At 45.9% G+C, this 57,671-nt stretch carries 55 protein-coding genes and 1 tRNA gene (1 of these 56 running past the window's edge); 28 read left to right on the top strand and 28 right to left on the bottom strand.

What is annotated here, in order from left to right:
* The 3 genes in view from HQK80_01265 to HQK80_01255 are tightly spaced (at most 20 nt apart) and all read left to right on the top strand, a layout consistent with a single transcriptional unit that may run on beyond the window.
* Positions 1-2,472, top strand: partial view of a Gldg family protein gene (locus HQK80_01265; GenBank protein ID MBF0220853.1) — the 3' portion only. The gene continues 426 nt to the left of window position 1, outside the view; the window shows 2,472 of its 2,898 coding nt (coding positions 427-2,898); its start codon lies off the left edge, out of view; its stop codon occupies positions 2,470-2,472.
* A 2-nt stretch (positions 2,473-2,474) separates the two neighbouring features.
* The gene (locus tag HQK80_01260; GenBank protein MBF0220852.1) at positions 2,475-3,434 is read left to right on the top strand and encodes a DUF4340 domain-containing protein; all 960 of its coding nucleotides are present in this window, start codon (positions 2,475-2,477) and stop codon (positions 3,432-3,434) included.
* 20 nt (positions 3,435-3,454) lie between these two features.
* The gene (locus HQK80_01255; protein ID MBF0220851.1) at positions 3,455-4,285 is read left to right on the top strand and encodes an SAM-dependent methyltransferase; all 831 of its coding nucleotides are present in this window, start codon (positions 3,455-3,457) and stop codon (positions 4,283-4,285) included.
* Here HQK80_01255 and HQK80_01250 read toward each other — a convergent pair whose 3' ends face one another.
* Complete coding sequence (locus HQK80_01250; protein MBF0220850.1) at positions 4,286-4,837, bottom strand: glycine zipper 2TM domain-containing protein; 552 nt, start codon at positions 4,835-4,837, stop codon at positions 4,286-4,288.
* Positions 4,838-5,128: 291 nt separating this feature from the next.
* Here HQK80_01250 and uvrA point away from each other — a divergent pair, with 291 nt between their 5' ends.
* From uvrA to secB, 6 genes are all read left to right on the top strand, one after another.
* The gene (gene uvrA, locus HQK80_01245; protein ID MBF0220849.1) at positions 5,129-7,966 is read left to right on the top strand and encodes an excinuclease ABC subunit UvrA; all 2,838 of its coding nucleotides are present in this window, start codon (positions 5,129-5,131) and stop codon (positions 7,964-7,966) included.
* A gap of 73 nt (positions 7,967-8,039) precedes the next feature.
* On the top strand, positions 8,040-9,476 hold the full coding sequence (locus HQK80_01240) for a HAMP domain-containing histidine kinase (protein MBF0220848.1): 1,437 nt from the start codon (positions 8,040-8,042) through the stop codon (positions 9,474-9,476).
* Positions 9,477-9,478: 2 nt separating this feature from the next.
* Positions 9,479-10,084, top strand: a complete 606-nt coding sequence (locus HQK80_01235; GenBank protein MBF0220847.1) for a hypothetical protein — start codon at positions 9,479-9,481, stop codon at positions 10,082-10,084.
* Positions 10,085-10,087: 3 nt separating this feature from the next.
* Entirely contained in the window at positions 10,088-11,437 is a 1,350-nt protein-coding gene (locus HQK80_01230) for a sigma 54-interacting transcriptional regulator (GenBank protein ID MBF0220846.1), read from the top strand.
* A gap of 346 nt (positions 11,438-11,783) precedes the next feature.
* On the top strand, positions 11,784-12,728 hold the full coding sequence (locus HQK80_01225) for a nitrous oxide reductase accessory protein NosL (protein ID MBF0220845.1): 945 nt from the start codon (positions 11,784-11,786) through the stop codon (positions 12,726-12,728).
* A 264-nt stretch (positions 12,729-12,992) separates the two neighbouring features.
* A complete protein-coding gene (secB, locus tag HQK80_01220) occupies positions 12,993-13,490 on the top strand; it encodes a protein-export chaperone SecB (GenBank protein MBF0220844.1) in 498 nt (165 codons plus the stop codon).
* Between the two features lie 116 nt (positions 13,491-13,606).
* Here secB and fsa read toward each other — a convergent pair whose 3' ends face one another.
* From fsa to pilM, 19 genes are all read right to left on the bottom strand, one after another.
* Positions 13,607-14,251 (bottom strand): fructose-6-phosphate aldolase, encoded by a 645-nt coding sequence (gene fsa / locus HQK80_01215; GenBank protein MBF0220843.1) that lies wholly within the window; start codon positions 14,249-14,251, stop codon positions 13,607-13,609.
* A gap of 12 nt (positions 14,252-14,263) precedes the next feature.
* Entirely contained in the window at positions 14,264-14,518 is a 255-nt protein-coding gene (locus HQK80_01210) for a YHS domain-containing protein (protein MBF0220842.1), read from the bottom strand.
* A 5-nt stretch (positions 14,519-14,523) separates the two neighbouring features.
* Complete coding sequence (folK, locus tag HQK80_01205) at positions 14,524-15,009, bottom strand: 2-amino-4-hydroxy-6-hydroxymethyldihydropteridine diphosphokinase (GenBank protein MBF0220841.1); 486 nt, start codon at positions 15,007-15,009, stop codon at positions 14,524-14,526.
* Positions 15,010-15,017: 8 nt separating this feature from the next.
* The gene (locus HQK80_01200; GenBank protein ID MBF0220840.1) at positions 15,018-15,827 is read right to left on the bottom strand and encodes a 4-hydroxy-tetrahydrodipicolinate reductase; all 810 of its coding nucleotides are present in this window, start codon (positions 15,825-15,827) and stop codon (positions 15,018-15,020) included.
* 66 nt (positions 15,828-15,893) lie between these two features.
* A complete protein-coding gene (locus HQK80_01195; GenBank protein ID MBF0220839.1) occupies positions 15,894-16,775 on the bottom strand; it encodes a 4-hydroxy-tetrahydrodipicolinate synthase in 882 nt (293 codons plus the stop codon).
* A gap of 78 nt (positions 16,776-16,853) precedes the next feature.
* On the bottom strand, positions 16,854-17,702 hold the full coding sequence (locus tag HQK80_01190; protein ID MBF0220838.1) for a diaminopimelate epimerase: 849 nt from the start codon (positions 17,700-17,702) through the stop codon (positions 16,854-16,856).
* Positions 17,699-18,958 (bottom strand): diaminopimelate decarboxylase, encoded by a 1,260-nt coding sequence (lysA, locus tag HQK80_01185; GenBank protein ID MBF0220837.1) that lies wholly within the window; start codon positions 18,956-18,958, stop codon positions 17,699-17,701. The genes HQK80_01190 and lysA overlap by 4 nt, the downstream gene beginning before the upstream one ends.
* Positions 18,945-19,997 (bottom strand): fibronectin type III domain-containing protein, encoded by a 1,053-nt coding sequence (locus HQK80_01180; GenBank protein MBF0220836.1) that lies wholly within the window; start codon positions 19,995-19,997, stop codon positions 18,945-18,947. Before HQK80_01180 ends, lysA begins: the two co-directional genes overlap by 14 nt.
* Positions 19,994-21,397 (bottom strand): argininosuccinate lyase, encoded by a 1,404-nt coding sequence (argH, locus tag HQK80_01175; protein MBF0220835.1) that lies wholly within the window; start codon positions 21,395-21,397, stop codon positions 19,994-19,996. The genes HQK80_01180 and argH overlap by 4 nt, the downstream gene beginning before the upstream one ends.
* 74 nt (positions 21,398-21,471) lie before the next feature.
* Positions 21,472-22,671: an argininosuccinate synthase gene (locus HQK80_01170; GenBank protein MBF0220834.1), complete on the bottom strand. Its 1,200-nt coding sequence runs from the start codon at positions 22,669-22,671 to the stop codon at positions 21,472-21,474.
* Between the two features lie 106 nt (positions 22,672-22,777).
* On the bottom strand, positions 22,778-23,686 hold the full coding sequence (gene argF / locus HQK80_01165; protein ID MBF0220833.1) for an ornithine carbamoyltransferase: 909 nt from the start codon (positions 23,684-23,686) through the stop codon (positions 22,778-22,780).
* Positions 23,687-23,895: 209 nt separating this feature from the next.
* Positions 23,896-25,095, bottom strand: a complete 1,200-nt coding sequence (locus HQK80_01160; GenBank protein MBF0220832.1) for an aspartate aminotransferase family protein — start codon at positions 25,093-25,095, stop codon at positions 23,896-23,898.
* Complete coding sequence (gene argB, locus HQK80_01155) at positions 25,085-25,972, bottom strand: acetylglutamate kinase (GenBank protein MBF0220831.1); 888 nt, start codon at positions 25,970-25,972, stop codon at positions 25,085-25,087. Before argB ends, HQK80_01160 begins: the two co-directional genes overlap by 11 nt.
* Positions 25,973-26,102: 130 nt before the next feature.
* Positions 26,103-27,710 carry a type II and III secretion system protein gene (locus HQK80_01150; GenBank protein ID MBF0220830.1) on the bottom strand — a complete coding sequence of 536 codons (1,608 nt, stop codon included), beginning with the start codon at positions 27,708-27,710 and terminating at the stop codon, positions 26,103-26,105.
* A 104-nt stretch (positions 27,711-27,814) separates the two neighbouring features.
* Positions 27,815-29,737, bottom strand: coding sequence for a hypothetical protein (locus HQK80_01145; GenBank protein ID MBF0220829.1), 1,923 nt, complete (start codon positions 29,735-29,737; stop codon positions 27,815-27,817).
* On the bottom strand, positions 29,737-30,285 hold the full coding sequence (locus HQK80_01140; protein ID MBF0220828.1) for a pilus assembly protein PilP: 549 nt from the start codon (positions 30,283-30,285) through the stop codon (positions 29,737-29,739). Before HQK80_01140 ends, HQK80_01145 begins: the two co-directional genes overlap by 1 nt.
* A gap of 12 nt (positions 30,286-30,297) precedes the next feature.
* Positions 30,298-30,909, bottom strand: coding sequence for a type 4a pilus biogenesis protein PilO (locus HQK80_01135; protein MBF0220827.1), 612 nt, complete (start codon positions 30,907-30,909; stop codon positions 30,298-30,300).
* Between the two features lie 9 nt (positions 30,910-30,918).
* Positions 30,919-31,488, bottom strand: a complete 570-nt coding sequence (locus HQK80_01130; GenBank protein MBF0220826.1) for a PilN domain-containing protein — start codon at positions 31,486-31,488, stop codon at positions 30,919-30,921.
* Positions 31,489-31,491: 3 nt separating this feature from the next.
* Positions 31,492-32,589, bottom strand: coding sequence for a type IV pilus assembly protein PilM (gene pilM, locus HQK80_01125; GenBank protein MBF0220825.1), 1,098 nt, complete (start codon positions 32,587-32,589; stop codon positions 31,492-31,494).
* A gap of 448 nt (positions 32,590-33,037) precedes the next feature.
* Between pilM and lepB the strand changes: the two genes are divergently transcribed.
* From lepB to HQK80_01110, 3 genes are read left to right on the top strand one after another with little or no spacing between them, the layout of a single operon-like run.
* On the top strand, positions 33,038-33,667 hold the full coding sequence (gene lepB, locus HQK80_01120) for a signal peptidase I (protein MBF0220824.1): 630 nt from the start codon (positions 33,038-33,040) through the stop codon (positions 33,665-33,667).
* A gap of 56 nt (positions 33,668-33,723) precedes the next feature.
* Complete coding sequence (locus HQK80_01115; GenBank protein MBF0220823.1) at positions 33,724-34,656, top strand: aspartate carbamoyltransferase catalytic subunit; 933 nt, start codon at positions 33,724-33,726, stop codon at positions 34,654-34,656.
* Positions 34,657-34,663: 7 nt separating this feature from the next.
* Positions 34,664-35,938: a dihydroorotase gene (locus HQK80_01110; protein MBF0220822.1), complete on the top strand. Its 1,275-nt coding sequence runs from the start codon at positions 34,664-34,666 to the stop codon at positions 35,936-35,938.
* 95 nt (positions 35,939-36,033) lie between these two features.
* Here the strand turns inward: HQK80_01110 and HQK80_01105 are convergent, their stop codons facing one another.
* From HQK80_01105 to HQK80_01085, 5 genes are all read right to left on the bottom strand, one after another.
* Complete coding sequence (locus tag HQK80_01105) at positions 36,034-36,387, bottom strand: flagellar biosynthesis protein FlgC (GenBank protein ID MBF0220821.1); 354 nt, start codon at positions 36,385-36,387, stop codon at positions 36,034-36,036.
* Between the two features lie 122 nt (positions 36,388-36,509).
* Positions 36,510-38,801: a type I DNA topoisomerase gene (gene topA, locus HQK80_01100; protein MBF0220820.1), complete on the bottom strand. Its 2,292-nt coding sequence runs from the start codon at positions 38,799-38,801 to the stop codon at positions 36,510-36,512.
* Between the two features lie 138 nt (positions 38,802-38,939).
* Complete coding sequence (gene dprA, locus HQK80_01095) at positions 38,940-40,049, bottom strand: DNA-protecting protein DprA (GenBank protein MBF0220819.1); 1,110 nt, start codon at positions 40,047-40,049, stop codon at positions 38,940-38,942.
* Between the two features lie 188 nt (positions 40,050-40,237).
* A complete protein-coding gene (rpoD, locus tag HQK80_01090; GenBank protein MBF0220818.1) occupies positions 40,238-41,824 on the bottom strand; it encodes an RNA polymerase sigma factor RpoD in 1,587 nt (528 codons plus the stop codon).
* Positions 41,825-41,919: 95 nt separating this feature from the next.
* A complete protein-coding gene (locus HQK80_01085; protein MBF0220817.1) occupies positions 41,920-43,683 on the bottom strand; it encodes a DNA primase in 1,764 nt (587 codons plus the stop codon).
* Positions 43,684-43,876: 193 nt separating this feature from the next.
* Between HQK80_01085 and HQK80_01080 the strand changes: the two genes are divergently transcribed.
* On the top strand, positions 43,877-44,809 hold the full coding sequence (locus tag HQK80_01080; protein MBF0220816.1) for a calcium/sodium antiporter: 933 nt from the start codon (positions 43,877-43,879) through the stop codon (positions 44,807-44,809).
* A gap of 73 nt (positions 44,810-44,882) precedes the next feature.
* Here HQK80_01080 and lsrF read toward each other — a convergent pair whose 3' ends face one another.
* Both lsrF and HQK80_01070 read right to left on the bottom strand, forming a co-directional pair.
* Entirely contained in the window at positions 44,883-45,809 is a 927-nt protein-coding gene (lsrF, locus tag HQK80_01075) for a 3-hydroxy-5-phosphonooxypentane-2,4-dione thiolase (protein ID MBF0220815.1), read from the bottom strand.
* A 105-nt stretch (positions 45,810-45,914) separates the two neighbouring features.
* Positions 45,915-46,946 carry an alcohol dehydrogenase catalytic domain-containing protein gene (locus HQK80_01070; protein ID MBF0220814.1) on the bottom strand — a complete coding sequence of 344 codons (1,032 nt, stop codon included), beginning with the start codon at positions 46,944-46,946 and terminating at the stop codon, positions 45,915-45,917.
* A 217-nt stretch (positions 46,947-47,163) separates the two neighbouring features.
* On the opposite strand from HQK80_01070, the gene HQK80_01065 reads away from it, so the two are divergent.
* From HQK80_01065 to HQK80_01040, 6 genes are all read left to right on the top strand, one after another.
* Positions 47,164-47,766, top strand: coding sequence for a hypothetical protein (locus HQK80_01065; protein MBF0220813.1), 603 nt, complete (start codon positions 47,164-47,166; stop codon positions 47,764-47,766).
* A 51-nt stretch (positions 47,767-47,817) separates the two neighbouring features.
* Complete coding sequence (locus HQK80_01060; protein ID MBF0220812.1) at positions 47,818-48,078, top strand: hypothetical protein; 261 nt, start codon at positions 47,818-47,820, stop codon at positions 48,076-48,078.
* Between the two features lie 81 nt (positions 48,079-48,159).
* Positions 48,160-49,251 carry an aminopeptidase P family protein gene (locus HQK80_01055; protein ID MBF0220811.1) on the top strand — a complete coding sequence of 364 codons (1,092 nt, stop codon included), beginning with the start codon at positions 48,160-48,162 and terminating at the stop codon, positions 49,249-49,251.
* 225 nt (positions 49,252-49,476) lie between these two features.
* A complete protein-coding gene (locus HQK80_01050; GenBank protein ID MBF0220810.1) occupies positions 49,477-50,013 on the top strand; it encodes a lytic transglycosylase domain-containing protein in 537 nt (178 codons plus the stop codon).
* A gap of 53 nt (positions 50,014-50,066) precedes the next feature.
* Positions 50,067-50,243 carry a type II toxin-antitoxin system Phd/YefM family antitoxin gene (locus tag HQK80_01045; GenBank protein MBF0220809.1) on the top strand — a complete coding sequence of 59 codons (177 nt, stop codon included), beginning with the start codon at positions 50,067-50,069 and terminating at the stop codon, positions 50,241-50,243.
* A gap of 203 nt (positions 50,244-50,446) precedes the next feature.
* A tRNA-Leu gene (locus HQK80_01040) sits at positions 50,447-50,533 on the top strand.
* Positions 50,534-50,728: 195 nt separating this feature from the next.
* Here HQK80_01040 and HQK80_01035 read toward each other — a convergent pair.
* Entirely contained in the window at positions 50,729-50,902 is a 174-nt protein-coding gene (locus tag HQK80_01035; GenBank protein ID MBF0220808.1) for a hypothetical protein, read from the bottom strand.
* A 138-nt stretch (positions 50,903-51,040) separates the two neighbouring features.
* Here HQK80_01035 and HQK80_01030 point away from each other — a divergent pair, with 138 nt between their 5' ends.
* The 9 genes from HQK80_01030 to HQK80_00990 form a co-directional block, all read left to right on the top strand.
* A complete protein-coding gene (locus tag HQK80_01030; protein ID MBF0220807.1) occupies positions 51,041-51,829 on the top strand; it encodes a ParA family protein in 789 nt (262 codons plus the stop codon).
* A 14-nt stretch (positions 51,830-51,843) separates the two neighbouring features.
* Positions 51,844-52,740 carry a ParB/RepB/Spo0J family partition protein gene (locus tag HQK80_01025; protein MBF0220806.1) on the top strand — a complete coding sequence of 299 codons (897 nt, stop codon included), beginning with the start codon at positions 51,844-51,846 and terminating at the stop codon, positions 52,738-52,740.
* Positions 52,740-53,540: a dihydroorotate dehydrogenase electron transfer subunit gene (locus HQK80_01020; protein MBF0220805.1), complete on the top strand. Its 801-nt coding sequence runs from the start codon at positions 52,740-52,742 to the stop codon at positions 53,538-53,540. The genes HQK80_01025 and HQK80_01020 overlap by 1 nt, the downstream gene beginning before the upstream one ends.
* A 53-nt stretch (positions 53,541-53,593) precedes the next feature.
* Positions 53,594-54,460 (top strand): dihydroorotate dehydrogenase, encoded by an 867-nt coding sequence (locus HQK80_01015; protein ID MBF0220804.1) that lies wholly within the window; start codon positions 53,594-53,596, stop codon positions 54,458-54,460.
* A 119-nt stretch (positions 54,461-54,579) separates the two neighbouring features.
* Positions 54,580-55,263, top strand: coding sequence for an HAD hydrolase-like protein (locus HQK80_01010; GenBank protein ID MBF0220803.1), 684 nt, complete (start codon positions 54,580-54,582; stop codon positions 55,261-55,263).
* A 507-nt stretch (positions 55,264-55,770) separates the two neighbouring features.
* Complete coding sequence (locus HQK80_01005) at positions 55,771-56,253, top strand: hypothetical protein (GenBank protein ID MBF0220802.1); 483 nt, start codon at positions 55,771-55,773, stop codon at positions 56,251-56,253.
* 168 nt (positions 56,254-56,421) lie between these two features.
* Positions 56,422-56,718: a BrnT family toxin gene (locus tag HQK80_01000; protein MBF0220801.1), complete on the top strand. Its 297-nt coding sequence runs from the start codon at positions 56,422-56,424 to the stop codon at positions 56,716-56,718.
* Entirely contained in the window at positions 56,702-56,959 is a 258-nt protein-coding gene (locus tag HQK80_00995) for a BrnA antitoxin family protein (protein MBF0220800.1), read from the top strand. Before HQK80_01000 ends, HQK80_00995 begins: the two co-directional genes overlap by 17 nt.
* Positions 56,960-57,400: 441 nt before the next feature.
* On the top strand, positions 57,401-57,671 hold a 271-nt coding region (locus HQK80_00990; protein MBF0220799.1), incomplete at its 3' end, for an IS21 family transposase.

Raw genomic sequence — 57,671 nt, 5'->3', positions numbered from 1 at the left:
GCGGCGGCCTACATATCCATTGGTCTGTTTATCTCTTCAAAAACAGATAACCAGATTGTTGCCTTAATCCTGACGGTTCTGGTTGGTGGTTTCTTTTACCTTCTGGGTTCGACTGGCATCACCAACTTTATGGGAAATGAGGCCGGTGAATTTTTCAGGGGTTTAGGGACCGGCAGCCGCTTTGCCAGTATAGAACGTGGTGTATTAGATATTCGTGATTTGGTATATTACTGTTCGTTGTCTGCCTTTTTTCTTTTGCTTAATGGTATCGCACTCGATCGGAAGCGGTGGAGTCGCGGCAAAAACACCATTGTCTATCGTCGAACAATTATTATCGCTTCAGTGCTTTTTGCGGCCAATCTGCTGGCGGTAAACCTATGGCTTCATAAGGTTGGCAGTTTGCGTCTGGATTTGACCGAGAATAGTGAATATTCATTGTCGCAAGTCAGTAAAGATCTGATTGCCAATATGAATGAACCTTTACTGTTGCGTGGTTATTTCAGTGAAAAAACACACCCCCTGCTCTCCCCGCTTATTCCACGGGTCAAGGACCTTATGCAGGAATATGCCATTGCCTCCAATGGACAGGTCGAGGTTGATTTTATTGATCCCAAATATGATGAGGCACTTGAAGCCGAAGCCAATCAGCAGTTTGGCATCAAACCCGTTCCCTTTCAGGTCGCCGGACGTTATGAGTCATCCGTTGTTAACTCCTATTTTAACATTTTAATCAAATATGGCGATCAGCACATTACCTTGGGCTTTAATGATATTATTGAAATCCAGCCCAGGCCTGATGGTCAGATTGACGTTCGACTCCGCAACCTGGAATATGACCTGACGAAATCGATTAAAAAAGTTGTCTACGGCTTTCAAAGCCTGAGCGCTGTTTTTGAAAAAATTCAGGGCCCTGTGACACTTACCGCAATAATCAGTAAGGATGCCTTGCCAGAGCAGCTCGCTGAACTTCCTGGAAATATCAGCAAGGTTGCGGAAGCCTTGGTGAAGGACTCAGATAAAAAATTGCGCTTTGAGTTTGTTGATCCCGGTCAGGATTTGCAACAGCGAAATGCTGTGAATCAACAATTTGGCATTGAGCCTATGCCAGTGTCTTTTTTCTCCCAGGACACCATTTATCTGTTCTTGTTTCTAAGTGTTGGTGATACCAATGAACGAATCTATCTAACCGGTGACATGGGGGAAGCTGAAATTCGAAAAGAAGTGGAGGCGGTATTAAAGCGCACCTCCTCTGGATTTATCAAAACCATAGGTCTCTGGGTGCCAACTCCTGAGGTGCCGCCGGAAATGGCCATGTACCAGCAGGCCCCACCAGACTCATATCGTGCCATTCAACAGGTGTTGCCGGAAAATTATAATCTTGAAAAAATAGCGCTCAGCTCTGGGCGAGTGCCTACCAACATTGACGTTCTTGTTGTTGTTGCGCCTCAGAACATGAGCGATCTGGAGCGATTTGCCATTGACCAGTATTTAATGCGGGGCGGTGCGGTTGTTGCCCTGGCTGGGTCTTATGTTCTTGATTTAAATCCAAACGCCCAGTCAATTAATGTGAAACGTGTTGAAAATGGCGTGGCGGATCTTTTGAATCATTATGGTTTTAAAGTTGAAGAAACACTGGTCATGGATAAGCAGAATGAACCGTTTCCTGTTCCTGTTACAAGAAATCTCGGGGGTTTCCAGGTTCAGGAGATTAAAAGAATTGACTATCCGTTTTTTGTTGATGTACGGCAAGACGGTATGGCCAAAGACAGTCCGGCAGTCGCCAGTCTGCCGGCAGTAACTATGAACTGGGCCTCTCCTGTTGTGATAGATGAAGAGAAGAATAGTTCGCGTAAGGTTTCAGAGTTGCTCTCCTCCTCCCCTGAATCGTGGTTGTATAACGGTGCCAATATTCAGCCGGATTTTGGCCGATATCCAGGCAATGGTTTTGTCGAAGGCGACGAATTTTCCAGCCAGGTACTTGCCGTCTCTTCGCAGGGCGTGTTCAAAAGTTATTTTTCTGATCGCCTCGATCCTCGGGACGAAAAACGCCAACAGGAAAAGGCCAATGAAGAGGATCTTGAAGATGCTGAAGCAGACGCTGCTACTGAACTTCCAGAGGCACCGGTAATCAAGAGATCATCAGAGTCGGCCAGACTCGTTGTGGTCGGAAGTTCTGAGTTTATAAACGATACAGTTATCAGTATCTCCCAAAGCACGAGTCAGGATCGCTTTTTAAATAGCCTGGGCTTTCTGCAGAATCTAATAGACTGGTCTGTTGAAGATGAAGAACTTCTGATGATTCGTTCCAGGGGAACTCATGCCCGTATGCTGCTTCCACTCACTCATCAAGAGCAAACGTTCTGGGAATGGCTTAATTATGGTGTGGCAATTTTAGCACTATTGATCGTCAGTCTTTATGGTGGCTTACGCAGAAAAAAAGAGCGGCCAATGGTTTTGTTGGGGGGTAACTAAAAGTGAATAAAAAAAATAGTATAACAATTTTAGTCGTACTACTGCTAATACAAGCGGCATTGATTGTCTATCTCTATAGGCCTGGGCAGAAACAGTCGGCGCCTTCTGTGAGCTTACTGAGCACTGTAGAGTCTCAAGCTGTTTCCTCGTTGGCGATTACCGACGAGAATGACAGCACGATCATTATGAAAAAAAAGGGTGAGGCCTGGTTCGTCGGTGAGGAACAGTTTCCCGCTGATTCGGCCTCTGTTGAGAGTATTATCCAGAAAATCAGTGGGTTGGAGTCAGCTCGTTTGGTAAGTCGCACTAAATCCAGCCATAACCGCTTAAAGGTTGGTGATGCGGTTTTTAATCGAAAAGTTGTGCTTGGTTCCGACAAAGGGGACAGCATCTTTTTTATGGGAACCGCCCCAAGTTCAAAATCAGTGCATCTTCGCGTTTCTGGTCACAATGAGGTCTATCAGGTGGCAGGTATTTCAGCCTGGGAGCTGCAAGCGGAGCGAGATTCTTGGTGGCAAACCAAATATGTTACCTTGGAGCCGGAGGCAATCAATGCTCTGACGATTACTAATACTCACGGCACAATCAGCTTGAAGCGGTCAGATGATGAAAAATGGCAGTTTGGTGGAGAGCTTTCAGGGGAGCTTGACCAGCAGAAAGCAGCAGCGTTAATTGGTTCAATTTCAAATATATCTATTTCTGAGTATTTGAAAAAAGATTTTTCCATCGACACAAAGCCTGCCTGTAGAATCGAATACAGAACAGATAAGGGAACGATCTCTTTGCAGATATGGCCTAAGAGTGAAGACAATGACGACCATGTTGCCAAACTCTCAACGGCAGAGTTCTACTCGAAATTACGGTCCTATATAATTCAGGAGGCACTTGACGCAACAAGCCAGGAGCTTTTGGTTGAAGAGCCTGAACAAGGCGTTTTGCCGGCACCCGCATTAGAGCAATAGTATACCCCACTATAGGTTTTATGCAGGAAAAACACGAGATTCGGCCAGGCCAATCAATAGAGCTGTTAAAGGAGCTGCACATCCTTACCCGCGACGGTAAGATGAACCAGGACAGCAGGCGTAAGCTTAAGCAGGTCTATCACCTCTATCAATTTATTGAGCCGCTCTTAAAGGCAGTTCAGGAGGATCATTCCGATATTTTGTTGGTCGATCATGGCGCCGGTAAATCGTATCTCGGCTTCATCTTGTACGACCTGTTTTTTAAGGATCAGGATAACGGATCACACATTTTCGGCATAGAAACACGGCAGGAGCTGGTTCATAAATCACAAGCCTTGGCTGCGCGACTGAATTTCCCCGGCATGACGTTTCTGGAATTATCAGTTGCTGCAGCCATTGAATCAGCGGCTCTACCCGTAAAGGTGGATATTGTGACGGCCTTACATGCCTGTGATACTGCCACTGATGATGCTATTCATTTTGCCTTGAAGAAACAGGCACAGTTTATTGTCGTGGTGCCTTGCTGTCAGGCTGAAGTTGCTGCTTATTTAAGAAAAAATAAGGGTGATGCTCTGGCGCACAGCAGCTTGACCGAAATATGGCGGCACTCTCTCCATACACGTGAATTCGGCAGTCTGGTCAGCAATGTACTTCGTTGTCTGCAACTTGAGGCCCACGGGTATCAGGTAACGGTCACCGAGCTTGTTGGCTGGCAACACTCCATGAAAAACGAATTGATTATTGCCACCTATAAAGATATGCCTCGGCGTCGCCCAGCTGAACGGCTGCACGAAATCCTTCAGACATTGGGTCTTGAGGAATTGAGCAGCCGTTTTTTTATTTCTAGTTAATTACCATTCGTGGCGATAGTCAGCAGGTCTGTTAAAGTGGCGGCTTGCTCTGTGGTTTGCTCTTTTGTAGTGGCTGTTTCGTTTGAAGTTACGGTGTTTTTTACTACCAATAATAACCGTTTGAGTAACCAGCTCAGATCTGTCGAGTATCCACTCCCCATTCTGTAGACAGGCGGTGCCATAAACCTTTTCCGGGCGGCCGTCAATTTCGGCAAGCATTTCTGTCTCACGGCAGATGGGTTCCGGTTCGGTCTGTGGTGCTGGTACGACTGTGACGTAGCGTGTCTGAGGGTACTGTCGGACAGGTGTCCGATATGAAACCTGATTAGCAACACCATTTTTGTCCCTCTCATTGCCGATCATATAACCAAGCATGCTTCCCACTGCCGTGCCTATAAGAGTGGCTTCGGTATTTCGGCCAATCGCCTGACCGATCAGCGCCCCACCCCCGGCACCTAGGATAAAGCCGTCAACACCATTTTGTTGGGCCTGGGCAACAGTTGTTGTTACCACTAGAGAAAGTGCGACAATTAATGTAGTTAAAGTTTTCATGATTTGTCCTCCTGTTTGGTTTGTGATTGGTAAACGTTAAAAATGTTTCCCTTTGTTTCTAAAATACGGCACAATCCCCTCAAGCAATAGATGACATTGGGTTACTTTGGTCTAGACATAGCCCCAAATCGACCCGGCATTGCCTGTTTTACGGTTAAATTTGACGTGCAGCGTTGACGTGTATCAGTTTGAGGCTTACATGTCTCAACCCATATAACCAACGCTACTTACCTTTCATATTAGCCAGAAACTATTTCTTACAGGCCAACACAGATTGTAAAGAGCTCATAAATGTCACAGACCTATATTCGTATACGGGGCGCCCGTATGCACAACTTGAAAAATATTGATCTTGATCTGCCAAGGGACCAGCTGATTGTTTTTACCGGCTTAAGCGGTTCTGGCAAGTCTACCCTTGCCTTTGATACCTTGTATGCTGAGGGTCAACGGCGATATGTTGAGTCCCTGTCCACTTACGCCAGACAGTTTTTAGGTCAGATGGACAAGCCGGAAGTTGATACACTTGAGGGTTTGTCCCCCGCTGTGTCTATTGAGCAGCGCACCACAAACCGCAACCCCCGTTCTACCGTGGGCACGATCACTGAAATTTATGATTACCTGCGGCTTTTGTATGCCCGGGTTGGCAGGCCGCATTGCCCTGATTGTGGTAAGCCGATTGAGGCCCAGAGTATTCAGGATATGGTGGCAGCCTTGTTGGCTAAGCCGGAAGGAACCAAGGTTATTTTCATGGCCCCTCTGGTTGATGGGAAAAAAGGTACCCACGCCACCTTGTTTAATCGTCTACGGACTGAGGGATTTATTCGTTTACGGATAAATGGTGAGTTTAGAACTCTTGATGAAGAGATTGAGCTTGAGAAGAACAAACGCCATTCGGTTGAGGTGGTTGTTGACCGATTGGTTATTAAGTCAGGCATTGAGAGGCGACTTTCGGAATCAGTAACCACAGCGGTTCGCCTCTCTGAGGGGCTTCTTCTGGTGCATTATCCTGAAGATGCCACCGAACACCTTTTGAGTGAACGAGCGTCTTGTAATAGCTGCGGAATTAGTCTGCCGGACTTGTCTCCCCAACTATTCTCCTTTAACAACCCCAAAGGAGCTTGCCCGGAGTGCAGCGGGCTTGGAGTTAAACAGTTCTTTGATCCGAATCTTCTGGTGCCGGAGCCATCGTTAAGTATCAACAAAGGGGCGATTGCACCGTGGCGCAATCGTTCAGCGATGTCGTATTCTACTCAGCTTCTGACAGCTTTGGCGAAGCACTACTCCTTCAGCTTGACTACTCCATTCAACAAATTGGCCAAAAAAGCAAAAGAGGTCATCTTGTATGGTACCGGCCGCCAGGAAATTCAATTCACCTACGAGCGGCGCCAGCGCCGACTGGAGTTTGCTAAACCCTATGAAGGAATTATTCCTCAGCTAGCCAGGCGCTATAAAGAAACAGCTTCCGGGTTGATCCGGGAAGATCTCGATCAATATATAAATGTGCAGCCTTGTCCGGTGTGCCATGGTGCGCGTTTGAGCCCTGCCCCGCTATCTGTTCGTATCGGCAAATACAATATTTATGAGATGACCTGCCTTGGCATTGAGCAGCTGGCCAGGGAGTTATTGACAATATCGTTTTCAAGTCAGGAAAGGTTTATTGCCACTCCCATATTAAAAGAGATAGGAGAAAGGCTTGCGTTTCTTAATGGCGTAGGACTTGGCTATCTTTCGTTGTCCCGCAATGCCTCTACCTTGTCAGGGGGTGAGTCTCAAAGAATTCGACTGGCCTCGCAGATAGGGACTTCGCTGATGGGTGTTCTTTATATTTTGGATGAACCGAGCATTGGCCTCCACCAGCGGGATAACCAGCGCTTAATCAAGACCTTAACTCGGCTCAGGGATTTAGGAAATACCGTGATTGTTGTAGAACATGATTCGGACACAATTATCGCAGCTGATCATGTTCTCGATATGGGGCCAGGTGCCGGGGTGCATGGTGGGAATATTGTCTATAATGGTCCTGTTGCCGGCTTATTTGACCATGAAGAATCATTGACGGGAGGCTATCTCTCTGGTCGGCTGGTTATTGCATTGCCCAAAAAACGTAGGAAGGCGAGAAAAACCCATCAACTTACAGTGCATAAAGCCATAGTCAACAACCTGCAAGCAGTTACCTGTTCGTTCCCTTTGGGGCTTATGACCTGTGTTACCGGGGTTTCCGGCTCGGGCAAGAGCTCTCTGGTCATGCAGACCTTGTATAAAGGTGTTTTGAGTCAGTTGCAAAGCGCCATTGGGCCGGCGGGGGAGTGCCAAAAAATCACCGGTCTTCAACATATAGATAAGGTAATCGATATTGATCAAAGTCCAATTGGGCGGACTCCGCGCTCGAATCCAGCTACCTATACCGGCGTTTTAACACCGATTCGTGAACTATTGGCCAGGCTGCCCGAATCTCGAGCTCGGGGTTATCAACCCGGACGATTTAGTTTTAATATTAAAGGAGGCCGTTGCGAGGCCTGTGAGGGTGATGGTGTCATCAAAATTGCCATGCACTTTCTGCCCGATGTCTATGTGACATGTGAGGCCTGTCGTGGTAAACGTTACAATACCGATACCCTGGATATCCTGTATAAGGGCAAGAGTATTGCTGATATTCTTGCTATGAATGTTGAAGAAGCCCTTGATTTTTTTAAGAAAATTCCAGCCCTGCAATCACGATTGCAAACTTTATTTGATGTCGGCCTTTCCTATATCTCCCTTGGCCAGTCGTCTGTTACATTGTCTGGGGGAGAGGCTCAGCGCATAAAATTGGCCCGGGAGTTGAGTAAGAGAAGTACCGGCAGAACGTTGTATATCCTTGATGAACCCACGACAGGCTTACATCCTGCAGATATTCAACATCTTTTGATTGTGCTAAACCGTTTAGTTGACAGTGGTAATACCATTGTTGTTATCGAGCATAATCTTGATGTTATAAAAACCGCTGACTATGTCGTTGACCTCGGACCAGAGGGAGGTGAAGGTGGCGGCAGGCTAGTTGCCTGTGGAACACCTGAAGATATTGCCGCAAACAAGGAGTCATATACCGGCAGATTTTTGCAGCAGGTTTTAGACGTGGACCGCGCTTGAATCTATCATCAATAGATACCTGTTTAACGTCTCTCTTGTTGGCAATAAATCTGTATTTCGAGCTGATTTAATTATGTTTCGTTCAAAATCATTCTTTCTGTTTGTTCTTTCCGGGCTGGCACTGGTTGCCTTGCCCCTTGTCCTGGTGCTTATCAGCTCTGATTTTCTTATGGGGAAGTTGGTTAAACAGAGCTCCACCTCGGTCTACCGTTCTGTTTCTTCTGCCCAACTTGGCCTGAAGCTTGTTGAGAATATTACCAACCAGGAGAGGAAGATCCGGCAATATCTGGTTCTTGGTGATGCCCGATTATACGAGGACGTTCTTGGTCTGCACAAAGAGATTATTAACATATTAAATGGTCTTGAAACCCTTACACAGCAAGAGGCGCAAGCAAGGCGAGTCCGTGTCCTGAAAGAGCAGGAAGGTGCAATCTTCTCGGCACTTAAACTTGCTGCCGAGAACTCGGAGCAGACCACCCTTCTGTCGAACAGTTTTGTAGAGCTGGACCGTTTGGGCAAAGAGATGTATATGCTTAGCAATGAAGAGACCTATAAAGAGGTCGAGAAGTTACAAAATTCTGCAACTCATGCTCGGGCGACTCTGCTCACTTTGGCCTTTACATTGCTGCCGATTACGATTGCCTTGATCGCTTTTTTAGCCCGCCTTATCACCAAACCCATCAAAGAGATTGATCGGGGCATTAAGCAGCTTGGCCAGGGAAACTTCGTATCACCAATTGCGATAACCGGCCCCGAAGATCTGATTTTTCTGGGAAGGCGGCTTAACTGGTTACGAAAAAAACTGGCTAAATACGAAAAAGAAAAAAATAAATTCGCCGCTCATATCTCCCATGAACTAAAAACACCGCTCGCTTCAATTTATGAGGGCACCGAACTGCTAAATGATGAAATTGTTGGTCCCGTAAATGTAAAGCAGCGAGAAGTTGTCGAAATACTCCGCAAAAACTGTTTTCAGCTCCAGCAGCATATTGAGAATCTTGTGAGTTACACAATGGCCCAGGCTCAGAAAACGGCACTCATCGTAAGCCAGTTTTCTGTCAATGATCTCATCCTCCAGTGCCTTGAGGATTATAAGTCGGTTATCATGAAAAATAGTCTTACGTTGACAACAGAAATTGACCATTTTGATATTGTCGCTGACCGGGAGCGGATTAAGACGGTGATCGATAATTTGCTGTCAAATGCCTTTAAATATAGTCCATTTAAAGGGGCTTTACTGGTGTCGGCCTCCGTCGAAAATGATTTTTGTCAACTGCTGGTTGCAGATTCGGGTCAAGGAATTTCTGTTGAGGATAAAGAGTTTATTTTTTCACCATTCTATCAGGGCAGCTCGACAGGTCACACGCACATTAAGGGAACAGGGCTGGGCCTGGCTATCGCCCATGAATATGTTACTGCTCATGGCGGAACCATAGAGCTTGCTTCGTCGCCTCTTTGCGGAGCCTGTTTTAAAGTTCTTTTACCCTTAGACGATTCCCGACAGGTTTAAATATGAAAATATATCGTTATATCATTGTTTTTGCATTAATACTGTTCATTGGTGCAGGTTCAGGCTGCACATTGGTAGAGGTTCAACGAACAGCAGGAATGTTCCATGTCAATGGGCCGTATTGGGACGGTCCGGCTCAAAACTTTACCGTGAGCCATGTTCTCAATTACCGGCAACAACTGCGCACGCTTTCCGAGCAGCTCATTAATGATGAAGCTGAGCGCGTCAGGGAGGTTCACGTCCTTTCTAAGGGCCCAGTAGATCAGATTCAATATCTCCTTATTTTGGACGCCTTACCAGCGTCCCCCGATAACAAACAACTCATGGAGGGACTTTTTTCTGAACTAAATCAAGATACTTCGTTTATGCGCTCGGATGTGCAGGAGTTAGTGTTTTTGATTAAGGAGATTGTTTCATTGAAACTGGCAGGCCAATTGCACCGTCCTTTTATCAAAACTACTTGTCCTGAGGTCAAAGACAACACATCTGAACTCAAGATGCGGATTGAATCGTGCGAAGAAGAGTCGAAGGCCCTGGCAGATCAAATTCAAAAATTAAAGGATATTGAGCGAATATTAAACGATAGGGAACTCAGTATAGAGAAATAAAAGATGACTTCAGAAACCATAATGATTGTTGACGATGATGCCGATCTGTTAAGCCTTTTATCTATGAGGCTTTCCGGGGCTGGCTATGAAATCTGTCAGGCAAGCTGCGCGGAAGAGGCTTTGGCAAAACTTCCTGTTGCCAGGCCAGGATTGATAGTAACCGATTTACGCATGGGGGAAATGGACGGTTTAAGCCTCTTTGAGAATATCCGCAACATGGATTCTCTTCTGCCGGTGATTATCATGACGGCACATGGGTCTATTCCGGATGCGGTTGAGGCAACTCAAAAAGGGGTCTTCTCGTTTTTGACAAAACCGGTTGACGGAAAAAACCTTATTAAGGAAGTCAAGCGGGCGTTGAGCCTCAGCGGCTCATCCGGCGATAGCGGCCATGATGATTCTCGAGAGTGGCGGCGTTGCCTTATCAGCCAGAGCCAGATTATGGAGGATCTGCTGGCCCAGGCCAAACTGGTGGCCGGTGGACGATCCAACATAATGATCCATGGTGAAAGCGGTACAGGCAAAGAGTTGCTGGCCAAGGCAATTCATGCGGCAAGTCCGCGTCGTGATAAACCTTTTATTGCGGTTAACTGCGGTGCTATTCCCGAGACCTTGCTCGAATCTGAACTTTTTGGTCATGTTAAAGGTTCTTTTACAGGTGCTGTCAGAAACCATCTGGGTTTAGTCCGGGCTGCTGATGGTGGGACCCTGTTTTTAGACGAGATTGGTGACACTCCATTGTCTTTTCAGGTTAAGCTTTTAAGGGTGATTCAAGAACGAAATCTCAGGCCGGTTGGTTCAACTGAAACCATTGAGGTAGATGTGCGTATTATATCTGCAACGCATCAGTCCTTGCGTGAACTGATGGATAATGGTCAGTTCAGGGAAGACCTTTTCTATCGCCTTAATGTTGTGACGCTTGAGTTGCCTCCGCTTAAGGACAGGCCCGAAGATATCCCTTTGCTCGCCAACTATTTTTTACAGACCTTGGCTAAGGAGGCCAATAAAAAGGTTAACTCCTTCGCCCCGGAGGCAATGGAGTTGCTTATGGCAGAAGGCTGGCCAGGGAATGTCCGGCAGCTGTATAATGTCGTTGAACACTCGGTGGCGATTGCTACCAGTTCCATCATTTCCCAGGACCTTCTAAAGGTCACTATTCAGAAAGGCTTTAGTACCTTCCCAACCTATGCCGAGGCCAAACAGCGTTTTGAACAGGACTACCTCATAACATTGCTTAAAATGACCGAGGGTAATGTCACGCAGGCAGCCCGAATTTCTAAAAGGAATCGCACTGATTTTTATAAGTTACTCCAGAGAAACCACATTGTGTCTGCTCTTTTTAAGAAATCGTAAACTACAGGCAACGTATGTACGGGGTTCTGTTTTTGTCTCTTCTAAGCGACATGTGGTTTGTCAACAAACAAAAGTTCTACAGACAAACTCCCATGCTCAGGCGTCGCATAATCGCGACAAAAATCCCCTTTATGTTTCGCCACCTATACAGTAGTGCGTGTCTTGATTGCTGAAGTTGAAAATTATATAGTTTGTAACGTTTGAATTGGTTACCAACCCCCTGATTATTTCTCATAATAGTGGTGCGACAATTTGCCACATCGCAAAAAGCCAAATTATTTTCTAGATTCGTCTACTTAGCCCTGCTTTGCAATGAGGGTATAAATTTACTAAATGGGAGAATGATATGCTGAATACGCTTTGTCCGAGACCATCGGCTAAAAGAGATCCTCTGAAACGGGTCGGAGTTTTAATTGTTACACTGCTGTTAAGTGCTAGCAGCCTATATGCGCTCGATGTCAAGGTTCCAGACATCATGCATCCAATGAAAAACCCTAAGATGTACACTAAAACAATGGAGTGCCCCAATTGCGGGATGATGATTAACATGTGGGCTCGAACCAGGCATAGTTTCAGTAACCACGAAGGGGAGTTTGAAACATGTTCAATTCGATGCCTTGCCGATCTTTCTGCTAAGGCTGGTGAAAAACCTGAAAATGTAAAAGTTGCCGTGTATACCGAGCCGGAAAAAATGGTCTCCGCTCATGAGGCTGTTTACGTTGTCGGTTCTTCGGCAAAGGGTACAATGACGATGAAGTCAAAGATTGCCTTTGCTGATAAAGAGAGCGCCGAAAAATTTGTGGGTCAATATGGCGGTGAAATACAGGGGTTTGAGGCAACACTTAAAAATGCCACAATGGAAGTTGATAAAATGCGGGCCCAAATTCAGTCAAATCGCATGGGTAAGGGAAAAATCAGTGAGCCAGTTGCGGCAACATCCTGCTCACTTTGCGGTATGCCTCCTGCCAGCTTTCCAGCACACCGCTCTCAGTTAACGACAACAGATGGTGAAAACCTGCATTTTTGTTCGTCCAAGTGTCTGGTTAACTATGTGGATGAGCATAAGGACAGCGTGAAGCCGCAAGCCTCCTGGGTAACAGTCTATCCTGACGGTGATTATGAGTTTGTCAAAGGCCTCTATTATGTTGTTGGCTCTTCGGTGATGGGGCCAATGGGGCCTGAAGCCCTACCGTTTCGAAAAAAAGCTGATGCCGAAGCGTTGATTGCCAAACAGGGCGGGCGTATAGTTCGCTGGTCAGCACTTACTCCGGAAGCAATAGTTGTGAAGTAGTTTCGATCTCCAAAGCACTGCCACAGATCGAGGTGGTTCTGTGGCAGTGTCCTTTCTTCTGCCTTTTCAAGTCTTACACCCGTAGCGCTTTAATTTATTCTTTCTTCTTTTGTCTGTTTCCATTATAAATGCTAGCAAAAGAGTGTGGAGTCGATAAATATTCGACTTACTGCAATTAACTGATAATTGTGGTATAGGTTGTATCATGTTGAAGATAAAACCATTTTAAACTAAGAACCCAGAACTTAAAAAAGGAACCTTCCTATGAGTGATCAAAATACCGACAAAGCGGCACAAAAACCTCAAGAACACCCAATTTTTCGGCTTCAAAAGATGTATATCAAGGATTTATCCTTTGAAAATCCTAATGCCCCAGATGTTTTTACTGCCAAACAAGGGGAGCCTAAAGTTGAGGTAAATCTTGGCTTAAAAAATAAAGAGTTGCCTGGTGACGATCTCTATGAAGTCTCCATTAAAATTACCGCCAATATTACTCAGGGAACTGAAGGTAAAACACTGTTTATTACAGAGATTGAGCACTGTGGTGTTTTCTTGATCAAAAATATTCCAGCTGAGCATATGAATGCAGTTATGGCCGTTGACGCCCCAACGATGCTCTTCCCGTACACCCGTCAAATTATCAGCCAGATTTCTGTTGATGGCGGTTTCATTCCATTCCTGATGGAGCCTGTGAACTTTTTAGGTCTTTACCAGAACCAGCAAAAACAAGCTCAGGAGCAGGCAAAGAAAGAGAAAGCGTAGTGTGCGGCTCACACTACTCCTGATGATTTCGCCAATAAAAAAGGCTGAGCAACCTCACAGGTTGCCCAGCCTTTCTTATTTCATTAAGCCCATAATGACGAGCTGTGTGTGGGTGTTTATTTTTTTCTCTTTTCCCAGTCTGATAAAAAGCTTTCAATTCCTTTATCGGTGAGAGGATGTTTAGCAAGTTGCGCGATTACCTTAAAAGGAATTGTGGCAATATGGGCTCCGATCAGGGCGGAGTCAAGAACGTGAGTGGCACTTCGCACACTGGCAACGATGACTTCGGTCATATAGCCGTAATTATCGTAGATTGTCATGATATCACTGATGAGATCCATGCCGGGCAGCGAGATGTCATCCAAACGGCCTACAAAGGGGCTGGCGTAGGTCGCTCCAGCTTTGGCGGCCAATAAGGCCTGGGTAGCAGAAAAGATCAGAGTTACATTGGTCTTTATTCCTTCGGCGGTAAATATTTTAGTGGCCTTTAAGCCTTCTACGGTCATCGGAACTTTGATGACAATGTTGTCGCTGATGGTTGCAAGTTTTCTGCCCTCTTCCACCATACCCTTGGCCTCAAGGCTGATTACTTCGGCGCTGATCGGGCCGTCAACAATTTCGCTGATCTCCTTGATAACCTCTTCAAACTGCCGGCCCTCTTTAGCAATGAGAGATGGGTTGGTTGTAACGCCGTCCACCATGCCAAAAGACACAGCTTCGCGGATTTCATCGGTGTTGGCGGTATCAATAAAAAATTTCATTGTCTAGCTCCTTTATTTATTTTCTTGAAATGATTTCAGACATTTTTTGCTGCAAAAATAATATGGTTTACCTTTTAAAATTAGCTTTTCCGCCTCTTTTTGCGGGATGTAGGTGTGGCAGAAAGGGTCTTCGACTAAAATGTCATCCGGTGGCGTTTTGGCATCCCGATCGTGGTGATTAACGGAAGGCTTGTTCTTGCCTGCTGTTACTAATTTGAACAGAAAGTAAAAAAGAACGGCAAGGAGTATAATTTTGATGGGGGACACTTATTTTACCAGGTGGTTTTTATTACTTTATAATCAGCCTTTAGCGTTTGCCTCATTGAACGGGAGGACAGAAGTGAGGCCGGGTGTATGTGGTCTGGTGATAACTCTTCTAAAGGCGCAAGAACAAACAATCTTTTATGGAGCTCCGGATGAGGGATTTCAAGAGTAGAACTGCATAACAGTAGATCGTCATAATATAAAATATCGAGATCAATGGCTCTATCTTGCCCCGAAAGCCGGTTCCGGCCCATCTCTTTTTCGATTTTCAGCAGTTCCACGAGTAACTCTTCTGGGTTCAGCCTGGTTTCAAGAGCGCCAACAGCATTTGTGAACCAGTGTGTGGTCACGATACCAACTGGCTCCGAAAGGTATGGACTCGACAGTGTTAGTGGCGTTATTTTCGGGTGTCGGCCAAGATATTTCCAGGCTTCAGTCAGGTTAATCCGTCCATTACCAAGATTAGAACCGAGGCCGATAAAAACTAATGCCATGAAAGGCTCTAAAAATCCTGTAGGCCCAAAACGTCAAACATGGTGTAGAGGCCATTGGCTTTATTGGCGACCCAGGCTGCAGCTACGGCTGCTCCCTTGGCAAAATTATCCCGACTATGGGCTCTGTGGGTGATTTCAATTCGCTCGCCGGCGCCGGCAAAATAAACAGTATGTTCGCCGACAATATCACCAGCACGAACTGTTTGAATGCCGATCTCTTTTTCACCACGTTCGCCGATAATGCCGTGCCTTTCGTAGACACCAACTTCTTTTAAATCACGGTTCACAGCCTGGGCAATGACCTCGCCAAGTTTTAACGCTGTGCCACTGGGGGCGTCTTTTTTCATCTTATGGTGCGATTCAATAATTTCAATGTCATAGGAGTCACCCAGGACGGAGGCAATTTTGGCTGCCGCTTTAAAAAGTACATTGACTCCAACTGCCATGTTTGGTGATTGCACGCAGGGAAAACTCTTACAGAGCCGGGCCAGTTCATCAATATTTCCCTGGCTTAGTCCAGTTGTGCCGATGATCATCGCCTTTTTACGCTCAGCAGCTTTTCTAGCCAGTTTCATTGTTGCTTCATGGAAAGTGAAATCGATAATTACATCGCCTGAGTCAGCAATAGCTTCAAAGCTGTCTGAGATGCTGACTCCAATAGAACCAAATCCGCCGACCTCACCAATGTCCTTTCCTATATCAGGGGTGCCGGGCAACTCAAAGCCGCCGGCAATCTGGAGGTCTGGGTGTTCATTGACCATATAGGCTATGCGTTTTCCCATTCGGCCGGCGACACCGGCTATCAGCACTTTAATCATTTCATAACTCCTTGGTTTGTTCCTTTTGAACAAAAGCTAACTCACAAAAGCGAGACACTAAAAGTATTAGATAAGACCGTAATCAGCCATAACCTTTTTAAGTCGATCAAGCCCCGATGGTGTCATCGATGCCAGTGGCAGACGCGGGGTGCCTGATTTAATTTTACCCATCAGTTCCAGAGCCTGTTTGGCTGGAGCGGGGTTTGATTCAAAAAACATGGCCTGCATAAGAGGGAAAAGCTTATAGTGCAATCTCCTTGCCTCTGCAAATTTCCCTTCAAGTGCAAAATCAATACAGGCCGCCATCTCTTGTGGTGCAACATTAGAGGTAACAGAGATTAAGCCAGTGCCCCCGATTGCCACAGTTGCCATAGAGGTAAAGTCGTCACCTGACATAACCGAAAAATCATCTGGGCACAGTCTGATAACTTCACTGATCTGGTTGAGATCAGCAGTTGCCTCTTTTATGCCGACAATATTACGTATTTCTGCACAGCGGGCTACTGTGGCAGGCAGCATATTAATCCCTGTCCGGGAGGGGACATTGTACATGATGATTGGGATATCTACGGCCTCGGCGGCGCTTTTGAAATGCTGGTAGAGGCCTTCCGGAGAGGGTCGATTGTAATAGGGTGTTATCATCAGTGAGCCGTCTGCACCGGCCGTTTTAGCATGTTTGGTGAGCTCGATGGTTTCTGCCGTGCTGTTAGAACCGGTACCGGCAAGCACTGGCACTCGGCCATTAACAGTCTTGATAGTCAGTTCAACAACCCTGTGATGCTCATCATGGGTTAGAGTTGCTGACTCGCCCGTTGTGCCGCACGGGACAATGCCACGAGTACCATTTTCTATTTGGAACTCGATCAGGTCTTTAAGCCCTTGCTCATCGATTCTTCCGTCAATAAAAGGGGTAACAATTGCTACAAATGCTCCTTTAAAAATAGTCATTTTCATCTCCTACCTATATAAGTTCTGTTGTCGTGGTTTTTTCACATATTGTTAAACTGCAACTATTGGCTTAAAAAATCAGCCAAGCAGCGCTTCTTTGTACATCTGGCCTTCATAAATAAAATGTGCTGGACCTTCAAGAAATACCTCAGTAACTGTATCTTCTCCATCTTTTGAAAAGTGGATAATCAAAATTTCTCCCCCGGATGTGACGACTGAAGTTGGTGAGGTCACCTGAGCTGACAGGGAAGCAATTATTGCGGAGGCAACAGCTCCCGTACCACAGGCCATGGTCTCATCTTCAACGCCACGTTCGTAGGTCCGCACGTTTAAGCGGTTGGGGCCGGTTACTTGAACAAAATTAACATTTGTTCCTGCTGGCGCAAATAGTTGGTGATTTCGAATCGCCCTACCCCACTCTACAACAGGTGCACCTCTAATATCGTCAGTAAAGACAACAGCGTGTGGCACCCCGGTGTTAACACTATGTACGGCGAGTTTGTTATCTCGTACCATGACGGTCTGGTTGATTTGAAGGTTCTCTGGTCGAGTAAGTTGTATCTTTACCCCTTCACCCACCATCTCAGCCTCTATAATACCGGCAGTCGTAGAAAAGCGCATCTTGGCAGGGGCGATGCTTTTTGTATAGGCATAGCGGGCCGCGCATCGGGCACCATTGCCGCACATCTCTGCCTGGCTGCCGTCTGCATTAAAAAACTGCCATTTGAAATTTACTGCCTCCGAGTTTTCAATTAAGATTAAGCCATCAGCACCAGCCGAGAATCTTCTCCTGCAAGCAAGCCTGGCAAGAGCAGAGGCGTCTTCTGTCGATAAAAATGGTTGCCTATGATCGACAATAATAAAGTCATTGCCTGTGCCGGTCATTTTGGTAAATGGGATGGGAAAGTTAAGAGAGTTACGTGTCATGTTGTTTTAAACTTTGGAATAGTTTCACCCTGGATAAGGGTATCCAGGGTTTCCCGTTGTCGAATTGTATGAAACTCAGTACCATGGGCCAATACTTCGGCCACACGGGGCCGGGAATTGTAGTTCGATGACATGGTGAAACCATAGGCACCTGAACTCATTACGGCCAGGAGATCACCTTGAGTGCAAATAGGCAGAGATCTGTTTTTTGCTAAAAAGTCACCCGTCTCGCAGATGGGCCCGACAATATCAGCAACAGCCTCATGCGCGTCAGTTTTTTTAACAGGCTGAATAGCATGGTAAGCATCATAGAGGCTTGGCCTGGTCAAATCGTTCATTGCGGCATCAACTATGATGAAATTTTTATTACCTTGCTTTGTATAGAGAACTTTTGTGACGAGCACCCCGGCATTGCCAACTATAACGCGTCCGGGTTCGATTATCAAGGTACAGTCGTTAAGCTGGGTCAGAACGTCTTTAATGGCACCGGCATAATCTGCCGGGCTGGGAGGCAGTTCGTCGTTGTACTGTATTCCTAAGCCGCCGCCCATATCTAAATAGTTAATTGACACATTCTTGTCCTGGAGCCGCTTTACAAAATTCACCACTTTCTGAAGAGACTCAATGAATGGAGCAACGGTGGTAAGCTGTGAGCCTATATGGCAGCTTACGCCAACAACAGCAATATTGCTCATCTTGTCAGCCTGTAGGTAGATAGCCTCTGCATCGTCAATTGGTATGCCAAACTTGTTCTTTGCCAGCCCTGTCGAGATATAGGCATGTGTTTTAGGATCAACATCAGGGTTAATTCGCAGGGCAATTGGTGCCTTGGTATTTTCAGAGGCAGCGATCGCTTGCAGTGTTTCAAGCTCCTGGACGGACTCAACATTGAACATCAGGATGTTTGACTTTAGGGCATAACGAAGTTCATCTTTTGTTTTGCCGACTCCGGAGTAGACAATTTTTTGTGGATCTATCCCGGCCTTGAGGGCCCGAAACAACTCTCCTCCAGAGACAATGTCAGCGCCGCCGCCAAGTGTTCCAAAAAGGTTTAAAATGGCAATGTTGGAACATGCTTTTGTGGCAAAACAGGTCACATGGGGAATATCGGCAAAGGCGTTGTCGACAGCCTTGAAATGTTTGCAGAGGGTGGCGTAGCTATACAGGTAAAAAGGGGTTCCGACCTGCTCGGCAATGGTCGATATTGGCACCTCTTCACAGTGCAGTTCACTGTTTTGGTAACTAAAATGGTTCATAGAAAATTTCCTTTGATTTGGGGCTTTCATTTGCTGGGGTGGCTCGGTCATAGGCCGTAACCGCATAGTACAGGCCAGCTTTTGCAGTTGCAGGCTGGTCAGTAAAGGAAAACTGGGCTTGATCGACTTGACCAATTCTCTGCATGGTTGTTTCGGTGGCAGCTCGCCTGTAGACCCTGTATCCGGCTATATCTTTCTCTGCGGCCTTATCCCATAAAATTTTGACTCCGTCGGCCAACTGGACAACCGTGATATTTCGGGGCGGTGCAGGTGCTGTCATGTCCTTAGGAGTGGATGAAACCACATGGCTTGCCAGGCCGGTAATTTTGTTTTTTTCGTGTAGTTGGATCGCGCTGATTTTGTAAAAATATTGCTGGCCGTTGACTAGACCTGAATCAACGAAGGCCGGCACAGCGACAGGCTGGCCTATCGGTTCAAAATTCTGTTTTAATCTGCTTCGGAAGACTTGGTAGAGCGGGTTATCAATCTGTTGACCGTCAATAAGTGTTGTTACCGGCAGCCATGACAGCATGACCTCCATGTCGCCGGATATGGCGGTAGGGCTTTCTGGAGCTTTGGCTGGGGAGTTCCATGAAAAAGAGACGATATTGGAATCCTCGCTTATTAGTCGCCAGCCTGCCTTGCTGCGCACTTTGTAGAAAAAGCGGTGCCCAGGCCTTAAAATCATTTCAGTGTACTGCGCAGCCCGACTTTTAGGGTCTGTAATAGCGATTTCAGCGCTTATTTCAAATGATGATGTAAATGAAACGGGGCAACCGGCGCAGAAATCTTTTTCAGGAATTCCGGCCCTGAGGATTTCAAAGGAGTCAATATTCGGGAGTTTGGAGCCTGCTGTTGTGTATTCCGGCGCCGTCCAATTAAGGATAATTTTGTTTTCATCCTGTTGGAAACTAAGATCGGTTATCGCCTGGGGCAGGGCATCTTCGGGCGGGATGGGCAGCGTTTTTCGTCCACAGCTGGTAGTGCTCAGTCCAAAAATAAAAATAAGTACAAAAATGGTGCGCAGGCCGCAAATCATATGCCCAACTCCTCTCTGGCCTGCTCTATTGCCTCTGCCACCCGTACAGATGATGTTCCGCCTTGCGAAAGCCGGCTATCAACAGAGCCTTTGACCGAAAGTACATCAAAAACGTCATTTTCTATGCAGTTATCAAATTGTTTAAGCTCGGCCAAGCTCATCTCTATAAGTTCTTTTCCCATTTTAATGCCATAAGCCACAGTCTGACCGACAATTGAATGAGCCCTCCGGAAAGGAATATTTTTTTTGACCAGATAATCGGCCAGATCAGTGGCCGTCATATACCCACCAACTGTTGCGGATTTGAGCCGTTCTTCGTTGAATTGCATATTTTCAAGAAGTTCTGCCATTATGGCCAGGCTTTGCGAAACGGTATCAACTGTGTCAAAAACCGGCTCCTTATCCTCTTGAAGGTCACGGTTGTAGGTCATGGGCAGACCTTTCACTATTGTGATTAAGGCCATAAGGTTACCGGTCACTCGGCCGGATTTGCCGCGAATCAGTTCCGGAATGTCAGGGTTCTTTTTCTGAGGCATAATGCTGCTGCCCGTACAGAAACTATCGGCTAGTTTGATGAAAGAAAACTCCTCCGTCGCCCAGAGAACCAGTTCCTCAGAAAGTCTACTCAAGTGGAGTTGGATTATGGTGCAGGTAGAGACAAACTCTAGGGCAAAATCACGATCTGCTACGCTGTCCATGCTATTTTTCGAGACAGAATCAAAACCGAGCTCCTTGGCAACAAATTCGCGGTTAATAGGCAGCCCTGTTCCTGCAAGAGCTGCAGAGCCAAGGGGCATGATGTTTATCCGTTTCAGGCCATCGTTAAGACGATCTTTGTCGCGCCCGAACATCGTACTATAGGCCAGCATGTGGTGTGCGACAAGCACAGGCTGAGCCCTTTGCAGATGCGTGTAACCGGGCATGATAGTTGACTGATATTTTTGCGCTAATTTTACAAAGGCCTTTTGAACGTCGGTCAGCAGTTCGATAATTTGTTTTGACACGTCACGGAGATATAAGCGGATATCAAGTGCCACCTGGTCATTTCGGCTTCTGGCGGTGTGCAGTCGTTCTCCCGCTGCGCCAATCTTATCGACAAGGGCTTTTTCGATATTCATGTGAACATCTTCAAGCTCCGGCTTAAAGATAAACTCACCACTTTCAATTTCAGCTAAAATTTCAGAGAGGCCCTGTTGGATCTCGGCGCACTCCCCATCTGTAATAAGTTTTTGTTTGGCCAGCATGCGAGCATGGGCCTGGCTTCCAAGAATATCTTGCTTGTAGAGGCGGCAATCGAAATGTATCGAGGCCGTAAAGGCCTCAACTGAGGCCGCTGTTTTCTCAGAAAACCGACCGCCCCAGAGTTTTGTTGATACGGGTTTTTTTTGTGGAGTATCCATGAAATACCTTTGCAAGGTCGACTATCGGCTTTTTTGCTAATGGCAAATGACAGTAGTCGGGTCAATAGAGCAGTTTACTTTTTGTTTAACGCCTGGATTTTAAGTCGCAAGGCATTCAGCCTGATAAAACCGCCCGCATCTGACTGTTTATATACCTGGTCCTCTTCAAAGGTGGCAAAACTTTCTTGATAGAGGGAGTTTTCTGATTTTCTGCCAACGGGAGTACAGTTGCCCTTGTACAGTTTCAGTCGAACAAATCCGTTGACGGTTTTCTGCGTTTCGTCAATGGTCTTTTGCATAAGCGACATCTCAGGTGAAAACCAGAAGCCGTTGTAGACCAGTTCGCTGTATTTGGGGATCAAGCTGTCGCGTATTTTCATGACTTCGCGGTCAAGGGTTATGGTTTCGAGATCGCGGTGGGCTGCGCGCAGCAGTGTTCCTCCTGGAGTTTCATAAACACCGCGAGACTTCATGCCGACGAACCTGTTTTCTACCATATCGAGTCTGCCGATGCCGTTGTCCCCGCCCAACTTGTTGAGGCGCGCTAACAGCCCTGCCGGAGAGAGAACCTCCCCATCGATTGCGACCAGGTTGCCCTGCCTGAACTCCATTTCGATATAAGTAGGTTTGTCCGGGGCATTTTCCGGTGACACAGAAAGCTTGAACATCGCCTCTTCCGGTTCCTGCCAGGGATCCTCGAGAATTCCGCCTTCAAAGCTGATATGAAGCAGGTTCTCATCGGAACTGTATGGATTTTTTTTGGTAACTGGGACTGGAATACCGTGTTGTTCTGCGTAGGCCATGAGTTTAGTGCGGGAGTTTAAGTCCCAGATGCGCCATGGTGCGATGATCTGTAGTCTCGGGTTGAGACCGATGTAGGCCAGCTCAAATCGCACCTGATCATTGCCTTTGCCCGTGGCGCCATGGCTTACGGCATCCGCACCCTCTTCTTCGGCAATACGGACCTGCTCTTTGGCAATAATCGGCCTAGCCAGTGATGTGCCGAGCAGATACGAACCTTCATAAATGGCGTTGGCTCGAAAGGCGGGAAATACATAGTCGCGCACAAACTCCTCTCTGAGGTCTGAAATAATCACCTTTTCGGCGCCTGTGGATAAACCTTTTTTCTTTACAGCGTCCCAGTCTTCCTCCTGACCCACATCAGCAGCATAAGCAATAATCGGGCATTTATACTCTTGCTCCAGCCATTTGAGAATAACCGAGGTGTCTAAACCACCGGAATATGCCAAGACAATTTTATTAATAGAACTCATTCAGCGCAGTCTCCCTTGTATGTCCTTGATGATAGTCTGTATTTTTTTATTTTTGCGCGATACGATTAGCGCTGTGCAGCAAGTGAATCAGGAGGGTACATACTCACTAATTCCTTAAATGGTGCTCCAATATGGCTTTATGTATGTGCAGCTTATTTTCGGCCTGCTCAAAGGCGACACATTGCCGACCTTCCAATACCTCATCGGTAATCTCCTCATCCCTGTGGGCCGGTAGGCAGTGCAATACAATTGTATCGTTTTTGGCTTTGCTGAGAAGGGTTGTGTTGACCTGATATGGCTGGAAAACCTGCAAACGCTCTTCTTCCTGGCCTTCATGACCCATGCTGGCCCAGACATCAACGTTGATGACATCAGCGGTGGCCACAGCCCGATTCGGGTCACGTACTACAGTAATCGGCTTGACAGCCTTATCCTGAGCGCGTTTGAGAATCTCGGGGTCAGGGTCGTACCCTTCCGGGCAGGCCAGGGTTAAGGCAAACTCCATTATCGAAGCGGCCTCAATCCAAGAGTTAGCCATGTTATTCCCGTCACCAACCCAGGAGACATGGACATCTTCAATGGGCCCCTTTTTCTCAATCACTGTCATTATGTCGCTAAGTATCTGGCAGGGGTGATGCAGGTCTGTAAGTGCATTAATGACTGGTACCGTAGCGTATTGAGAGAGTTCGTCGACAATTTCCTGACCATAGGTTCTGATTACCATACCATCAACATAGCCGGACATGACTCTCGCCATGTCTTTAAGCGGTTCATTTCGGGCCAGCTGTGTATCTCGCCCAGGCAGATAGATAACCTGCCCTCCCATACCGTACATTGCCGCTTCAAACGAAACTCGTGTTCTTGTTGAGGGTTTTTCAAAGACCAGGGCTATGGTTTTTCCTTGCAGGGTCGTATGTCGAAGACCGCCTTTCGATTCCTTTTTAAGCTCAAGGGCACGGTTTATATAGGCCTGAAGCTGTTCCTTGTTGAAATTCCACAAACTGGTAAGGTGCATTTTGTATCCCGGAAATATAATGGATTGGTAACCCACAAGTTGATCGAAAAAAAACGGCCCAATTGTATCCGTGTTTTTCTTATAACAACACAGATTGGATTGAGCCAAAGATGCATGAATACAAAAAATGAGCTATTTTGCAATCGTTTTTTAGTGCCTTAGAAATCATTTCCCTGTTTTTTGCGCAAAAAACAGGGAAAATCGTCGGTCTATTTAAAGGTCGATAAAACTTTATCGAGAGTCTCGTGCATCTCGTTAATTTCAAATTCGGTTACGATCAAAGGGGGGATAAATCGTAAGACAGAGTTGCCTGCAAAATTGGCCAGGATACCATTTTGAAAAAGGGTTTTAATGATCTGAGCCCCATGCTGAATTCCCTTTTCTGTCAACACCAGTGCTTGAATAAGTCCAACGCCGCGAGTACCGGTTGCCAGAGTGGGATGTTTTTCCGCCAATTTTTGAAGGCTATTGGCAAGATATTGGCCGCGTTCAAGAACAGTGGCCATAAAGCCTTCTTCGAGCATGATCGTCATGACGGCAAGTCCGGCAGCGCAGGAAACCGGATTTCCTCCAAAGGTAGAGGCATGGGTTCCTGGTCCAAAAGCGGCAGCGACGGTATCGGTGGTCAGTATTGCCCCTAAAGGTAACCCGTTAGCTAAGGCCTTTGCCAGACTCATAATATCGGGTGTAACACCAAGCTGTTGGTAGGCAAATAGTGAGCCTGTACGCCCCATGCCGACCTGAACCTCGTCAAAGATGAGTAAAAGATCATGTCTATCACAGAGTTCACGGATAGCTGTTAGGTAGTCACGGCTAAGAGGTCTTACACCACTTTCACCCTGCAGAGGTTCTACCATGATGGCGCAGGTTGTCTCGTTTATCATTGATGAAAGCGCTTCAACATCACCAAAAGGGGCAGTTTTAAAGCCCGAGGGCATGGGCTCAAAACCTTCACGAAACTTCGGCTGTCCTGTTGCCGCAATAGTTGCCAAGGTGCGACCGTGAAAGGAACCTTCCAGGGTGATGATCTCATAACGTCCTTGGGGACTGTATTTTCTGGCCAGCTTGATGGCGGCTTCGTTGGCCTCTGCCCCGCTGTTGGTAAAAAAGATTCGATCGGCAAACGAGTTGTTTACCAACAGTGTGGCGAGTTCTGTCTGGGGAATTGTGTGAAAGAGGTTTGATACATGGACAAGAGTTTTCGCCTGCTCACAGATCGCTTTGGTTACTTCGGGATGGCAGTGTCCAAGGCTGCAAACAGCAATACCTGCCAAAAAGTCCAGATAGCTTTTACCTTCGGCGTCTTCCAAACGGCAGCCCGAACCTCTGACCATTGCCGCTGAAAAACGTGAATAGGTGCCGATAAAGGCGGCTTCACTTTTGGCGATTATTTCCTGATTACTTGTCATTGGTGACCTCTGAGCCGATACCCTCTTTGGTAAAGATCTCCAGGAGGATTGAGTGCTCTGTTCGGCCATCGATAATATGTGCCTTTTTAACACCAGCCCGGACGGCATCCTGGCAGCATTGAACCTTAGGTATCATGCCTCCGGCAATAACGCCGCTTTTGATATACTCATCAACCTGTGTGCAGGTCATGGATTGAATGAGCCTTTTGTCCTGGTCTAAAACTCCCGCTACATCGGTTAACAGAACCAGCTTTTCAGCATTGAGCCGTGAGGCAATGGCACCGGCCACGAGATCGGCGTTGATATTGTATGACTGTCCTTCGCTGCCGACACCCACAGGGGCAATGACAGGGATAAAGTCCTGACTGTCCAGGGTAGTTAATATCTCCGGGTTGACCTCGGTCACTTTGCCAACGCGACCAAGATCAATGAGCTCAGGTGGGGCATTTTCAACCTGACTTTTAAGAATCTGCATTTTCTGGGCTCTGATCAGGTCTCCATCGCGACCGGATAACCCCACGGCCTTGCCGCCATGCAGGTTTATCAAACCAACAATCTCCTTGTTGACCTTACCAACCAGCACCATTTCAACTACATCCATGGTCTCTCCGTCAGTCACCCGCATGCCCTGAATATAGTTTGACTGGATATTCATTTTATCAAGAAATTTATTGATCTGCGGCCCGCCCCCATGCACAACGACGGGATTAAGGCCAATATATTTAAGCAGGATAATATCAAGGGCAAAACTCTTCTTTAATGCATCATCAACCATGGCGTGACCGCCATATTTGATAACCACCGTTTTATTGGAAAAGGCCTTGATATATGGTAACGCCTCGATAAGAATCTTTGCTTTTTCTAGTGCCTGAATCATTGTGAAATCCTTAAGGTATCGTAAAATAAAAAAACAGACCTCTCTTTACAATAAAGAGAGGTCTGTTTTCAATGAAAATGTAGGTAACTATCGGAACGAAGCGTTACTATAACTACTCCCTGTTGCTCTTCTAAAGAGAAGTAATTCGTGGTCGTAGCAGGATAATAAGCTCTTTCTTCGAGGTAGTCGTGCCGTCTGTGCGAAAGGCCTGTCCTGCGACAGGAAGTTCGCCTAAACCTGCAACATAATCGTTGTTATAACTGGAAGAGTTGTCGATTAACCCGCCAATAATCAGCATTTCACCATTTTTAACACGAACGATGGTACTAAGTTCCCGCAAATTGACCTTAGGGAGTCCCACCTGATTTGTCCCGAACGTTTTGTACTCAATTGCCTCCGATAGACTTGAAGTTACTGGAGTAAGGTTGAGAATTACCTCATTGCCATCGGTAATTGAGGCAATAACGCCGAGCCCTAATCCAGACATTACCGTGGCAGTATTGATTGAATACGAAATTACACCGTCTGAGGTTGTCGAACTTACGCTGTCGATGTAGGTAACATTTTCTCCCACGCTGATCATAGCAGGTTGGCCGTTCATCACAGTAATTTTAGGATTCGAAAGGACTTCTACGCGGCCTTGCTTTTTCATGAGATCAAGCACGGCGGTAAAAGTTTCGTCACCGACTGTTATAAATGAGTTTTGGGCAGTTGCTGACGACTTTATAAAATTCATTTTTGAAAAGCTCATTGCAAAATCAAAACTTGTAGTAAACAACGAGGCCCAGTCCATACCAGTTGTGTCATTATTGGTAAAAGTCACCTCAATTATTTTAGCCTCAATTGAAACCTGTTTGTACAGCTCTGTTTTGAGGTTTTCGAGGTAGGACTCAATTTTTTCGAGCAATGACGCTGGTGCAGTAACTGAGATGAGTCCAATTGGTTTGTCTATTGTATAATAGCCACGGCCTCCTGGGGGAGAGGCAACAGCAGCTATTGCTGTCCTTGGCGCTGTGGTTGTTGCGGCGGAATCTGCCGCGCTGTCGGTACTGCTTGCAACGGGAGCAGCGGTAGCGGGTGTAGACCAGATTTCAAGGATTTTATCCAGATTGGTTTGAATATTACCCCAGATGTCAAAGGCGTTATTTTGTGAGCTGATTTCGAGGGTACCGCTCATATTTGCACCCTGTGTACTGCCGAGGACATCTCCGCCAATACTTGTTGAAAAGGTGGAAGACATGAACGGCATGGAAATATGGAAATTTTTAGTCTCCTTATGTTTCACAATTAATGTGCGGCCCACAACCTCATATGAATAATCGTATTGACGTAAAATGTTCTTAATAACCATGAAAAAGTCTTCGTCGGGCACAATATTAGGGACATGTACCAGGGCGTCTTTGTTAACATCACTTTCCCAGCTGATGGTTAAATTTTTCAAATTTGTCAGCTTCGGAAGGATAGATCGGAGCGATACGGTAGAAGCGGGGAAGCTAGACCCCACAATTATGGTATCAGTCTCCAGCTCATTGTTTGAACTTTGGGTGCCAAGATTATAGGACAGTTTCTGGTAGCGCATAGGCAACTGGCCCTGTTGGCCTTCTGATGCTGCAGGTGAAGCAACCGTTACACTGCCATCAACGGCCCCCTTGGTCTGTTCCTCAATAAATTTCGCAGCACTCTCTTCAGGGCTTGGTGAAGGTACTGATGCGCAGCCCCCTGAAAATACTACTGTCATAAAAAAAGCTAGGCCGGAATGCGCAACTAGTGTGCCGATTTTTTTAAGCCAAGGCTGACCCTGTGAATTAATAACAATCTCTGTTGACATATCTTTACCCCGGTTTATCTGTGTTGGGTGTCTCGCAGGGCGAGCCGACCTTTGATGAATTTTTCTAAATCAGGTGGAAGTTCAAAACCTGTATACAAAATAATTGTTTCAAATATCTCTTCCGCCTTATCTGGCTGATTTTCTTTGTCATATATTCGTGCTTTAGCGATCATGGTCGCCAGTGTTCGCTCATAGATTGATTCATAGCGGGTCAAGAGTTCTAAGGCCTGCTCGTTGGCACCCTTGTTTTCATAGTAGGCCGCAAAGTTCAGTAAAGCGTCCGGGTCAGGCCGTTCTCCCTGGGTTGCCTTTTCAAAAAAGATTTCAGCCTCAGTATTATCCATGTTAGCCAGAGTTAGCGCCATCTGGACTATCGCCTCTGAATCGCTTTCGTCAAGAGCCAAAGCCTTGCGCCCATAATCTTCGGCACAGATATAATTACCCATCTCAGCCAGGCAAAAACGGGCGATTCGTTTTATAAGACTAATGTTATCCGGCCAAAGCATGAATGCTTTTTTGTAGCTATCCAGTGCGGCGGTAAGTTGCTGTTTTTGAGCTAACTCGCTGGCCTTTTTAATGTGCATCTTGGCTTCAACAACTTCAGCTGGTTGCGATAGCTGTTCGTTGATTTGAGCGACAAGATCCTGGTCTGGGGCTTCAAAAGTGACTTCAGTGCTGGCGGTATCTTCAGGCCACGTGAAATTCTTCGATTGCGGGGAGATCACAATGGTATTGAATTTTTCTGCCTTTTGTAGGCCTTTCAAATTGAGAACTACATCGAGAATGAAATCCCAGGGGACCTTCTCCAGATAGAGAGTGACGTTGCCGGAGACAGAGTCGTCAACAACAAAGTTTCGGCCGCTGATCTCTTTAAGGAGGTAAAAAACATTTTCAATATTGGTTTTGTAAAAGTCTACTGTTATGCGCTCCTGATCGTAGCCGGCATCGACAAAAGAGTCTCCGCTAACACCCACTCTTTTGAGCTGTTTGGTGACCTGGTTGTCATAGGTCTCGGCAGCAGGTTCTTGCTGACGGAGATCCTCATGATTGTTTAATCCAGACAGCAAGGTGCTTATTGGGTCACTGCCAGGGTCACCGTCGGAATTGTCAGGTGTTTTAATTGTTACCTGGAGCCCCTCTGGAGTCGTATCAATATCATAGTCAAACAACTGGTTGATGCTTGAGTCAAAAACAATCCGTACACCGTTTTCTTTTGTTGAAGTTCGCAAGCGTGCCAGGGCGCCAACATTTACCGCAGTAATACTTGGAAGTGATGGAGCTGTAGCTCCATGGATATCAAGATACATTCGATCTGGCCTACCTGAACCTTCGGCAAGGACAACCCTTTCATAATCGGTGATCGGCTGGCCGGCAACAAGGGTAATCTTGACCCCATTATTTTCGGGCCTAACGGTTATTTGGCCAATTTCCAAAACAGTTGGTGTCGCTTCCGGTTTTGGATCGGTGCTTGGAACATCTGAGGCCGAAGCCATAGGGGGTATCTCGGCGAAGCGGATTTGTATATCGTTGTTTACTTTTTCAATAACATACTGATTGTCTTGGGTCAGGAGAACTTCAATTTTTGCAATAGCAGGTTGTTGTTCTGCAAGCACTTTTCCCTGAACCGAGGCGACAGCTCCTGAGTTAATCTCAATCGGTAAGGTAACGCCTTCGCCAAAACTTCCAGCTGCAATATCGATCACAACTCGTAACGGGTCAAAAAGATCGTATGAAATGAACGTTGGCGGTTGTTCAGAGTCGCCTTTTATCGTCAAGACAGGACTATCCGTTTCTCCCTGGCTGTAAATGATCTCAGCAATACTGTACTGTGGCTGCTCTGTGAGGTCGGCAGCTTTCACCGAGCTGGCCTTACAAGTCAGTAACGATAAACTGGCAATTAAAAGTGCGGTTGTTATATGTCTGCCAAGGGTTTTCACTATTTTTCTCCCTCTTTCCTGAGAACCATTTTGATGGATCGTGTCTTTTGTTCGCCTGAGCTAGTAAGAAAACTTTCTTCAATGATAACGCTATTGGTGATGATTGATGTGATGATGCCTCTGCGGCCAATAGCTATTCCCTCTTTGAGGATGTAGCCCTTGCCTGTTGAATCCTGTACGAGGGCCAAAGGTTTGTTACCACCTGATGAAATAGCGACTAAATTGAGTTGCCCGGGTTCAAATAACCGCATACCGGTCAGCAGCTCTTCAGAATCGATCTGTTTCGTTGTTGTCCGTTCTTCGCTGATGAATGGCACAAAAGGATCGGAGCGATTTCCGCGCTGATAGATAAACGTATCACTCTGACTAAGAGTTACTTGTTCTTCAGTCATTTTTTTAAGGTCGTCCGCTGCTATTTCAGCCGGTGCATTGTTGGCCCAGGCTCCCCCGGAAAGCATGAGGACGCCAAGGCAAACCAGAGCTAGTAGAGACAGGCTACGATGTTTTTTCAGCCAACAGTTGATTTTCCGGGGTTCTCGACGAATCACTTTTACCTCACCTTATTGTGCTATCGGTTGGTCAAGAAATTTGTAGGTAACTAAACTTACCTTTGTATTCAACATCATCTCTCCTGCTTCCATTTTGGGAGCACCCATCGAAATGTTTGAAACATTTACTATCCGCGGAAGCTTGCTGACAGTATCTAAAAAATACCCTAAATTGTGGTAGGTTCCTTGTACCGACAACGAAACGGGGATTTCAGCATAAAATTCCTTTGGTGATTCAGCGCCGGGAACAAAAGAGAGTATATCCAAACCTGCCCCGGTTCCCTGGCTGGAAATAGTTTTTAGAAGAGAAGGGATCTCCTGATTGTCTGGAATTAAGACTGAGGCCTCCTTGAATTTTATCTCCATCTCTTTCATGAGGGCTTGTTGTTCTTCGATTTCAGCAGCTTTGAGCTTAACATTGGCAAGCTCTTTTTCAAGTGAACTGATGCTTGCTGTTAATTGTTGTATATTTTTACTTTTTGGTGAGAAACTCAGGAAGTAAAAAAGGGCCAACGGAATAACAACAGCGGCGACACAAATCCCTATCTTGTGATTTTTATTAAGGGATGACACCTTGTCGTCAAGAAAAGTATCAAATGCTGATTGTATATTTTTTGTGTCCATTGCGTTTTTTTATTCTGATTTTGGTTGCTCTACGGCCGGTTTTTTGACAGCCATTGTAAGGGCAAAAGATTTAAGCTTTTGTCCTGCCACGACAGTCAAAGAAGAGTTTTTAAGCTCGGTTCCTGAAAAATACGGTGCACTGGATAAACTGTCCATATATTGGGCAATGGTGGCGTTATCTAGGGCAATTCCGGTTAGCGAAACTCCCCCTTGTGTGAGCGACATGGATTTCAGCCACATTCTGCTGGATGGAGTTATTTTGGCAATTTCATCCAACACCCTCACTGGTAACTGGGAATCTGCCTTAAGATTTTTTATGACCTCCAGTTTGGTTTCCAGCAAGGCCTTCTCCCTTTTGATTTTTTCTATGCGGGCGATAACGCTTTCATATTTCTTTTTCTCCTGAATCAACTGGGCCTGCGTTTTTTTCAAACCTTCAATTTTCCTTGTTTGGGAATAACCAACGAGGCCAAGAGCAATAAGAAATATGCAGAGAAGGCAGGCAAAAGCGAGAACCTCGTTTTTAGTCTGAATGCGTTGTTTTATCTGCCTGATAGGCAGCAGGTTGATTCGTATCATGGCCTATAACTCTATCTTGCGAATGGCTAAGCCAGCGGCGATAGCCATCTCTGGAGCAATATGTTTGAGGTATGCGGGATCAAGTTTGGCAGTGTCCGACTCAGCATTGGCGAAAGGATCAAATATATTGACCTGAATCCCTGTTTCTTCTCTTAACAAGGTGGCAAACCCATTAATTTTGGCTCCACCTCCGCTAAGGATCAAGTTGGTGATGTTATCATCAGGATAACTGGATATATAAAAATCGAGCGCCTTTTTAATTTCAAGAACCCATTGTGTACAGGTATTGATGAAAATCTCACTGATTTTCTCTCTATGGTCCGGGTCAACCTCAAGGAGGCCAATCTTGGCGGCTTCTGCGCTTTCTGCATCCATCCCGAGCCGGTTCTGAATTTGTTCGGTAATCTGTCGACTCCCCATTACGACGTCGCGAGCGAGTATTGAAGCGCCATTGGCAATTATATTGAAACTCATTTTGGAGGCACCAATATCGATCAGGGCGACATTTTCCGCAAGGCTTTCAACGTTTTCGTATGAATTTTCAAGGGCAAAGGCGTCAACGTCAACGACCACGGCCTGGAGGCCTATTTTTTCAAGCATACGCAGATAGGTGTTTATTACATCTTTTTTAGCGGCGACCAGCATGATGTCGGTTCTATCCGACTCATCGCTGTTGGTCTTTAAATCCTGAAAATCCAGGAATACGTCGTCAATATCAAAGGGGATGTATTGCTCTGCTTCGGCCTGAATGTGCTCTTCTAACTCTGCCGCAGACATGACTGCCAGGTTGATTTTTTTGACGATTACTGAGTATCCGGAAATGGAGATGGCGACCTTTTTATTTTTAATTTTGAGATTGTTGATCAAGGTCGTGATGATAGCGCCAACTGAGTCAGGATCTTGCAGAACACCGTCTTCAACTGCCCCTTCTGGAAGTTTGGCGCTCCCTAGTTTTAACAATCGGCAACCGTTTTGAGAACTGGTGAGTTCACAGATTTTTACGGCATACGAACCGATGTCAAGTCCGAGCGCCAGCTTCTGTTTTCTGAAGCCCGGCAGGGAAAAATTAAAATTTAGTTTTGGTAACGTAATTTTTTTCATAAAAACACTAATTTTAAAGCGTTAAAAATTTAACGCGCATTATCTGCCAATGCCTGTCGATTTGGAGTTTTAGACAGTGATCTACTCAAATTTTATGCATAAAAAAAAATCTTTGTCAACAGATATAATCGACAGATGTACTTGAAATATCAAATAATTTTTGGGAAATACCTACCCTTTAGGTTCTAAAGCAATATATGTGGTGTTGTTTTCTTTAATTTGACACAACATATTGTTTTTTCAGCTTTTTTTGTAAAAAATATGAATCCTGGGAATCGTTCTTGTTTTTTGTCCGGATATGGGATAAAAATTTGTTTCAGACTTTGAGTTTTTTGCTGAGACCTATCTTTATTTTATTGTTCGACGACTGCAATTAATGTGCCTTCTTGATAGATAAGCCCCTTGCATTAATTTCCAGACACCAAACATTTTGCTACTGGAGCATTCCATGTTTTTGAAAAAAACGCCTCCCAAAGATAAATCTGTTGTTCGCGAATATGTGGAGGCTATTCTGATAGCCCTTGTTCTGGCCTTGTTTATTCGGTCGTTTATTGTTCAAGCCTTTAAGATCCCCTCGGGATCGATGGAGCCGACGCTTCTCATTGGCGATCATCTGCTGGTTAATAAATTTCTCTACGGTGTTAAAAACCCATTTACAGGCGCTACCTGGATTCCCTATAAAAACCCTCAACGGTCGGATATCGTTGTCTTTAAGTATCCTGTTAATCCAAAGCAGGATTTTATTAAACGGGTTGTCGGTGTTGAGGGTGACCGCATTAAAATCGTTAATAAAGAACTGTATGTCAACGACCAGCCCTATTATGTCGAAGGGGCTGTTCATCTTGACCCAGACATAATTCCAGGTCGGATTAATTCCCGGGATAATATGGCAGAAATTACGGTCCCCAAAAACTCTCTTTTTGTTATGGGTGATAACCGTGATAACAGCCACGACAGCCGGTTCTGGAAATTTGTTAAATTAAAAAATATTAAAGGAAAAGCGTTTATTTTGTACTGGTCCTGGAATAAAGATAAATTTTCAGTGAGATTTGACCGGCTATTTAATATAATCCGCTAACAATACCGTGGGAGTTATGTTGAAGCTTTGAATTGACTCATGGTAAAAGGAAATGAATGGACGCTGAATATAGATTTAATCATAAACACATTTTAAGTATTGATGACTTTTCAACTGATGACCTTTCTTTTATTATTCAAACAGCAGAATCCTTTAAAGAAATTTCTACCCGCTCCATAAAAAAAGTTCCTACTCTTCGCGGAAAAACCATAATTAATCTATTCTTTGAGCCGAGTACCCGAACACGTCTTTCTTTTGAAATTGCCGCCAAACGCATGAGTGCAGACACCTTTAATATTTCTGCCTCAACCAGCTCTGCAACCAAGGGTGAAACCTTGATTGACACTGTAAGAAATCTTGAGGCCATGCGGCCGGATGCCATCATAATTCGGCATTCATCTTCTGGTTCGCCACATATGTTGACAAGGTATATTTCGTCGTCGGTCATCAATGCTGGCGACGGCACACATCAGCATCCAAGCCAGGCAATATTGGACATGATGACGGTAAAAGAGAAAAAAGGGCATCTTAAGGGCCTCAAAGTCGCTATTATTGGGGACATTACTCATAGCAGGGTGGCACATTCAAATATTGTCGGATTCACAAAGATGGGCGCCGATGTGCATGTGAGTGGACCGCGGACGATGGTGCCGATCGGCATAGAAGATATGGGTGCGACCCTGCACCGCTCTGTGGCTGATGCGGTTTCCGGAGCAGATGTGGTTATGGGGCTGCGGATTCAAAAAGAGCGGCAGCAGGATTCTCTAATTCCATCGCTGCGCGAGTATGCTCAGGTCTTCGGGATTAATTCAACGCTGATGCGATTGGCCAAGCCTGATGCCTTGATTATGCATCCCGGGCCGATTAATCGAGGTGTTGAAATGACGGCTGAGGTTGCTGACAGTGCGCAATCTGTCATTCTTGAGCAAGTCACTAACGGGGTCGCCGTCCGTATGGCCTTGCTTTATCTCGTCCTGGGGGGAGAATAACTTGAACATGCAACCAATTTTGCTTAAGAACGGCCGGATTATCGATCCCGTAAATGGTATTGATATGGTCGGCAACCTTCTTCTTCATCTGGCAAAATGTGCCCAGATTAATCCTTCATCTCTACCTGAGGGGACACGGGAAATTGATCTGACCGGCAAATGGGTGGTTCCTGGTCTCATTGATATTCATGTACACCTGCGCGAACCGGGTGAAGAGTATAAGGAAACTATTGAAAGCGGTGCACAGGCTGCGGCTGCTGGTGGATTTACAGCTGTTGCCTGTATGCCAAATACCAAGCCGGTACTTGATTCGGCCCAGATGATTGAGGCTGTGTTGAGTAAGGCTCAAAAGGCGGCCTGCCGGGTGTATCCAGTTGGGGCAATCAGTTCGCATGGTCAGGGATCTACCTTGGCGAATATGGGCGAAATGTTTGCGGCGGGGGCTGTTGCTTTTACCGATGACGGACTACCTGTCTCTGATAGCCAGCTCATGCGCCGGGCTATGGAATATGCAGGCAACTACGGTGTGCCAATTATTTCGCATTCGGAAGAGATAGGTCTCAGCAGGCATGGCTCCATGAATGAAGGGCCGATGTCAACTCGAATGGGTATTATTGGTATACCTCATGCTGCCGAAGAAATTATGGTGTACAGGGATTTAGCCCTGGCAGAATTAACCGGCCAGCACGTTCACCTTGCCCATATAAGTACCAAAGAGTCTGTCAGCCTGATCCGCCGGGCTAAAGCCAATGGCTGTCCGGTCTCAGCAGAGACTGCCCCTCACTATTTTTCGCTTACTGAAAAAGCGGTTGGCAAGTATGACACCTACGCGAAAATGAATCCCCCTTTGAGGATGGATTACGATGTAGAAGCAATTAAGGAAGGTCTGCAAGATGGCACGTTGGACGTTATTGCTTCTGATCATGCGCCCCACAGTGACCTTGAGAAAGAGCTTGAGTTTGATCGGGCGGCAAACGGCATTATAGGGCTCGAGACCTCGCTTTCTTTAGCGCTGCAGCTTGTGCGAAGCAACTGTATTGACGAGAAGAAGCTTGTGGAGCTTATGTCTTCTAATCCGGCCAAGGCCCTGGGCCTTCCCGGCGGATCGTTAACCGTGGGGAACATGGCTGATGTTACAGTGATTGATCCGTTGCGGCAGTACACCTACCAGCGAGACGAGGTTGTCTCCCGGAGTAAAAACTCACCGTTTCTGGGCTGGAATCTGACTGGAAAGGCCGTTTTGACGATTGTTGGTGGGAAAGTAACCTACGAAGATCTGTGAGATCTGCAGGGTAAGCTAACGAAGCAATTGGTCGATTTGATGGGCTGTTAACCAGTCAACCATTTTACCGCTTTGACCAGTTAACAGCTTTTATCTCAACTCTTAATGTCCAAGAGCATTCCTAACATCTCATCTTCGGCTTGAATGGTTTTAATATTAGCTTGAAAGGCTCTTTTGCTGAGCATCATGCTGGGGATCTCTTCTGTTAGATCAACGTTGGATTTTTCTATGAGTTCTGTTCCCTTAGGGGTCTGTTCGTAGAGTTGCGGCCCGGGTGTTTCAATTTTTGAAATTGTTACGTTGACCCCTTGAGGGTTGCCTTCGACCAGTGTTGCTCTGGACTTTTTAAACCCGTCGGTATTGATATTTGCCACGTTATTGGCGGTGGTTTGTGTTTTTACCTGAATCGAACGAAGGGCCGAGAGGCCCGAATAGATGCCAGTTACCATAACTTCCTCCATAATGAATGGGAGTTGAACTGTGACAAACTTAAAATTGGGCTAAAGCGTTCTTCTGTCTGCAATCATTGTAAGCATTTTATCGGCATAATTCAAAAAACTATTATTCGTCCTTACTCTTCATCTTCCTCCAAGTGTTTTTTATAATTGCACTCTTTGTCGGCGCATTGCAGCCTGGTTCCTGATTTTTTGGTTATTTTTTCCAGAAGAAATGGAGCTTTACATTCAGGACATGGTTCGTTTACCGGTTTGTCCCAAAGAGCAAAAGAACATTTCGGATATTGGTCACAGGCATAAAAAACTTTGCCGCGTTTTGATACCTTTTTGATCAGTGTGCCGGAGCAGCCTTCTTCCGGGCACGACACACCGGTGCCTTCTGCTTTGATGTTGCGGCAGTCCGGGTAGCCGGAGCAGGCCATAAACCGCCCGTAGCGCCCGTCTTTATAAACCATTGGCTTACCACATTTGTCACATTGCTCATTGGTTGCTTGTTGCTCGTCACGTTCCAGTGGCAAAATTTTGCCGCTGGAGTCTTTTTGAAAATCCTGGGTGTGTTTGCAGTCGGGATAGTTTTCGCAGGCCAGAAACTCGCCGTTTCGGCCCCAGCGAATCACCATGGTTCCGGAACAGATCTTACAGGGCACATCTGTTGGCGTCATGCTGCGCTTTACAGATTTCATCTCTATTTTGGCAAGCTCCAAAGCATCCTTGAAGGGGCCGTAAAAGTCCTTGAGGATGGTTTGCCAATCGATTTTGCCCTCTTCGACTTTATCTAGATTCTGTTCCATGCCGGCAGTAAATTCAATGTCCATAATGGCAGGAAAGTGGGCGAGCAGGAGCTCGTTGATAAGTTGCCCTAATTCGGTGGGAAAGAATTTCCTTTGTTCAAGCAGGACATACTCTTTGTCTTGAATAGTTGAAATGATGCTGGCATAGGTACTTGGCCTGCCGACACCGTTATCTTCTAGAGCCTTAACAAGAGAGGCCTCTGTGTAGCGTGGGGGGGGCTGGGTAAAGTGTTGCGCAGGTGTTATTTTTTTGAGCGTGGCACAAGAGCCGGCCTTTATGTCGGGCAGGCTCTTGTCGGTCTCTTGTTTGTCTGCTTTTTTGGTGGTGTCTTGACCATTTTCGTCACTTGGGGCCTCGACATAGACCGACATAAAGCCCAAAAAGCGCATGATGGAACCAACAGCCTTGAACTGGTACTCACCGGCAGAGATATGGATAGTAGTTTGATCATACACAGCCGGCGCCATCTGACTTGACACAAAGCGCTTCCAGATAAGGGTGTAGAGCTTAAGCATATCTGAATCCATGAAGCGGGCCATCAATTCAGGGGTTTTGTTTACATCCGTCGGCCGTATTGCTTCATGGGCATCTTGGGCGCCTTTTTTGGTTTTATAGGTGTTTGGATTGCCGGGCAGATACTCTTTGCCGTACTCTTTATCGATAAACCCACGTAATTCCGCTAAAGCGGTATCGTTGATACGGGTTGAATCGGTTCGCATATAGGTGATAAGTCCGGTTGGGCCGTCTTCACCAACCTCCAGTCCCTCATAGAGTTTCTGGGCCAGGGCCATTGTCCGTTTTGCAGAGTAGCGCAGCTTGCGATTAGCATCAATCTGCATTGAGCTGGTGATGAAAGGGGGGTAGGGATTTCTCTTTTTTTGTTTTTTCTCAACATTGGCAATTGTAAATTCCGCACCTTTAAGGTCGTTTACAATTGAATCAGCCTCTTCCTTGTTACTGACAACAATTTTTTTATTGGATTTTTTATCGAGTTGGGCCGTGAACTCTGGAGGAAGTTCGCCGAGCAGTAAGGCTTCAAAGCTCCAATACTCTTCGGATTTAAACTCTTTGATCTCCTGCTCTCGGGCACAAACCATTTCTACAGCCACCGATTGAACTCTGCCAGCTGACAGACCGCGACGAACTTTATCCCATAATAAAGGTGATATCTGGTAGCCGACCAGTCGGTCAAGGATGCGCCTGGTTTGTTGGGCCTCAAAGAGATTACTGTTTAATGACGTGGCGTTTTCAATGGCCTGTATAATTGCATTTTTAGTAAGTTCGTGAAAAAGGACTCGGTAGACCGGCTTTTTGGAACCTTTTAAGATTTCGGCGATGTGGTAAGCAATTGCCTCCCCTTCGCGGTCAGGGTCAGGTGCGAGTAGAATCTGGTCAACTTTTTTGGCGGCGGCGCGCAGCTCTTTTATGATATTGCCTTTGCCCCGGATAGTTTCGTATTGCGGGTGGAAACCGTTTTCAAGGTCAACCCCGAGAGTTTTTGCCGGCAGATCTCTAATATGACCGACAGAGGCCTTGACGTCGAAGTTCTTCCCCAGGTAGCGTTGGAGGGTTCGCGATTTTGCGGGGGACTCAACAATAATTAAAGACTTTAACATATTTAGTACCTTATCACTGATTTCGTGTTTTTTATGGCAAAATAGTTGAGGATTGGTCGGTTCAAAGCGGTGCAGACCAATGTTAATGGTAGCTTAGATACGCCACCGAACTACAGACCCAGTTTCCCAATCAACCAACTATTTACAAACATTACACCGATACTGCTGGCCGGGCAGGGCTTCGATTGCGTTTTTTAACTCTAAAAGCAGCAAGCTTTCATTGATGAGTCGGATGTCCAGGCCGGTCTCGCTGATTATGCTATCAATGTGTTTGGGATAGGCGTCAAGCACGTCGATGATTTTTTGTTCAGTTGCGGTGTATGAAAACAGCGGATCTCTCTTGCCTGTTGCAGTGACGCCTGTATCGTCATGGCTCCATAGGCCTTGAAACTCTTCAAGGATATCATCGATGGTATGAACAAGTTTGGCCCCCTCCTTTAAAAGGCGGTGCGTTCCACTGCTTTTAATTGAGTCTACCCTTCCCGGGATGGCAAAGACTTCACGTCCTTCCTCTAAGGCTTGTCGGGCTGTGATTAGTGATCCAGACCGCTCTGCCGCCTCAACAACCAGCACACCGAGGGCCATGCCGCTGATAATTCTGTTTCTGGCCGGAAACCGAAAGGCATCAGGCTTGGTCTGAAACGGGTACTCGCTAATCATGGCACCGTTTGAGTTTTCTATCAACCGGGCCAGTCTGCTGTTTTGAGGTGGATAGGTGATGTCCAAACTGCATCCCAACACCGCTATTGTACTTCCACCAGCCTCTAAAGCACCATGATGTGCAGCCGTATCAATTCCAAGCGCCAACCCGCTGACAATAGATAGCCTACCCGACAGCTCAGCTGATAATTGCCGGGCGATCTTAAGACCATAGCTCGTGGCTGCACGAGAACCCACAACTGCGATTGAAGGCCTGTTAAGCAGGTCAGATCGACCTTTAACATAGAGTACAACGGGCGGGTTGTAAATTTGCCCTAACAAGGATGGATAGCGCTCATCCTGGCAACTGATAATTTCAACCCCGAGGGTCTTTGCTTTCTCTAATTCTTGCTCTGCCAGCTTGAAAGGAGCTGATTTTATTAATGACTCAACAACGCTTTTTTTAATCCCTCTAACCTGGAGCAACTCTTTGTTTGAGGCACTGAAAATCCGTGCTGGCGTCTCAAATGCGTCAAGGAGTGTTCGTACTCCCGCGGGGCCAAGTCCTGGTGTCAAGTGAAGAGTAAGCCAGTTCAGGATGGTATCCATTGCCCCTCTTTGTGTCGAATTAGAAAAAGCTATTGTATGGCAGGCGAAAATTCGGAACAGACTATAAGGGAAGTGTGAGCCGTGTCAACCATTTTTTTGTTCCCTAAAAGGTTTTATGACAAGAGGCTATAGAGGAGGGCGACCAGTAAGTAACATCAAAGCAAATCGAACTGTTTTGCCTACAGGTCCTAATCCGCCATAAAGCTGACTAACCGATCTTTGCGGCTTGGGTGTTTGAGTTTTTTGAGTGCCTTTGCTTCGATCTGTCGTATTCGTTCCCGGGTAACGGAGAAACTTTTACCAACTTCTTCCAGGGTAAGGTCGACGGCAGTATCAATACCAAATCTCATTCTGAGAACCCGCTCTTCACGAGGACTCAAAGACGACAGAACCTGATCAAGGTTGGAGCGAAGACTTTGTCGTATAGTTGCCTCATCAGGCGAAATAGATTCAGCATCTTCTATGAAATCAGATAGATATGAATCTTCACCGTCACCTATTGGTGAGTCGAGAGAGATAGGTTCTTTGGAAATCTTCAGAATGTTTTTGATCTTGTCCAGGTCAAATCCTGTACGGTCGGCCATCTCTTCAGGAGTTGGCTCTCGCCCGTATTCACGGGAAAACTCCTTGGAATCTCTCATAAGACGGTTGATTGTGTCGATCATGTGAACAGGAATGCGGATGGTTTTTCCCTGGTCGGCAATTGCCCGGTTAATAGCCTGACGTATCCACCAGGTGGCATAGGTACTGAATTTATAGCCGCGCCGATATTCAAATTTCTCCACAGCCCTCATAAGGCCGACATTTCCTTCCTGAATGAGATCAAGAAGTTGTAGGCCCCTATTGGCATATTTTTTAGCGACACTAACCACCAGTCGGAGGTTTGCCTGGATCAGTCTGTCTTTGTAAGCACGTCCAAACTCATCAGCCTGTTGAATTGCCACAAAGGCCTGTTTGAGGCTCTCATGGTCGATTCCACTGCTGACTTCAAGATCCAGGAGAAAGTCGGCAGCGTGCTTTGATGTTCCGTCGTCGATGGCCTTTGCGGCCATGTCCATCTGCTCAGCTATTTTTCGTACCGACTTTGTTAGTTCGTCGATAATTTTTTGTTGAAATCGAAACTCCTCAAAAAGGCTGGCCATGGCGTGACTGTTTCGCTCAATTCTAACAAGAAACTGGACGGCGGCGGTTTTTTTCAGCCCTTTCTGGTTCATGTCGGCGAGGAGGGCCAGGCGTTCGCCTTCGATTCGTTCGGCCTCTTTCACTTTCCATAAAAAGGCTTCTTTAGCCTTACGAATTTCCTTCGGCTCATTCTCATCTAAGCCCTTAATCACCTTGGTAATATCAAGGCTGCCTTCTCGCAGTCTTGTGGCGATTTTGGAGATTATTTTAAAGCCCGGTGGTAGTGAAAGTACTATGCTTTGGAGTTGTTTGTCGCCAATTTCAATCTTTTTGGCAACTTTTGTTTCTTCGGCGGAGGAGAGAAGGGCAACGGCCCCCATCTCTCGAAGGTATGATTTGACAGGATCAAGGTCGTCTTTGGCAAAGTCATCTGTGAGATCAATTATGTCGGAGTTCTTGTCTCTTGAAAGGTGCCCATTGTCGTATTTTGAGGTGTGCTCTGACTCGTCAGAAAGTGCTTCATCCGAGTCATCAAACATAGAAAGAAGATCCTCCTCAGCCTCAGAATCTTTCTTGGAGAACTGCTTCTGGTTTTCTGTGGGCACGTTGTACTCGCTGGAACTTTCGGATTTTTTCTTTGTTTTCTTCGCCATGAACTCAGTCAATTAGGTTCCTAATTCGTAAGGCATACTACAAAATAAGTCATTGATATTCAATTTAACAAGAATTTGCCAGCAAATAATTACATTTATTCAATTTTTTCACTTAGTTGTCTCTTTTTATCAAGAAGTTTCATGAGGAGCTCCGTATCATTTCTGCGCTGGGCTTCATTGATTGCGGCAGTCAAAGAGTGCATCTTTATCTTTGTACTGTTTTCCTTAAGCCAGTTAATTTTTTCCACGGCCTCCTTCTCGTAATCATCAATATCAGGAACTGTGGTTAGCTGTTTGGAAATAAATGATCGTTCTGGACCTACGGTTAATTCAAGGAGTCGTTCCGGTCCGTAAGAGACCTTGTGGTTGTTCAGTTCTTCGATGTGTTGGGCGATCACTTGGGCAGACGGGTTGTTCAACGCATCGTGCAGTCCGGCTTCAATAAATTTGTTAATAAATTCGGGATAAATAATTAAAAAAGATAATAAGTTTTCCTCTGTTTTGGTGAGCTGAAGTTTTGGGTGGCCGACCGGCGCTTGAGCGGGCTCATATTGCTGCCACTGGGGGATATTCGGAGTGATACCCACGCTCATCTGCTCAGGGCTTAGGCCAAGTTTTTGGCTAAAATGCGCAATGAAAAGTGTGCGCTGTAAATCGTGGTCGGGGATTGCTGCAATAACTGGTCGCAACTCCTCGAGAATCATCCCCTTTCCTTCCAGGGAAAGGCCGTGTTGATCGACAAGTTTGTCAAAGACAAATTCCGGCAGTGAATCTGCCGCCTTGAGTGCCTCTGCAAGTTTTTCAACACCAAATTTTTCAATAAAGGTGTCAGGGTCATAGTCGTAGGGCAGGGTGGTAACCTTAGCGGGCATTTTTTCAGCCAGGAAGAGCGGCACGGAACGCATCGCAGCTTTAATGCCAGCCCGGTCACCGTCAAAAAGAAGTATTGCCTCCTGGGCAAAACCTTTCATGGCTTTGACGTGTTGATTGGTGAGTGCGGTTCCTAATGGGGCGACGACCTCCTTGATGCCAGCGGCAAATAATGCTATCAGGTCAAAATTACCTTCAACAACAAGACAACGTTTTGTTTCTCGTATGGCGTCTTTAGTTTGGTACAGGCCGAACAGATTACGGCTTTTGTTGAAAACGGGGGTTTCGGGAGAGTTGAGGTATTTGGGCCCCTGATCGCCGAGGTCTCTGCCACTGAAGCCAATGGCTTTGCCATTGTGACTGAAAATTGGAAACAAAACTCGATTTCGGAACCGGTCATAGAAGCCATCAGTTTTTTTTGGTATGATTAATCCGGCCTCCTGTAAATCTTCAGTGTTGTGCTCTCTTCCTAATTGCTTGAGGATAAAATCCCAACGATTTGGTGCAAAACCGAGCTTGAAGGCTTCAACGACCTCAGGAGGTATGCGGCGCTCCTTAAGGTATTTTCGGGCAGGGGCAGCGTCGCTGTTTGTCAGCAGATAGGTATGAAATAAATCAACCGCTTTTTGGTTGATTTCATAAAGTATTTTTCGTTTGTTGCCGGATTCCTGCTCTTTCTGGGATAACACTTTTTCCGGCAGAGAGATGTGGTAGCGGTCAGCGAGCTGTTTAAGCGCCTCAACAAAATTGAGATTAAAACTGCGCATGATAAAGGCAATTACATCGCCTCCTTCACCGCAACCGAAGCAGTGGAATGACCTGCGTACCTGGTTTACAGTAAATGACGGGGTCTTTTCAGAATGAAACGGACAAAGCCCCTTGTAGTTAATTCCGGTTTTTTTGAGAGAGACGCTTTCTCCGATAATTTCGACAATATCGGCAGCGTTTTTTACGTCTTGGACAACCTCATCGCCATAAAGAAGAGACATTTGCAATTACTCTGAATATTTGTTGACGTTATCGGCTACACGCTGACTATTAGCAAAAACTGGGTATAGCCAATTTAGCGTGAAAATCTTTCTTAAATGCGATAAGTACCATATACTTCCTTGGTAAAACATTCAAACCTAAAACATAGAGTGTATAATTGTGGTGGCTAATTTTTCATCGACGTGGTTTGCAGTGTTCGCTCTGATTTCTGGTCTGTTGTTGCTTCTTGCTGGCGGGGAAAGCTTAATTACCGGAGCCACAAAATTGGCTGCTCGGCTTGGTATGAGCCCGCTCTTGATCGGCCTGACAGTTGTCGCCTTCGGTACCTCAATGCCGGAGCTCTTTGTCAGTATTAATGCCACAATTGGCGGGCATCCGGATATCATGTTCGGCAATGTTGTCGGCTCAAACATCGCTAATATCGGTTTAATTTTAGCCTTATCTGCAATTATCTCCCCTTTAGCTGTATGTTACCATCGTTTAAAAGTAGAGTTCATACTGCTCATAGCCGCCAGCCTGGTGCTCGTTGCCGCGACTGTGTATGGCTCTTTCCCAAGGGGCCTGGGCCTTGTTTTTTCCAGTACTCTTTTTGCCTACACCTACGTTGCCTACCGTTTAGAAAACAAAGTAAAAAACTCCAAGTCTGTTCATTTCGACCCTGAAAACAGTCAGCAACCCTCCTATATTGTTATTGCCCTACTATGCGTTATCGGACTCGTACTTATGTGGTTTGGCTCTGATTATTTTATTGCCGGGGCGGTTGATCTGGCCCGCTTTTTTGGACTATCAGAGCTTGTTATTGGCCTTACGCTTGCGGCCGTAGGAACATCTTTGCCGGAACTGGCCTCCTGCTTGTCAGCAATTCGGAAAAATGAGGCCGATATGCTCGTTGGCAATATCGTTGGCAGTAATCTCTTCAACCTTCTACTGGTTCTCGGCATGACGGCTCTGATTAAACCGTTTGACTTGCCGCCGGGCACGTTGGTTCGTGACCTGCCGGTCATGACTGGTTTGTCGATGGTTCTTGTGCCGCTGGCCTTGTTCAGAAAGAGAATCAGTCGTGTCGACGGGATTTTGCTTTTGGTTGTCTACTGTGGGTATATTTATGTGGTCGGGTCAATGTGATTTTCTGAGCGACGCCGGTGAGAGAAGGGCAGGGGAGTAAAGATTTTTACTCCCCTGCTCATTTTTTTTCGTGCTAGCGTTTCGTTTTTTTGGGCTTTCCTTCGGCTTTGCAGGCACAGTTTTTTTGTCCGTCCGACTTTAAATCCTTGTAGAGTTCGTACGCCTCCTTTGGCTTCATATCTTCGTGCACAACCTTACCGACGGCCTTCAGCATTGCTATGGGCGCTTCAGACTGAAAAATATTTCTACCCATGTCTACCCCTGAAGCCCCTTCCTGAATCGCATTATATGACATTGTTAAGGCATCTTTTTCGGGGATTTTTTTGCCCCCTGCCATGACGATTGGAACCGGGCAGCAGGCAGTTACGGTGTCAAAGCCCTTGGGGATGTAGTAGGTCTTTACGTAATGGGCTCCCAGTTCAGCGCACATTCGGCAGGCTAACCGGAAATAGCGGGCATCACGCGCCATATCCTTACCAACTGCGGTGACCGCAAGAGTTGGGATACCGTAACGCATTCCCATGTCGACAAGTCTGGTCATATTGTGAACCGATTGAGTTTCATATTCGCCACCGATGAATACTTGAACAGCCAGGGCTGAGACGTTAAGGCGTATGGCCTCCTCCATGTCAACCGCTAATCGCTCGTTGGAAAGTTCGCCTAAGATGCTTGGTCCTCCACTGGCCCGCAGCACGATACCCTTGTCGTAGGACGGGGGTACAATTGAGCGCAGGATTCCACGGGTCAGCATTAAGGTGTCAGCATATGGCGCAATTGGCATTATGTTTAAGTCAATACGTTCAAGGCCTGTTGTCGGGCCTTGGAAATAGCCATGATCTACCGCCAACATGACCGTTCTGCCGCTTTTCGGGTTAAAAATCCTGGACAATCTGTTTTTAATGCCCCAATCCAACGAATTTGAACCTTTCAAGAAAAATCCTTGGGTCTCAGCAGGGATATCCTGGTAATATTTTTTCCCTTCTTTGTCTACTTCTGGCATGAAATCCTCCGTATAAGTTAATGATACACAAAGCCAAATTAATAGCCCTTAGCCTCTAACCTTTCACCTCTCACTTTTCTCCCCTAACCCCTAACCCCTAACCTTTCATCTTTGCGGGTGTATTATCACCTTGAGGGAGTCGCCGCCTGCCGCTACCAGTTTAGAGCCCTCCACAGTGTCGGCCAAGCCAAATCTGTGGGTTATCATCTCTTCAACCCGAACCCTGTTGTGACTTATCAGTTTAAGCGCTGCCACACAGTCTGCAGGTGAGCCGGCATAGGTTGTTGTGATGGTCACATCCCTCCTCCAAAATACATCATTAACCGATAAAGGCAATGTTACTCCGTCCATGGTTGGTGCAAATACTAAAATTGTTCCACCTCGTTCCACGGCCTCAAATCCCTGCTTGAATGCCGCCTCTGCACTGGCGCAGATAATTACCAGGTCGGCCCCACGCCCCTGGTTATCTTTTTTGAACCGTGTAACTATATCATCTTTTGCAGAATATGTGCTACTGGCACCAAACTCCCTGGCTTTTTTAAGTCTGTAGTCACTTATGTCAGTTGCAGCGATGAAGCCAGCCCCTGAGATTGATGCAAGATGTATGTGTAGTAGGCCTGAAATGCCGCTGCCCAAGACCAGCACGCTTGCGCCTGTTTTTAGCCTCCCTATGCGCTGACCCCTGATTACGCAGGCTAGAGGCTCGATAAATGTGGCAGCATCATAGCTCATTGTCTCTGGAATTTTCCAGGTACCGTGTTCGACGTTCACCTGCTCGAGGCGGACGTATTCACAAAAACCACCGGGATCAAAATGTGTCCCGCTCAAGAGTAATTCGCACACGGTTTCGTGACCTGTCAAGCAGTGGTGGCATTGATGACAGGGTACATGGTGCGTTGCTGCGACCCTGTCCCCCTTTTTAAACTTCGTCACCTTATCGCCTACCTGCACTACCTCACCCGCAATTTCATGGCCTAATATCAAAGGCGCTTTATGGATTCTATACCATTCCATAACATCACTTCCGCAAATACCACTGGCATAAATTTTAACGAGTATCTCATGGTCTTTAATGCGTGGTGTTGCAACCTCTTCCACCTTGATATTGTCATTTCTGTAGTACATTGCTGCGCGCATAGTATTCCTTTTTTCATGGAGTTAACATTTATTTGTAATCTTTGAATTTTTGAAATTTGTATCCTACCAGATTGAAATTTACAACGAATTCGTAAAATCTTTTCTTGCTGATTTGTTAATTTATGGTGTTAAAAGAGATCAGACTATGTAAATATTGATCATATCTAACTCTTCGTTATTTTCTTTTGTAACTCCTTTATTTGTTTAGGATGAAATTATGGCTGTAATTAAAAGTACACTCGATATGGTTTTGGCACGCGCTGACGCGATGTGTGCTGATGCACCTGACTTGCCCGATGAAACCCAGTTGAACGAGGGGATGAAGTTTGCTGCTACCTTTGTAAACAATGCCACGGTAGATATTGCTGAAAAGATAGGTGCGCTAGACCCCGCTGAAGCCCCTATGTTTGCAAAAGGAATGTTAAAAACCTTTTGTCGTTTTGTTGTTTTACCCCGTGGAGATGATCAGACCTGGCAAAACGCACTTCAGGGGATACATCTTCTGGCCTCAGTTTTCCTGCCGACCTTGCCCCCGGACCTTGGCAATATCCTTGACGAATTACGTTCTTTGCTCGGCAGATATAAAGATCATGCGCTTCAGCTCAGGAAGCAGCTTGAAGAACAGTTTGCCATGCAGATTGCTCAAATGTCTGAGACAATGTCAAAGAAAACCGGTGCTAAAATGAATCTCCGGCCCGATCAGCACCCCAAATTTAACGAGGAATGGGGCAGGGTGCTGGCGCAGCTGAATGGTCAATATACGAATGCCATAGAGCAGTATAAAAACGCTGTGACTCAGGTTTTTATGTTCACAGATTGAACTACTTTGCCTTTGCTCAATTTTGTTTAATTTTACTCACAAAGAGTTTTTATGGATGTAGAACTTTTTTTAGATTTTGACGAGGTAACGGCTGAAAATCAGCAGATTGCCTTAAAAAAATTTAATGAGTGGTATGCCGATGGTGCTGAGGTGCGTCATAATAAAATCTCCTTTGGCACACTCACTAAACTTGATAATTCTAATCGTTTCTTAATTGATTTTGGTTATGCCGAACCTATTGTTGCTATACGTAATCTACACGCCCGAATACGCAACCATGGTGTTAAGGTGTTTGTACATTTTATTTATTAATTCTACTTTGTTACATTTGCTGAGAATGCTTCATACCCACTTTTATAGTCACCCCGGCATGCAGCAAGCTATCGAGGTTTCATGAAAATCCTCCATCAGCTTCAGGCCTACCTGAAACGCAAAAAAATTGACGCAGTTCTTGTAACTCATCCCGATAATCGTCGCTATCTTAGTGGATATTCTGCCCACGATTCTTCCATAGAGGAATCATCCGGCTCTCTGTTGATATTCGCAAAAGCTGATCCGATTTTATTAACCGATTTTAGATTTCTTGAGCAAGCGCAGAACGACTCGCCTGAATTTGATATCATTTTATATAAGCGCGGTTTGCTGCAGGCTTTGGCTGATATTTTTAAAGAATACAAAATAAACCGTTTAGCCTATGAGCCTTATTATTTTCTTCATTCCAGCTATCTCAGGCTCAAAAAATTTTGCGATGAGGGCCACATTTCTCTTGTGGATTTTTCTGATTTTTTAATCCAAAGGCGGCAACAGAAAAATTTGCAAGAGATTGATTGTATTCAACGTTCGGTCTCCTTGAACGAGCTTGTCTTCGCTGAAGTCTATAGCTCGTTGCGGGTCGGTATGACCGAAGTGGAAGTCGCTATAACCCTTGAACAGGCCATGCGTGTCCATGGAGCCGAAAGGCCAAGTTTCGAGACAATTGTCGCTTCTGGCCCGAATGGAGCTCTACCACATGCTGTGCCCACTTCACGAAAAATATGTTCCGGTGAACCGGTGATTATTGACATGGGCTTAGTGCTCAAGGGCTACTGTTCCGACATGACACGTACAGTTGTTCTTGGCACACCAGACCCTAAAACCATCTCTATTATCCGTCTTGTCCGAAATGCTCAGCTCCAAGCTCTTTCTCTGCTAAAACCAGGTGTCAGCTGTAACGTAATTGATAAATCGGCCCGCGATCTGATCACTCATGGAGGTTATGGCCCCCAATTTGGTCATGGAGTCGGACACGGTGTCGGGCTTGCGGTTCATGAAGCCCCTAGCTTGAATAAAAGAAATAAGAAGCTCCTTAAGCCTGGGATGGTTGTTACCATCGAGCCTGGTGTATATATTTCAGGGTGGGGTGGCGTACGGCTCGAAAATATGGCTGTTATTACCGAAAACAACCATTTGCTTCTTAATAAAGACACCACCTTTCTTGATCTATAGTCTTTTCCCTTTCATCCCTGTCTGTTATTAATTGCACAATGTTGCGGTGGCGTCATCCCCGCCTGTTAAATTCTCTACCATCTGGCGTCATTTATGCTTATACTTTGAACATGCTCCTTTTGATGGTTACAGTAACTCGATAGAGTTGGGATTTCAGTTTTGGTTATGTTTAAAACTCTTAACTTCAAATATCTTTTGATTTTTTTACTTACGGGCCTTGTGTCTATGTTTGATACTGTCCCTGCGTTTTCACGTATCTATACATTCACTGATAAGGAAGGGGTAGTCCATTTTAGTAATATCCCTAACGACCATCGTTTCCGGCCGATTGGTAAAGCATGGCCCTCTGGCGCCAGATCTTCAGTTCCGGAGTATTATTTTGATACTCATATTAATGATGCCGCTCGATTATACCAGATCGACCCGTTGCTTATAAAGGCTGTCATTAAGCGCGAGTCTAACTTTGATCGCTATGCGCGTTCATCTAAAGGAGCGCTTGGCCTCATGCAGTTGATGCCAGCAACCGCTCATGATATGAATGTCACAGACTCCTTTGACCCCCGTGAAAATATCTTTGGAGGAACTCGTTACCTGAAATGGCTTTCTCAAATGTTTTCCGGCGACCTTGAACTTATTCTTGCCTCGTATAATGCCGGGCCTGAAAAAGTTAAACGTATTCGTACTGTTCCTGATATTACTGAGACTCGTTTGTATGTTCGTGCAGTCCTTAATTATTATAACTCGTACAAAATGTCTCTTTAAGTACCACTTTGTTTTGCATTTATCTTAACTTAAGCGATGCTGGAGCCCCTCTTATGATAACCCAAAATGGTGAAGCAAAATGCATTATTCAAGACATTAAAAGTTATGAGGAAACCCAAGAAACTATGGCACTGCTGAAAATACTTGCTCTTGGTAATCGACAGGTTGAAGAAGGCAAGGTGGTTTTGGCTGTAGAAGTTATAAATCGCATCCGAGCCGGTAAGGAGTAAAACTTTTGGATTTTTCAGTTCTACTCACCAATGATGTGACTGCCGGCCTCGAAGAGATGTACAATAATATGAGCACGTGCGAAGAAATAGGATTTTGTTTGCATAAACGATTTTCAAATGACGAATTATTATCTCTTGAAAAATGCATTTATATTGAATATAAACACCCTTAGAATTTTCAATTATATTGTTATTCGATATATGCCGGAGTGGTGAAACTGGTAGACGCACGGGACTCAAAATCCCGCGGGTGCAAGCCCGTGTCAGTTCGATTCTGACCTCCGGCACCAAATGACTATCATAAGGTCCTTAGCATTTTTTGCTGAGGGCCTTTTTGTTTTTTCACAGCTAAATTTGTGCAGGCGCAAATTCATGCCAAAATTGCGCTGTGTGCGATTTTTGTTGCTTAGCATCTCTTTGCATTGCCTCGCCCCTGAATCTTCCTGAGACTGCGAAATGCTCAACCGTCTTTTGGGGGTGCCAACTTATGTCATCGTGATTCCTGCAACCCTTTGCCTGTGAGCTTTGTCGCCTTTTTCCTCCGCTTCATCTCCGCCTTTGAACTGTTTTCTGGTCGGTGCCGGTTTTTCTGCTCCCTGGATCGTAATTTCAGCCTTATTTTTCTGTTTTTTATTGTTTACAGTTTGTTTGTAACTCATGTAACTATTTGATATAAAAGGATAAAATCAGATTGTTTCACGTGAAACAATCTGTTGACATCGTGGGCGCCCTGTGGGATATATAGCGCAGTATTTGCGGTGTAGAGTTTGAAAACAGAAATAGGGGAGTGGTGGTGTATGAGAAGAGCCAGGGTGTTAACGTTTGCTAATCAGAAGGGGGGTGTGGGAAAGACTACGACCGCAATAAATCTTGCGTCTGCGGTGGCCCAGTTGGGCTATAAGGTCTTGGTGGTGGATTCAGACCCCCAGGGCAATGCGTCAAGCGGCCTGGGGGTGAATGTGGCCGAGATGGGTCACCACCTCTATCATTGTTACATGAATGAGGCAGCCGTTGGCGAGGCGATTCGTCAGGTCGGTGAGAGTGGTAATCTGTATGTGCTTCCAACCCATATTGACCTGATAGGTGTGGAGGTCGAGTTGGTGGCCACGGTTAAGCGCGAAAGGTTTTTGTCTGAATTGCTTGAGCCGCTGTTGGGTTCATACGATTTTGTGTTTATCGATTGTCCGCCGTCGCTGGGCTTGTTGACTATTAATGCTCTAACCGCGTCAGATGCGGTTATTATTCCGCTGCAATGTGAGTATTTTGCGCTTGAGGGGTTGAGCCAGCTGGTGCGGACAATACGACTTGTTAAGAACTCCTATAATGCAACTTTGGCAATCGAGGGCATTGTTCTGACCATGTACGACCGGAGGAACCGATTGACACATCAGGTGGCGCGAGAGGTGAAGCAGCACTTTAAAAAGGAAGTTTTTGAGACGGTGATTCCGCGTAACGTCAGGCTGAGCGAATGTCCAAGCCACGGACTGTCAATTCACGCATATGACCCTCGATCTGTTGGGGCCTTGAGTTATCTTAATTTGGGTAAGGAGTTCATACAGAACCAAAAGGTTAAGGGGGTGTTGTGATCACAACTAAAAAAATGTCGCCATTGGGTAAGGGGCTAAAGGCACTCCTGCCGGTTTCAGAGGAAAGAGGTATTGATTTGAGTGGGCCGGAAGTTGAGAAGCCGGATTCGCCATATTTCATGTGTCCAATTGATTTTATCGTGCCGAACCCCTATCAGCCCAGGAAAGAGTTTGATCCTGAAGATTTGCAGGGTCTTGCTGCGTCTATCAGTGAGAAGGGGGTGCTGCAGCCGCTGGTAGTGAGAAAAATAAAAGAGAACGAGTTTGAACTTATTGCCGGGGAAAGGCGATTGCGGGCCTCGAAGGTAGCTGGTCTTGAAAAGGTGCCTGTGCTTGTAAAGGAGGTCGGCTTGTCTGACCGATTAGAACTGGCGTTGATAGAGAATATACAGCGAGAAAACTTGAATGCCCTAGAGGAGGCCGAGGCCTATGGTCAACTCGCTGGTGAATTTGGCATGACTCAAGAGGTTATTGCCAAGAGGGTGGGTAAGAACAGATCCACTATCGCCAATTTTCTGCGAATGCTTACCTTGCCCGACTATGCGAAGGTAAGTCTGCAGTCTGGGGCTATTTCGGCAGGGCATGCCCGGGTGCTCCTGGGAATTGAAGCGGAATACCAGCGGGCCTTGCATGATGAAATTGTAAAAAACAATCTTTCAGTGCGTGAAGCCGAGAACATGGGGAAGGCGATTAAGAAAGAGAGGCTTAACACCGGCCAAGTGACACCTAGGGTAAAAGCTGCACCAGGGATCCCGGCATCACACTGTAGGGCTTTAATTAACAGTCTTGCGACATACTTGGGGTCAAAAAGCAAATTAATCCAGTCAGGTTCCAGGGGCAAGATTGAAATTGAGTATCAATCGCCTGATGATCTTGAACGTCTACTGACTTTAATCGTACGGGAAGAGTGATGAAACAGAGCAGGGTGGAAATCAGTGCTAATGTTCAGTTGAGTAAGTCGATATTCCGAATGGAGTTGGTGGCGCCGGAGGCTGCGGCAGCGGCGCGTCCCGGTCAGTTTCTAATGGTCCAGGCTTCCGATGACGGGTACGACCCACTATTGCGGAGGCCGTTCTCAATTCATAATGTCACTTCTTCCGGTGAAGTCCATATCGCCTATAAGGTAATCGGTCGGGGAACAGAGCTGATGAGTCGGATGGCTGCCGGTGGTACGATAGATATAGTCGGACCACAGGGCAACGGCTTTACGGTGAACGGTAAGCATCATTTTATTGTTGGCGGTGGAATGGGTATTGCGCCGATGCAATTTCTGACTAAAAAAATTGTCAAAGAGGCGGGGAAGCCTAAGGTGCATATCCTGCTTGGGGCACGAGATAAGGCGGAACTTGAGGCTTTCAACGAATATTATAACCCTATTTCCGGCGTTGATGTGCGTCTGGCGACTGATGATGGCTCATTTGCCCACCACGGCCTGGTGACGGATCTTTTGCGTGAAGCAGGAGGGGAGTTTGGTGCTGGGCAGCACATGGTCTATTGTTGTGGCCCACATCCTATGATGAAGGCTGTCGCGACACTTTCACGAGAGCTAGGCTGGGGATGTCAAGTTTCTCTGGAGACTATGATGGCTTGCGGCATAGCAGCCTGTTTAGGGTGTACAGTGGAATCAACAAAGCTGAACAGCAAGGGGGGGGCCTATCTCCATGTTTGTCAGGATGGGCCGGTATTTAATGAGGGAGATATCAAGTGGTAAAGAAACCAGACACCAAAATATCAATTGCCGGTTGCACATTTGAAAATCCGGTCATGACCGCATCCGGAACCTTTGGTTACGGGGAAGAGTTTGAAGAGTATCTGCCGTTAGAAAAGTTGGGTGCCATCGTAGTCAAAGGGATTTCATTTAACCCTCGTAGCGGTAATCCGCCACCAAGGATTGTTGAGACGGCCTGCGGCATGCTCAACGCTATTGGCTTGGAAAATGTCGGTGTCGAGCGTTTTATTAAAGAAAAAATGCCCTACCTTCAGAAAGTTGGAAACAAAACTATTGTTAATATTTTAGGCGATAGTATTGAAGAGTATTGTGCAATTGTTGAGCGCCTTAATGATGTTAGCGGAATTTGCGCTATTGAACTGAACATCTCCTGTCCCAATGTTAAAAAGGGTGGAGTTGCCTTTGGCACAAAGGCCTCTATGGCAGCCGAGGTGACACGGTCGGTAAAAAATGTTTGCAACTTTCCGATCATTGTTAAATTGTCTCCCAATGTAACGGATATCTGCGAAATGGCTTGTGCTGTGCAGGAGGCCGGCGCCGATGCCGTATCTCTTATCAACACATTAATAGGGATGGCAATCGATATTGAAAAGAAAAGGCCGGTCTTGGCGAACACTATTGGTGGTTTAAGTGGGCCTGCTATAAAGCCTGTTGCCCTGCGTATGGTCTGGCAGGTTTCCCAGGCGGTTACTATTCCGGTGATCGGCATTGGCGGAATTAGTACCTGGCAAGATGCAATAGAGTTTATTCTGGCAGGTGCCACAGCAATTCAAGTTGGTACTGCTAACTTTGTGAACCCCAATGCAGCAGAAAAAATTCGGGTTGGAATTAACCAATATTTACAAGACAACGGTATCGAGTCGATTGCCGATTTAATTGGTGCTGCCCATCCTGGCAGATAATGGCGAACAAAGCGTGGTACGCAAGGGCAGGACGTGCCGTTTAAACTGTACTAACCTGTTTTGTTTGTAAGAAGTTGGGGCGTAAGGCGCTAAAATAACAACGAGCAACCGTGAGCGTAATGACGATGATAGACTGGACAGAAATAGATACCGTGCTGCTTGATATGGATGGCACGCTTCTCGATAAACATTTTGATGACAACTTCTGGGAACATTATGTGCCTGAAATTTATGCCAAGACCAATGGCATGGACAAGATCACAGCTCGAAAAATGCTATTAGAGGTCTATAAGGCCAAAGAGGGTACACTTGACTGGACTGACCTTGATTATTGGTCTGAGCAGCTGAAACTAGACATTCCTGCCTTAAAATTAAAGGTAGAGCACCTGATTGATGTGCATCCATATGTGGTTGATTTTTTGATTTTTCTACAGGAGAGTAATAAAAAGATCTATCTGGTAACTAATGCCCATTCAAAAACTCTTGATATCAAAATGAACAAAACAGCGCTTCGAGGTTATTTTGACAGAATTATCTGCGCCGAAGAGGTCGGCCTGCCCAAAGAAAACCCCCAGTTCTGGGGCAGGCTGAAGGGCTTGGTTCCTTACGACAAAGAACGGACAATGCTTGCCGAAGATACCGAAAAAATTCTCTATTCCGCCCAGGAATATGGCATCAAACATCTCATTTATGTGGCTCGACCGAGCAGTCAACGCCCTCCCCAAAACTCTGCCGAGTTTACCTCCATCGTCTATTTCAATGAACTGATAAAAGGCGATCATGTTCCACTTCCTACAACTTAACCTGTTTGGGTTTCGCGGGGCACAAACTTACCTACGCACTCGTTATTACTTAAGGAAAAAGCAACAGAGAGCAACAAGAGTGTCAACCAGCTGGTTCAAAGCAAAAGTGAATATTTTTTCTTCATAGTTTAAGTCTCCACGGCAGTAATCAATAAAAAGGAGGAGCATCTTGCAAAATAACCAAAACTCGTTATTCCGTCATGCTTTTAGTTGGATCAATTCTTTGTTGTTACAACCATATTGAAAGAGGTATGATTGTAATCAATGCGTTGATACAGTTTACTAAGTTTGCCAATAGCATTTATAGGCAGCACCAATTAAAAGGGTCTTGGGACGGGTAAGCACGATAGTAAGCCAAATATAATAATGCAACGAATTAGGAGGGCATGAAATGGTGGCGATAAAGGGTATGGTTTTAAAAATATCTCCTGCGCTACCTGTCATCTTCCCGAGGCCGCCACGGCAGATGCGCTTCCCGTTTCCATAGGTTAAGGTGGAAAGGGCATTATGACCTCTCGCATTCTTCCAGTAAACGAGGCGAGTAAGCCAGTGTTCGTACCACGAAATGCCACAGACCTGTTTAATCGAGGCGACTTTGTTACAATGTTTTGGGATGGACGGGTCATGGCTCGAAAGGGTGGTCATTTTTTTGCACCAGTGGGGGGTTCCGAGCAAAGAAAAAACCTCGAAATGTGGACACCAGCTGCCTTCGCTTTACCTGATGGCCTGGACAGCGCCCTTGCAGCCCAGGCGATGTTTCCTCCCACATCCGATACCGAGATGCGCGGGAATTTCCATGAAAATCATCTCGGTAGTTTAAATCGATGGGATTGGGATAAAATCTGGCAGGGCTTGATAGTTAGAGTGCTTGAAATAAATGAGTATCGAGAACAGCGTTTCCAGAGTCTTTGCCTTCGTGCTCTCGGTGTCCTCGTGGTTATCAACGGTTCTAATTTAGGAGCCGTCAAAAAACAACACGGCTATTTATGATGCATTATCTTACGGCTCCTTATGCCATCTGGCTCACTAAAACGGACAGGTTATTTTCAGACAAGGGCTTAGTTATTTGGTGGGTTGGGTAGAGGCACGAAACCCAACATTTTCTAACTGAAAACCTGGAATATTGACAACATTAGTATATGGCATTAATATACAATTATGATAAATATACAAGAACCAAAGCAGTTTCAGTGGGATCATGGCAACGAGCGTAAAAGCTCTGAAAAGCACGATGTTTCAAAGGAAGAGACGGAACAAGTGTTTTTCAATCAACCACTCTTATTGCTTAAAGATAAAGCCCACTCACAAAATGAAGTGAGAGTTCATGCTTTAGGTAGAACTGACAACAATATGAAATTACATATAACCTTTACAATTAAACAAAATAAAATCAGGGTAATCTCTGCCAGACCCATGCATAAAAAGGAGAGAAAAAGTTATGAAGAAAATTCCTAAGTTTGCAACAGAACCAGAAGAAAGAGCTTTTTGGGAAGAAAATGACTCAAGTGACTACCTTGACTGGAGCACAGCAGAGCACGCTGTCTTTCCTAACCTGAAGCCAACAACCAAGGCAATCTCGTTAAGGCTGCCAGAATCAATGCTGGCCCAAATCAAAGTTGAAGCAAATAAGCGCGATATCCCCTACCAATCACTTATGAAAATGTGGCTAAGTGAACATTTGCCACATACGGTATAACACCTCCTTATGCCATCTGGCTCACTAAAAGGGCAGGTTCTTTTCTGATAATGGCTTCGTCATTTGGTAGGTTGGGTAGAGGTACGAAACCCAACATTTCCTAACGTGGCAAATGCCACCATCGGCGATTTTATATTAACAAAAGTCAAAAGCGGACTTGACCCCTTGTCTTCTTTTAACAAAAGTCAAAAGCGGACTTGACCCCTTGTCTCTTGAGTATTCCGGAGTAATTCGGCCACTCATTCCGGAGTTATCCGGCCACCTAATCCGATTTAATTCGGCCACCCATTCCGAAGTTATTCGGCCACCCATTCCGATTTAATTCGGCCACCCAAAATTCAGGTCTACCCAGCGAAGGATACCCAGACTATTATCCTCCACTTTTTCATTAATAAATCATGAAAGAGCGAGGAGGAAATTTTGTCACGAAAGAGGGTATCAATGCGAAAAATAAGAGAAGTCTTACGTCTTAAATTGTTTGTTGGCAGAAGTGAGCGGCAAATATCAAAAAGTTGCGGGATCGCCCGTTCTACAGTCTCAGAGTATTTAGGCAGGGCCGAATTAATGGGCCTTTCCTGGCCTCTTCCCGAAGATATGGACGATGCAAAACTAGAACGGGTTTTATTCCCACCACTTCCGATAATTGCACAGGGGGATCGGCCCCTACCGGCCTGGCCGGCCGTATACAAAGAACTCAAGCGGAAAGGGGTTA

It is taken from the genome of Desulfobulbaceae bacterium, assembly GCA_015231515.1.
In the GTDB taxonomy this organism is placed as follows: domain Bacteria; phylum Desulfobacterota; class Desulfobulbia; order Desulfobulbales; family VMSU01; genus JADGBM01.
Note: the sequence above shows the minus strand (reverse complement) of the source record. Positions and strands in the feature narration are given on the sequence as shown.

Bases quoted from the DNA above. Each gene is read 5' to 3' on its own strand.
- HQK80_01170 (MBF0220834.1), bottom strand. From the start codon at position 22,671: ATGAGTTCTATTAATAAAATTGTCTTGGCATATTCCGGTGGTTTAGAC.
- HQK80_01105 (MBF0220821.1), bottom strand. From the start codon at position 36,387: ATGGTAACTGGCATCTATTCGGGCCTCTCGGCCCTTCGTTCGATTCAG.
- argH (MBF0220835.1), bottom strand. From the start codon at position 21,397: ATGGATACTCCACAAAAAAAACCCGTATCAACAAAACTCTGGGGCGGT.
- HQK80_01115 (MBF0220823.1), top strand. From the start codon at position 33,724: ATGGACGCTGAATATAGATTTAATCATAAACACATTTTAAGTATTGAT.
- HQK80_01130 (MBF0220826.1), bottom strand. From the start codon at position 31,488: ATGATACGAATCAACCTGCTGCCTATCAGGCAGATAAAACAACGCATT.
- HQK80_01000 (MBF0220801.1), top strand. From the start codon at position 56,422: ATGATAAATATACAAGAACCAAAGCAGTTTCAGTGGGATCATGGCAAC.
- HQK80_01030 (MBF0220807.1), top strand. From the start codon at position 51,041: ATGAGAAGAGCCAGGGTGTTAACGTTTGCTAATCAGAAGGGGGGTGTG.
- HQK80_01150 (MBF0220830.1), bottom strand. From the start codon at position 27,710: ATGACAGTAGTATTTTCAGGGGGCTGCGCATCAGTACCTTCACCAAGC.
- dprA (MBF0220819.1), bottom strand. From the start codon at position 40,049: ATGGATACCATCCTGAACTGGCTTACTCTTCACTTGACACCAGGACTT.
- secB (MBF0220844.1), top strand. From the start codon at position 12,993: ATGAGTGATCAAAATACCGACAAAGCGGCACAAAAACCTCAAGAACAC.
- lsrF (MBF0220815.1), bottom strand. From the start codon at position 45,809: ATGCCAGAAGTAGACAAAGAAGGGAAAAAATATTACCAGGATATCCCT.
- HQK80_01015 (MBF0220804.1), top strand. From the start codon at position 53,594: ATGACCGCATCCGGAACCTTTGGTTACGGGGAAGAGTTTGAAGAGTAT.
- HQK80_00995 (MBF0220800.1), top strand. From the start codon at position 56,702: ATGAAGAAAATTCCTAAGTTTGCAACAGAACCAGAAGAAAGAGCTTTT.
- fsa (MBF0220843.1), bottom strand. From the start codon at position 14,251: ATGAAATTTTTTATTGATACCGCCAACACCGATGAAATCCGCGAAGCT.
- HQK80_01250 (MBF0220850.1), bottom strand. From the start codon at position 4,837: ATGAAAACTTTAACTACATTAATTGTCGCACTTTCTCTAGTGGTAACA.
- HQK80_01055 (MBF0220811.1), top strand. From the start codon at position 48,160: ATGAAAATCCTCCATCAGCTTCAGGCCTACCTGAAACGCAAAAAAATT.
- HQK80_01225 (MBF0220845.1), top strand. From the start codon at position 11,784: ATGCTGAATACGCTTTGTCCGAGACCATCGGCTAAAAGAGATCCTCTG.
- HQK80_01235 (MBF0220847.1), top strand. From the start codon at position 9,479: ATGAAAATATATCGTTATATCATTGTTTTTGCATTAATACTGTTCATT.
- HQK80_01035 (MBF0220808.1), bottom strand. From the start codon at position 50,902: ATGAGTTACAAACAAACTGTAAACAATAAAAAACAGAAAAATAAGGCT.
- HQK80_01085 (MBF0220817.1), bottom strand. From the start codon at position 43,683: ATGTCTCTTCTTTATGGCGATGAGGTTGTCCAAGACGTAAAAAACGCT.
- HQK80_01180 (MBF0220836.1), bottom strand. From the start codon at position 19,997: ATGATTTGCGGCCTGCGCACCATTTTTGTACTTATTTTTATTTTTGGA.
- HQK80_01135 (MBF0220827.1), bottom strand. From the start codon at position 30,909: ATGGACACAAAAAATATACAATCAGCATTTGATACTTTTCTTGACGAC.
- HQK80_01050 (MBF0220810.1), top strand. From the start codon at position 49,477: ATGTTTGATACTGTCCCTGCGTTTTCACGTATCTATACATTCACTGAT.
- HQK80_01065 (MBF0220813.1), top strand. From the start codon at position 47,164: ATGGCTGTAATTAAAAGTACACTCGATATGGTTTTGGCACGCGCTGAC.
- folK (MBF0220841.1), bottom strand. From the start codon at position 15,009: ATGGCATTAGTTTTTATCGGCCTCGGTTCTAATCTTGGTAATGGACGG.
- HQK80_01160 (MBF0220832.1), bottom strand. From the start codon at position 25,095: ATGACAAGTAATCAGGAAATAATCGCCAAAAGTGAAGCCGCCTTTATC.
- HQK80_01045 (MBF0220809.1), top strand. From the start codon at position 50,067: ATGATAACCCAAAATGGTGAAGCAAAATGCATTATTCAAGACATTAAA.
- topA (MBF0220820.1), bottom strand. From the start codon at position 38,801: ATGTTAAAGTCTTTAATTATTGTTGAGTCCCCCGCAAAATCGCGAACC.
- HQK80_01020 (MBF0220805.1), top strand. From the start codon at position 52,740: ATGAAACAGAGCAGGGTGGAAATCAGTGCTAATGTTCAGTTGAGTAAG.
- HQK80_01010 (MBF0220803.1), top strand. From the start codon at position 54,580: ATGACGATGATAGACTGGACAGAAATAGATACCGTGCTGCTTGATATG.
- rpoD (MBF0220818.1), bottom strand. From the start codon at position 41,824: ATGGCGAAGAAAACAAAGAAAAAATCCGAAAGTTCCAGCGAGTACAAC.
- HQK80_01025 (MBF0220806.1), top strand. From the start codon at position 51,844: ATGTCGCCATTGGGTAAGGGGCTAAAGGCACTCCTGCCGGTTTCAGAG.
- uvrA (MBF0220849.1), top strand. From the start codon at position 5,129: ATGTCACAGACCTATATTCGTATACGGGGCGCCCGTATGCACAACTTG.
- HQK80_01240 (MBF0220848.1), top strand. From the start codon at position 8,040: ATGTTTCGTTCAAAATCATTCTTTCTGTTTGTTCTTTCCGGGCTGGCA.
- lysA (MBF0220837.1), bottom strand. From the start codon at position 18,958: ATGAACCATTTTAGTTACCAAAACAGTGAACTGCACTGTGAAGAGGTG.
- pilM (MBF0220825.1), bottom strand. From the start codon at position 32,589: ATGAAAAAAATTACGTTACCAAAACTAAATTTTAATTTTTCCCTGCCG.
- HQK80_01190 (MBF0220838.1), bottom strand. From the start codon at position 17,702: ATGACACGTAACTCTCTTAACTTTCCCATCCCATTTACCAAAATGACC.
- HQK80_01005 (MBF0220802.1), top strand. From the start codon at position 55,771: ATGACCTCTCGCATTCTTCCAGTAAACGAGGCGAGTAAGCCAGTGTTC.
- HQK80_01110 (MBF0220822.1), top strand. From the start codon at position 34,664: ATGCAACCAATTTTGCTTAAGAACGGCCGGATTATCGATCCCGTAAAT.
- argB (MBF0220831.1), bottom strand. From the start codon at position 25,972: ATGATTCAGGCACTAGAAAAAGCAAAGATTCTTATCGAGGCGTTACCA.
- HQK80_01200 (MBF0220840.1), bottom strand. From the start codon at position 15,827: ATGATTAAAGTGCTGATAGCCGGTGTCGCCGGCCGAATGGGAAAACGC.
- HQK80_01070 (MBF0220814.1), bottom strand. From the start codon at position 46,946: ATGCGCGCAGCAATGTACTACAGAAATGACAATATCAAGGTGGAAGAG.
- lepB (MBF0220824.1), top strand. From the start codon at position 33,038: ATGTTTTTGAAAAAAACGCCTCCCAAAGATAAATCTGTTGTTCGCGAA.
- HQK80_01230 (MBF0220846.1), top strand. From the start codon at position 10,088: ATGACTTCAGAAACCATAATGATTGTTGACGATGATGCCGATCTGTTA.
- HQK80_01255 (MBF0220851.1), top strand. From the start codon at position 3,455: ATGCAGGAAAAACACGAGATTCGGCCAGGCCAATCAATAGAGCTGTTA.
- HQK80_01195 (MBF0220839.1), bottom strand. From the start codon at position 16,775: ATGACTATTTTTAAAGGAGCATTTGTAGCAATTGTTACCCCTTTTATT.
- HQK80_01060 (MBF0220812.1), top strand. From the start codon at position 47,818: ATGGATGTAGAACTTTTTTTAGATTTTGACGAGGTAACGGCTGAAAAT.
- argF (MBF0220833.1), bottom strand. From the start codon at position 23,686: ATGCACCTTACCAGTTTGTGGAATTTCAACAAGGAACAGCTTCAGGCC.